The 56,913-nt window shown below is 42.9% G+C and carries 61 protein-coding genes and 1 pseudogene (2 of these 62 running past the window's edge); 21 read left to right on the top strand and 41 right to left on the bottom strand.

Annotated elements, in window-relative coordinates:
* Both CYL31_RS08885 and arsJ read left to right on the top strand, forming a co-directional pair.
* Positions 1–746, top strand: partial view of an ArsJ-associated glyceraldehyde-3-phosphate dehydrogenase gene (locus CYL31_RS08885; RefSeq protein WP_212918557.1) — the 3' portion only. The gene continues 268 nt to the left of window position 1, outside the view; only the last 746 of its 1,014 coding nucleotides appear in the window; its start codon lies beyond the left edge, outside the window; it ends in the stop codon at positions 744–746.
* A gap of 31 nt (positions 747–777) precedes the next feature.
* Complete coding sequence (gene arsJ / locus CYL31_RS08880) at positions 778–2,004, top strand: organoarsenical effux MFS transporter ArsJ (protein ID WP_212918556.1); 1,227 nt, start codon at positions 778–780, stop codon at positions 2,002–2,004.
* Here the strand turns inward: arsJ and CYL31_RS08875 are convergent.
* The 4 genes from CYL31_RS08875 to CYL31_RS08860 form a co-directional block, all read right to left on the bottom strand.
* Positions 2,001–2,294: a type II toxin-antitoxin system RelE/ParE family toxin gene (locus tag CYL31_RS08875; RefSeq protein ID WP_212918555.1), complete on the bottom strand. Its 294-nt coding sequence runs from the start codon at positions 2,292–2,294 to the stop codon at positions 2,001–2,003. The two genes, arsJ and CYL31_RS08875, sit on opposite strands and share 4 nt — an antisense overlap.
* Before the next feature lies 1 nt (position 2,295).
* A complete protein-coding gene (locus CYL31_RS08870) occupies positions 2,296–2,517 on the bottom strand; it encodes an addiction module protein (RefSeq protein WP_212918554.1) in 222 nt (73 codons plus the stop codon).
* A gap of 145 nt (positions 2,518–2,662) precedes the next feature.
* Positions 2,663–3,124, bottom strand: coding sequence for an NfeD family protein (locus tag CYL31_RS08865; RefSeq protein WP_212918553.1), 462 nt, complete (start codon positions 3,122–3,124; stop codon positions 2,663–2,665).
* 2 nt (positions 3,125–3,126) lie between these two features.
* Positions 3,127–4,065 (bottom strand): SPFH domain-containing protein, encoded by a 939-nt coding sequence (locus CYL31_RS08860; protein WP_169460147.1) that lies wholly within the window; start codon positions 4,063–4,065, stop codon positions 3,127–3,129.
* Positions 4,066–4,248: 183 nt separating this feature from the next.
* On the opposite strand from CYL31_RS08860, the gene CYL31_RS08855 reads away from it, so the two are divergent.
* Positions 4,249–5,070: an AraC family transcriptional regulator gene (locus tag CYL31_RS08855; protein WP_212918552.1), complete on the top strand. Its 822-nt coding sequence runs from the start codon at positions 4,249–4,251 to the stop codon at positions 5,068–5,070.
* A 9-nt stretch (positions 5,071–5,079) separates the two neighbouring features.
* Here the strand turns inward: CYL31_RS08855 and CYL31_RS08850 are convergent, their stop codons facing one another.
* The 3 genes from CYL31_RS08850 to CYL31_RS08840 all read right to left on the bottom strand — a co-directional run bounded on the left by CYL31_RS08850 (position 5,080) and on the right by CYL31_RS08840 (position 8,824).
* Positions 5,080–6,150 (bottom strand): threonine aldolase family protein, encoded by a 1,071-nt coding sequence (locus tag CYL31_RS08850; RefSeq protein ID WP_212918551.1) that lies wholly within the window; start codon positions 6,148–6,150, stop codon positions 5,080–5,082.
* A 268-nt stretch (positions 6,151–6,418) separates the two neighbouring features.
* Entirely contained in the window at positions 6,419–7,945 is a 1,527-nt protein-coding gene (glpK, locus tag CYL31_RS08845) for a glycerol kinase GlpK (protein ID WP_212918550.1), read from the bottom strand.
* Between the two features lie 36 nt (positions 7,946–7,981).
* Complete coding sequence (locus CYL31_RS08840) at positions 7,982–8,824, bottom strand: MIP/aquaporin family protein (RefSeq protein ID WP_212918549.1); 843 nt, start codon at positions 8,822–8,824, stop codon at positions 7,982–7,984.
* Between the two features lie 417 nt (positions 8,825–9,241).
* Here CYL31_RS08840 and CYL31_RS08835 point away from each other — a divergent pair, with 417 nt between their 5' ends.
* Positions 9,242–10,075 (top strand): amidohydrolase family protein, encoded by an 834-nt coding sequence (locus tag CYL31_RS08835; RefSeq protein WP_212918548.1) that lies wholly within the window; start codon positions 9,242–9,244, stop codon positions 10,073–10,075.
* A gap of 54 nt (positions 10,076–10,129) precedes the next feature.
* Here the strand turns inward: CYL31_RS08835 and CYL31_RS08830 are convergent, their stop codons facing one another.
* Positions 10,130–11,281 (bottom strand): GNAT family N-acetyltransferase/peptidase C39 family protein, encoded by a 1,152-nt coding sequence (locus CYL31_RS08830; protein WP_212918547.1) that lies wholly within the window; start codon positions 11,279–11,281, stop codon positions 10,130–10,132.
* 416 nt (positions 11,282–11,697) lie between these two features.
* Between CYL31_RS08830 and CYL31_RS08825 the strand changes: the two genes are divergently transcribed.
* On the top strand, positions 11,698–13,176 hold the full coding sequence (locus CYL31_RS08825; protein WP_212918546.1) for a RimK family ATP-grasp domain-containing protein: 1,479 nt from the start codon (positions 11,698–11,700) through the stop codon (positions 13,174–13,176).
* 595 nt (positions 13,177–13,771) lie between these two features.
* On the opposite strand, the gene CYL31_RS08820 is transcribed toward CYL31_RS08825, so the two are convergent.
* The 3 genes from CYL31_RS08820 to CYL31_RS08810 form a co-directional block, all read right to left on the bottom strand.
* A complete protein-coding gene (locus tag CYL31_RS08820; protein ID WP_212918545.1) occupies positions 13,772–14,047 on the bottom strand; it encodes a hypothetical protein in 276 nt (91 codons plus the stop codon).
* A 189-nt stretch (positions 14,048–14,236) separates the two neighbouring features.
* On the bottom strand, positions 14,237–14,779 hold the full coding sequence (locus CYL31_RS08815; protein ID WP_212918544.1) for a hypothetical protein: 543 nt from the start codon (positions 14,777–14,779) through the stop codon (positions 14,237–14,239).
* Between the two features lie 615 nt (positions 14,780–15,394).
* Positions 15,395–15,826, bottom strand: coding sequence for a hypothetical protein (locus CYL31_RS08810; RefSeq protein WP_212918543.1), 432 nt, complete (start codon positions 15,824–15,826; stop codon positions 15,395–15,397).
* Between the two features lie 204 nt (positions 15,827–16,030).
* On the opposite strand from CYL31_RS08810, the gene CYL31_RS08805 reads away from it, so the two are divergent.
* Both CYL31_RS08805 and CYL31_RS08800 read left to right on the top strand, forming a co-directional pair.
* Positions 16,031–16,261, top strand: coding sequence for a TA system antitoxin ParD family protein (locus tag CYL31_RS08805; RefSeq protein WP_212918542.1), 231 nt, complete (start codon positions 16,031–16,033; stop codon positions 16,259–16,261).
* Complete coding sequence (locus CYL31_RS08800) at positions 16,236–16,565, top strand: type II toxin-antitoxin system RelE/ParE family toxin (RefSeq protein WP_212918541.1); 330 nt, start codon at positions 16,236–16,238, stop codon at positions 16,563–16,565. The genes CYL31_RS08805 and CYL31_RS08800 overlap by 26 nt, the downstream gene beginning before the upstream one ends.
* Before the next feature lie 26 nt (positions 16,566–16,591).
* Here the strand turns inward: CYL31_RS08800 and CYL31_RS08795 are convergent, their stop codons facing one another.
* From CYL31_RS08795 to CYL31_RS08760, 8 genes are all read right to left on the bottom strand, one after another.
* The gene (locus CYL31_RS08795) at positions 16,592–16,933 is read right to left on the bottom strand and encodes a carboxymuconolactone decarboxylase family protein (protein WP_212918540.1); all 342 of its coding nucleotides are present in this window, start codon (positions 16,931–16,933) and stop codon (positions 16,592–16,594) included.
* 139 nt (positions 16,934–17,072) lie between these two features.
* Positions 17,073–17,300, bottom strand: a complete 228-nt coding sequence (locus tag CYL31_RS08790) for a hypothetical protein (protein ID WP_212918539.1) — start codon at positions 17,298–17,300, stop codon at positions 17,073–17,075.
* 21 nt (positions 17,301–17,321) lie between these two features.
* The gene (locus CYL31_RS08785; RefSeq protein ID WP_212918538.1) at positions 17,322–17,720 is read right to left on the bottom strand and encodes a VOC family protein; all 399 of its coding nucleotides are present in this window, start codon (positions 17,718–17,720) and stop codon (positions 17,322–17,324) included.
* Positions 17,721–17,890: 170 nt separating this feature from the next.
* Complete coding sequence (locus CYL31_RS08780; protein ID WP_212918537.1) at positions 17,891–18,121, bottom strand: thioredoxin family protein; 231 nt, start codon at positions 18,119–18,121, stop codon at positions 17,891–17,893.
* Positions 18,122–18,148: 27 nt separating this feature from the next.
* Positions 18,149–19,135 carry a permease gene (locus CYL31_RS08775; protein WP_212918536.1) on the bottom strand — a complete coding sequence of 329 codons (987 nt, stop codon included), beginning with the start codon at positions 19,133–19,135 and terminating at the stop codon, positions 18,149–18,151.
* Positions 19,136–19,310: 175 nt separating this feature from the next.
* Positions 19,311–19,742, bottom strand: a complete 432-nt coding sequence (locus tag CYL31_RS08770; protein ID WP_212918535.1) for a group I truncated hemoglobin — start codon at positions 19,740–19,742, stop codon at positions 19,311–19,313.
* A complete protein-coding gene (locus CYL31_RS08765) occupies positions 19,736–20,578 on the bottom strand; it encodes a DUF3034 family protein (protein ID WP_249411742.1) in 843 nt (280 codons plus the stop codon). The genes CYL31_RS08770 and CYL31_RS08765 overlap by 7 nt, the downstream gene beginning before the upstream one ends.
* A gap of 58 nt (positions 20,579–20,636) precedes the next feature.
* Positions 20,637–21,269 (bottom strand): methylamine utilization protein, encoded by a 633-nt coding sequence (locus tag CYL31_RS08760; RefSeq protein WP_212918533.1) that lies wholly within the window; start codon positions 21,267–21,269, stop codon positions 20,637–20,639.
* 125 nt (positions 21,270–21,394) lie between these two features.
* Between CYL31_RS08760 and CYL31_RS08755 the strand changes: the two genes are divergently transcribed.
* On the top strand, positions 21,395–22,117 hold the full coding sequence (locus CYL31_RS08755) for an AraC family transcriptional regulator (RefSeq protein WP_212918532.1): 723 nt from the start codon (positions 21,395–21,397) through the stop codon (positions 22,115–22,117).
* Here the strand turns inward: CYL31_RS08755 and CYL31_RS08750 are convergent.
* The 6 genes from CYL31_RS08750 to CYL31_RS08725 form a co-directional block, all read right to left on the bottom strand.
* On the bottom strand, positions 22,101–23,165 hold the full coding sequence (locus tag CYL31_RS08750; protein ID WP_212918531.1) for an ABC transporter substrate-binding protein: 1,065 nt from the start codon (positions 23,163–23,165) through the stop codon (positions 22,101–22,103). The genes CYL31_RS08755 and CYL31_RS08750 overlap by 17 nt on opposite strands.
* Positions 23,162–24,637, bottom strand: coding sequence for a sensor histidine kinase (locus tag CYL31_RS08745; protein ID WP_212918530.1), 1,476 nt, complete (start codon positions 24,635–24,637; stop codon positions 23,162–23,164). The genes CYL31_RS08750 and CYL31_RS08745 overlap by 4 nt, the downstream gene beginning before the upstream one ends.
* Positions 24,603–25,283, bottom strand: a complete 681-nt coding sequence (locus CYL31_RS08740; protein ID WP_212918529.1) for a response regulator transcription factor — start codon at positions 25,281–25,283, stop codon at positions 24,603–24,605. The genes CYL31_RS08745 and CYL31_RS08740 overlap by 35 nt, the downstream gene beginning before the upstream one ends.
* 99 nt (positions 25,284–25,382) lie before the next feature.
* Complete coding sequence (locus tag CYL31_RS08735) at positions 25,383–26,903, bottom strand: tripartite tricarboxylate transporter permease (protein ID WP_212918528.1); 1,521 nt, start codon at positions 26,901–26,903, stop codon at positions 25,383–25,385.
* A 1-nt stretch (position 26,904) separates the two neighbouring features.
* Positions 26,905–27,345 (bottom strand): tripartite tricarboxylate transporter TctB family protein, encoded by a 441-nt coding sequence (locus CYL31_RS08730; RefSeq protein ID WP_212918527.1) that lies wholly within the window; start codon positions 27,343–27,345, stop codon positions 26,905–26,907.
* Positions 27,346–27,443: 98 nt separating this feature from the next.
* Positions 27,444–28,436, bottom strand: coding sequence for a Bug family tripartite tricarboxylate transporter substrate binding protein (locus tag CYL31_RS08725; protein ID WP_212918526.1), 993 nt, complete (start codon positions 28,434–28,436; stop codon positions 27,444–27,446).
* Between the two features lie 279 nt (positions 28,437–28,715).
* Between CYL31_RS08725 and yddG the strand changes: the two genes are divergently transcribed.
* Entirely contained in the window at positions 28,716–29,648 is a 933-nt protein-coding gene (yddG, locus tag CYL31_RS08720; RefSeq protein WP_212918525.1) for an aromatic amino acid exporter YddG, read from the top strand.
* 29 nt (positions 29,649–29,677) lie between these two features.
* Here yddG and CYL31_RS08715 read toward each other — a convergent pair whose 3' ends face one another.
* On the bottom strand, positions 29,678–30,910 hold the full coding sequence (locus CYL31_RS08715) for a pyridoxal-phosphate-dependent aminotransferase family protein (protein ID WP_212918524.1): 1,233 nt from the start codon (positions 30,908–30,910) through the stop codon (positions 29,678–29,680).
* Between the two features lie 319 nt (positions 30,911–31,229).
* Between CYL31_RS08715 and CYL31_RS08710 the strand changes: the two genes are divergently transcribed.
* Positions 31,230–31,667 (top strand): DUF3010 family protein, encoded by a 438-nt coding sequence (locus tag CYL31_RS08710; RefSeq protein ID WP_212918523.1) that lies wholly within the window; start codon positions 31,230–31,232, stop codon positions 31,665–31,667.
* Between the two features lie 69 nt (positions 31,668–31,736).
* Here CYL31_RS08710 and CYL31_RS20705 read toward each other — a convergent pair whose 3' ends face one another.
* Positions 31,737–31,907 carry a DUF6429 family protein gene (locus CYL31_RS20705; protein WP_283248220.1) on the bottom strand — a complete coding sequence of 57 codons (171 nt, stop codon included), beginning with the start codon at positions 31,905–31,907 and terminating at the stop codon, positions 31,737–31,739.
* Between the two features lie 245 nt (positions 31,908–32,152).
* Here CYL31_RS20705 and CYL31_RS08705 point away from each other — a divergent pair, with 245 nt between their 5' ends.
* Positions 32,153–33,844: a pectate lyase family protein gene (locus CYL31_RS08705; protein WP_212918522.1), complete on the top strand. Its 1,692-nt coding sequence runs from the start codon at positions 32,153–32,155 to the stop codon at positions 33,842–33,844.
* 235 nt (positions 33,845–34,079) lie between these two features.
* Here the strand turns inward: CYL31_RS08705 and CYL31_RS08700 are convergent, their stop codons facing one another.
* From CYL31_RS08700 to CYL31_RS08670, 8 genes are all read right to left on the bottom strand, one after another.
* The gene (locus CYL31_RS08700; RefSeq protein ID WP_212918521.1) at positions 34,080–34,295 is read right to left on the bottom strand and encodes an addiction module protein; all 216 of its coding nucleotides are present in this window, start codon (positions 34,293–34,295) and stop codon (positions 34,080–34,082) included.
* A gap of 114 nt (positions 34,296–34,409) precedes the next feature.
* Positions 34,410–34,622, bottom strand: coding sequence for a DUF6429 family protein (locus tag CYL31_RS20700; RefSeq protein ID WP_502845436.1), 213 nt, complete (start codon positions 34,620–34,622; stop codon positions 34,410–34,412).
* 303 nt (positions 34,623–34,925) lie between these two features.
* Positions 34,926–35,459 (bottom strand): toxin-antitoxin system YwqK family antitoxin, encoded by a 534-nt coding sequence (locus CYL31_RS08695; protein WP_212918520.1) that lies wholly within the window; start codon positions 35,457–35,459, stop codon positions 34,926–34,928.
* Between the two features lie 139 nt (positions 35,460–35,598).
* Entirely contained in the window at positions 35,599–35,838 is a 240-nt protein-coding gene (locus tag CYL31_RS08690; RefSeq protein ID WP_212918519.1) for a hypothetical protein, read from the bottom strand.
* Positions 35,839–36,185: 347 nt separating this feature from the next.
* Positions 36,186–36,971, bottom strand: a complete 786-nt coding sequence (locus tag CYL31_RS08685) for an HNH endonuclease signature motif containing protein (RefSeq protein ID WP_212918518.1) — start codon at positions 36,969–36,971, stop codon at positions 36,186–36,188.
* 86 nt (positions 36,972–37,057) lie between these two features.
* A complete protein-coding gene (locus CYL31_RS08680) occupies positions 37,058–37,390 on the bottom strand; it encodes a hypothetical protein (protein ID WP_212918517.1) in 333 nt (110 codons plus the stop codon).
* A gap of 101 nt (positions 37,391–37,491) precedes the next feature.
* Positions 37,492–37,890: a hypothetical protein gene (locus CYL31_RS08675; protein ID WP_212918516.1), complete on the bottom strand. Its 399-nt coding sequence runs from the start codon at positions 37,888–37,890 to the stop codon at positions 37,492–37,494.
* A gap of 805 nt (positions 37,891–38,695) precedes the next feature.
* Entirely contained in the window at positions 38,696–39,589 is an 894-nt protein-coding gene (locus CYL31_RS08670; RefSeq protein ID WP_212918515.1) for a DMT family transporter, read from the bottom strand.
* 137 nt (positions 39,590–39,726) lie between these two features.
* On the opposite strand from CYL31_RS08670, the gene CYL31_RS08665 reads away from it, so the two are divergent.
* From CYL31_RS08665 to CYL31_RS08650, 4 genes and pseudogenes are all read left to right on the top strand, one after another.
* Positions 39,727–40,548 (top strand): HAD-IIB family hydrolase, encoded by an 822-nt coding sequence (locus tag CYL31_RS08665; RefSeq protein ID WP_212918514.1) that lies wholly within the window; start codon positions 39,727–39,729, stop codon positions 40,546–40,548.
* Positions 40,549–40,599: 51 nt separating this feature from the next.
* Positions 40,600–41,829, top strand: coding sequence for a glycosyltransferase family protein (locus tag CYL31_RS08660; protein WP_212918513.1), 1,230 nt, complete (start codon positions 40,600–40,602; stop codon positions 41,827–41,829).
* A 115-nt stretch (positions 41,830–41,944) separates the two neighbouring features.
* Positions 41,945–42,967, top strand: a pseudogene (locus CYL31_RS20905) (alpha-amylase family glycosyl hydrolase); the annotation flags it as partial.
* Positions 42,968–43,852: 885 nt separating this feature from the next.
* Positions 43,853–44,719, top strand: coding sequence for an ABC transporter substrate-binding protein (locus CYL31_RS08650; RefSeq protein WP_212918511.1), 867 nt, complete (start codon positions 43,853–43,855; stop codon positions 44,717–44,719).
* 91 nt (positions 44,720–44,810) lie between these two features.
* Here the strand turns inward: CYL31_RS08650 and CYL31_RS08645 are convergent, their stop codons facing one another.
* Together CYL31_RS08645 and CYL31_RS08640 are read right to left on the bottom strand one after the other, a co-directional pair.
* Positions 44,811–45,140, bottom strand: coding sequence for a DMT family transporter (locus CYL31_RS08645; RefSeq protein WP_212918510.1), 330 nt, complete (start codon positions 45,138–45,140; stop codon positions 44,811–44,813).
* Positions 45,141–45,182: 42 nt separating this feature from the next.
* Positions 45,183–47,051, bottom strand: a complete 1,869-nt coding sequence (locus CYL31_RS08640) for an ABC transporter ATP-binding protein (protein ID WP_212918509.1) — start codon at positions 47,049–47,051, stop codon at positions 45,183–45,185.
* Between the two features lie 308 nt (positions 47,052–47,359).
* Here CYL31_RS08640 and CYL31_RS08635 point away from each other — a divergent pair, with 308 nt between their 5' ends.
* The 4 genes from CYL31_RS08635 to CYL31_RS08620 all read left to right on the top strand — a co-directional run bounded on the left by CYL31_RS08635 (position 47,360) and on the right by CYL31_RS08620 (position 50,227).
* On the top strand, positions 47,360–48,553 hold the full coding sequence (locus CYL31_RS08635; RefSeq protein ID WP_212918508.1) for a Bcr/CflA family multidrug efflux MFS transporter: 1,194 nt from the start codon (positions 47,360–47,362) through the stop codon (positions 48,551–48,553).
* A gap of 70 nt (positions 48,554–48,623) precedes the next feature.
* On the top strand, positions 48,624–48,974 hold the full coding sequence (locus CYL31_RS08630; protein ID WP_212918507.1) for a HopJ type III effector protein: 351 nt from the start codon (positions 48,624–48,626) through the stop codon (positions 48,972–48,974).
* Between the two features lie 143 nt (positions 48,975–49,117).
* A complete protein-coding gene (locus CYL31_RS08625; RefSeq protein WP_212918506.1) occupies positions 49,118–49,939 on the top strand; it encodes an HAD-IIB family hydrolase in 822 nt (273 codons plus the stop codon).
* Between the two features lie 126 nt (positions 49,940–50,065).
* Positions 50,066–50,227, top strand: a complete 162-nt coding sequence (locus CYL31_RS08620; protein WP_157789920.1) for a hypothetical protein — start codon at positions 50,066–50,068, stop codon at positions 50,225–50,227.
* Between the two features lie 43 nt (positions 50,228–50,270).
* Here CYL31_RS08620 and CYL31_RS08615 read toward each other — a convergent pair whose 3' ends face one another.
* Positions 50,271–51,779, bottom strand: a complete 1,509-nt coding sequence (locus tag CYL31_RS08615; protein WP_212918505.1) for a TyrR/PhhR family helix-turn-helix DNA-binding protein — start codon at positions 51,777–51,779, stop codon at positions 50,271–50,273.
* A 33-nt stretch (positions 51,780–51,812) separates the two neighbouring features.
* Positions 51,813–53,027, bottom strand: coding sequence for an ROK family transcriptional regulator (locus tag CYL31_RS08610; protein WP_212918504.1), 1,215 nt, complete (start codon positions 53,025–53,027; stop codon positions 51,813–51,815).
* A 200-nt stretch (positions 53,028–53,227) separates the two neighbouring features.
* On the opposite strand from CYL31_RS08610, the gene CYL31_RS08605 reads away from it, so the two are divergent.
* Both CYL31_RS08605 and CYL31_RS08600 read left to right on the top strand, forming a co-directional pair.
* Positions 53,228–54,418: an AGE family epimerase/isomerase gene (locus CYL31_RS08605; protein ID WP_212918503.1), complete on the top strand. Its 1,191-nt coding sequence runs from the start codon at positions 53,228–53,230 to the stop codon at positions 54,416–54,418.
* A 108-nt stretch (positions 54,419–54,526) separates the two neighbouring features.
* Complete coding sequence (locus CYL31_RS08600; protein ID WP_212918502.1) at positions 54,527–55,480, top strand: LysR family transcriptional regulator; 954 nt, start codon at positions 54,527–54,529, stop codon at positions 55,478–55,480.
* 95 nt (positions 55,481–55,575) lie between these two features.
* Here the strand turns inward: CYL31_RS08600 and can are convergent, their stop codons facing one another.
* Positions 55,576–56,208 (bottom strand): carbonate dehydratase, encoded by a 633-nt coding sequence (gene can / locus CYL31_RS08595; RefSeq protein ID WP_212918501.1) that lies wholly within the window; start codon positions 56,206–56,208, stop codon positions 55,576–55,578.
* Positions 56,201–56,913, bottom strand: the 3' portion of a protein-coding gene (locus CYL31_RS08590) for a putative RNA methyltransferase (RefSeq protein WP_212918500.1). It continues 145 nt past the right edge of the window; only the last 713 of its 858 coding nucleotides appear in the window; its start codon lies off the right edge, out of view; the stop codon is at positions 56,201–56,203. The genes can and CYL31_RS08590 overlap by 8 nt, the downstream gene beginning before the upstream one ends.

The raw sequence follows: 56,913 nt of genomic DNA, 5'->3' as shown, positions 1-56,913 counted from the left end.
ACGTGGTGATTGAAGCGACTGGCGTAATGAAAACCAAAGCTGCTCTGCAAGCTTATTTAGACCAAGGTGTAAAGCGCGTCGTGGTAACCGCACCAGTGAAAGAAGATGGCGTGCTGAATATCGTCATGGGCGTTAACGATGGCGATTATGATCCAAGCTTGCACCCTATCATCACCGCAGCGTCTTGTACCACCAACTCACTCGCCCCAGTCGTCAAAGTCTTACAAGATGCCATAGGCATCAAACATGGCTCTATGACCACGATTCATAGCATCACCAACACACAAACTATCATCGATGCGCCACACAAAGATCTACGCCGTGCTCGTTCTTGTGGCAGCAGTTTGATTCCAACCACCACAGGCTCCGCAACAGCCATCACACATATCTTCCCAGCACTAAAAGGCAAACTAAACGGCCACGCTGTGCGCGTGCCTTTGACCAACGCCTCTTTAACTGATTGCGTGTTTGAAATGAAACGCCCAACGTCAGAAGAAGAAATCAATCAACTACTCAAAACCGCCAGCGAAGGCGAATTAAAAAACATTCTTGGCTACGAAGTTCGCCCATTAGTATCGATTGATTACCGTACCGATCCACGCTCTTGCATCATCGATGCACTCAGCACCATGGTGATTAATGGGACACAAGTAAAACTCTACGTTTGGTACGACAACGAATGGGGTTACGCAAATCGTACAGCCGAATTGGTGCGCAAAGTCGGCAAGCTAGACAAAGCGATCTAATACAAACAACAGAGCAAAGCGAAAACACCCCATGCTGTCACAATTACCAAAAAGCGTTCGTCAGTACCTTATCGTCACGGGTAATTACTGGAGTTTCACTCTGACTGACGGCGCGTTGCGCATGCTGGTCGTGTTGTATTTCTACCAGCTTGGATATGGCGCATTAGACATTGCTTTGCTCTTCTTGTTTTACGAATTTTTCGGGGTCGTTACCAACCTCTTTGGTGGCTGGCTTGGTGCAAAATGGGGACTCAACCGCACCATGAACATTGGCCTCGCCATGCAAGTCATCGCTTTATCTATGCTCTTATTGCCCACCAGCTTTTTAACTATTCCTTGGGTGATGGCGGCACAAGCTTTATCCGGCATTGCCAAAGATCTCAACAAAATGAGCGCCAAAAGTGCCATCAAAACACTCGTTCCCAAAAACGCCAGCGGCACTTTATACAAATGGGTCGCTCTACTAACCGGCTCGAAAAATGCCCTCAAAGGCGTGGGATTTTTCCTTGGCGGTTTTCTACTCAGCGCTATTGGTTTTCATAATGCCATCTTAGCCATGGCGATTGCCCTTGCTATCGTTTGGCTTGCCAGTTTGTATCTACTTCGAGAGGATTTAGGCAAGTCGAAGAACAAACCGAAATTTTCACAAATGTTTTCCAAGAGCACTGAAATCAACATTCTATCGGCGGCTCGCCTCTTTCTGTTCGGCGCTCGGGATGTATGGTTTGTCATTGCTGTGCCAGTGTATTTATCCAGCCAATTTGATTGGGATCATTGGCGTGTAGGCAGCTTCCTCGCCTTGTGGGTCATCGGCTATGGTGTTGTCCAAAGCCTTGCACCACACCTCACAGGAAAAACAAAGCAACAAGCACCAACCGGCACACAAGCCAAATTCTGGGCCATATTACTAACAGCTATTCCAGCGGCCATCGCGATTGGCTTAGAAAGCGCCGATCAGGCGTTATGGATTCTATTGAGCGGACTCATAATATTCGGCGTGGTGTTTGCTATCAATTCATCCTTGCATAGCTATTTAATTGTTCACTATGCTAGCGAAGATGGCGTGTCATTAGATGTGGGCTTTTACTACATGGCCAATGCCATGGGACGGCTCATTGGCACGATTTTGTCAGGCTGGATTTACCAAGACTTTGGATTAATTGCCTGCCTTTGGGTATCTTGTGGGTTTCTTATTCTTACCAGTATTATTTCGTTCTGGTTGCCGCAAAAAATCATCAGTGCAGAAAGCACCAATTAATCTCTTTTCAACCAATAGCCCGGATTTTTACTGTTATGCATGATGGCAACCACATAAAGGTTATCTGAATGCACTTGATAAATGACAGAGAAAGGAAAACGAGATAATAAAAATCTATGATGATTTGCACCGAACTTGGGCCAAGTTCGAGGAAGCGCCAGAATTGTTTTGAATGCAGATTCAAGCTCTTTAATAAAATCATCACCAAGCCCTTTGGCTTGAAGTTGATACCAATCATAGGAGGATTTAATTTCCTGACTGACATCAGGGTGAAAGGTTAAATTCAACATATTATTTTACAACGTTAGCCTTAATCTCCTCCCAACGTACTGCCTTTACATCGCCAGATAACAAAGCATTGCTGCGGTCTTCTGCTAATGCCAACCAAGCTGACTCAACATCATTACTTGGCTCACCTTCAAGAGAAGACAAAAGACAATGAGCTGCCAAAGCTTTTTCACTAGGCGTTAATAGCTCCATATTATCCAGTACGGTTTTTAATGCGTCAGACATATGCATCACTCCTATCCACGTTACAAGCAAGTCTATCACTGAATGCTGGTTTTTGCCTCCCACCCAAAGCCATAAAAAAACACCAAGCATGTTCGGCGCTACAACCGACACACTTGGCGTTTCTTTTATCAGGATCTAAAGCCGTTTACTTAGCGCTAATCGCTTTAATATGCAATTTGCCTACTTCGGCTTCAGTCACTTCTACTTTCGTTCCAGCTTCAATGGGCTCTTCACTTACCAAAGACCATTCCACACCAGAATAGTGGTATTTAGGAGACTGAGTTGGCGATACAGCTTCTTTTAAATAGAACTGATGATCGGTAAATTCGCTTTTAGTTTTTTTGGTGCTCACCTTAGATTGCATGCGTTTAAGCGGCTTCCACAATATTAACGTGGCCAATATGGTCATCACGCCAGTGCTTAAAGAAGCGCTCAACAAACTATTCGGCAATACCCCAACATAAACTAAAGCACCGGTCGCCATCGCAGCCAAGCCAACGAAGAACAGCACAAAGGTAGAAAAACCTAGTACCGCCACTTCGATGACCAATAGAATCAAACCAACAATAAACAAGCTTTGGGCCAGATTATTGGCAATGATATCCATACCTAGCTCCCTTTCGTCATTTTCTGAATAATCGTCATAGCTTGAGCAACCACAGCAGACGCTTCAGTTGCGCCATCTGGCAACAAGACCACAGACGATTCTTTGGCAATCGCACGCTTAGCTTCGATTGCCTTGCTTGCAAGATCGAGCTGAATGGCTTTTTGACCTTCTTCGGTCGCCGCAGCTTCACCTACTTGGCGAAGGGCTTCGGCTTGAGCGGATGCCACAGCAACGATAGCTTTCGCCTCACCTTCTGCGCGCAATACTTGCTCTTCTTTATCCGCTTCTGCCGCCAAAACCACAGACGCTTTTTGACCTTCGGCACGGTTAATCGCAGCTTGACGATCCCCTTCCGATTCCAAAATCTGCGCACGCTTGACACGTTCCGCTTTCATTTGGGCTTCCATTGCTTCCATCACAGATTGTGGTGGAACAATGTCTTTTATTTCGTAACGCAACACCTGAATACCCCAAGGACCTGCTGCATCATTGATCGACGCCACAATATTGGTGTTGAGCACATCACGCTCTTCAAATGTTTTATCCAATTCCATTTTACCTAACTCAGAACGCATAGTAGTTTGCGCCAACTGAGTCACGGCGAAGACATAATTTTCTACGCCATAAGTTGCTTTATAAGGATCTAATACACGGAAATACAATACGCCATCGACACGCAAAGAAATATTATCCTTGGTAATAGCGCTTTGCTCAGGCACATCAACGGCCTGCTCTTTTAACGTACGATCGGCAGAAATACGATCAATAAAAGGAAAGATGAAATTCAATCCAGCCTCTTTTGTTGATTGATACTTACCAAAACGCTCAATAACGTATGCCTGATTTTGTGGCACAAACTTGATCGAGGTTTTTAGCAGCACAACCACCAGCACAAGCACCAGAGTCTGAACGCTCAATATATAGCTAAGTAACTCTTCCATAACAATGAATCCTTAAGTTTTCAAAACACACCCGACTTATTTTCTTTCCATGATGTTATTAATCACCACGCACAAAAATACAAGCGGAACGACAAATTTATCGCTACCATAGTAAGCACTGTTGGGAAGCAAAAGTCACCAACAATACGAGATTATCCAAAGAAGCCATGAGACCTTTGCACGATGTCGAGCACTGAATCCTTTCGCTACCAACATATTGAAGAGCTGCCAGGCCTAGTCATCAGTGCAGCGACACTCACAAAGTTTCACTTTCAGCCGCATTATCACTTGGATTACCACATAGGACTTGTTACCCAAGGCACTCAGCATCAAAAAGTTCAGCATCAAACGCTAGATTTAGTTCCTGGAGAAATTTGCCTAATGCCACCGGGCGAAGTTCACGACGGCTACGGTCGAGATAGTACTATGAGACATTTAAAAACTTTTCGAGTTCCCATAGAATTAATGCAAGCTGCGCTGCTAGACAGCCAGGACAGAGAAACCAATCTTCAGCTTGCCCCATCGATAATCAATCAGCCCACACACAACAGTTCGTTTTTACAACTTGCTCAAGCTTTTGATCCAAGCCAATACGCCAGCCAACTCCACAAAGATACGTTATGGGCGAACGCGCTTTCAAACTTACTGTTTGCGGCAGAGAAAAAACCATTGATCCAAGAAAACGCAGGTCTAACGAATCAACAAATACAAAGTGTTCGAGATTACTGCGAAGCCAACTTATCCAGCAAAATCTCTTTGAATAACCTAGCAGAAATATGCGGATTAACTCGCTTTCAATTTATTCGACGTTTCCAAAAGCAAACCGGACTCGCGCCACATGCATGGCTAATGCGCTTAAGACTAGAACGAGCTTGCGCACAATTAGCCAAAACCAATGCCATGATCACCGACATCGCTGCAGATGTCGGTTTTTATGACCAAAGCCATTTCAATCGAGCGTTTAAGCAAGCCTTTGGCGTTGCGCCGTCAAGCTACCGCTCTTAATCAAACTCTTTATTGCACGGTTGCAAAACGTCTCGCACTTTCAACAAAGGCTTCAACACCCTCTTTTGGTGTTCTAAAAGACGTCACCAATCGAATCACACCTTCTTCCCAACGACCGCCGTAAAAACCAAAACCTTCAGTTTGCAGGTGGTCAATCATTGGCAAGGGCAAGGTACAAAACAACATATTCGCCTGAGCTGGTGTATTAATTTTTACACCCGGAACGGTTTTCAAACCATCTTGTAACAGCGCCATCATAGCGTTGGCATGAGTCGCATTGGTACGCCACAAATCATCCGTTAAGTAAGCAATCATCTGTGAAGACAACAAACGCATTTTTGAATGCAAATGCCCACCGCGTTTACGACGATAACCCAGCTCTTTAGACACTCTATCACTTGAAATCCCTTTCTCTTCAAGAGACTGTTTAAATACTACAATGGCTTCAGATGCCATAACGCCATTTTTTGTCGCGCCAAAAGACAAAATATCCACGCCCGCTTTCCACGTCATTTCCGCTGGCGTACAACCTAAAGCAAGCAAAGCATTGGCAAAACGCGCACCATCCATATGAACAGGCAAGTTAACCGATTTCGCCACACTCGTAATGGCGTGTATTTCATCTAACGAATACACACTGCCGACTTCGGTGACTTGTGACAAACTGATCACCGAAGGCTGGCATGAATGCACATCTCCGATTTTTTGATTGACTAATTTTTGTAGCTGAACAGGATCCATCTTGGCATCAGCGCCACCAATACCAACAAAACGCGCACCACTGGTATAAAACTCAGGCGCAGTACACTCATCATTCAACAAATGACTTTCAGAGTGGCACAACACACTGCCCCAAGGTGGCGTAAAAGCACTCACACTTAACGAATTCGCAGCCGTCCCAGTAGAAACCAAAAACACATCCACATCACACTCGAAAAGCTCCGACAACATACGCGTAACTTGCGCCGTGCCATCATCATTACCGTACGGCATGGCATCACCTTGCGCGGCTTCCAGCATGGCTTTAAAAACGGAATCTGACGCGCCGGCAATATTGTCACTAGTAAACGCAACCTTCATTAAATCACTCCTTATTTAGCTCGTTGATATGGCAATTAATCTGATCAAAATATCATGCCAGCTTCATTGATGAATGACTTGGATTTTTGTGCACTTCAAAAAAATTATTTTTTTATGAGCAATCACAAGAACAAGAAGCACCCAGCTAAAAAAAGCGAGTATGCAAAAACATACTCGCTTTTAATTTTTTAATTCTCTACCGCATTAAAATACATGGCCTATTTTCATAGACAGAATCAATAAACTCTGCCTTTAGAAAAACACCAGCTTACTCTTCACCATCTTCCTCAGCCCATTTTAATGAGCGAGACACGGCCTTTTGCCAACCTTTATAACGCCTAGCACGTTCGGCATCCTGCATAGTAGGTTCAAACGTTTTATCAATTTTTGCATGCTCTTTAATATCGTCGATAGAATCCCAAAAACCAACCGCTAACCCTGCCAATATCGCGGCACCAAGTGCCGTCGTTTCGGTCAATTTAGGCCGCTCTACATGAGTACCTACAATGTCTGCTTGGAATTGCATCAAGAAATCGTTAGCAACAGCGCCGCCATCCACTTTTAGAGTGAGCAAATCCATACCAGAATCCTGCTTCATAGCATCGACCAAATCACGACTTTGAAATGCCACCGACTCCAGCGCAGCGCGAATAATATGATTACGGTTCGTACCACGCGTTAGCCCCACCATAACACCTCGCGCATGCGGGTCCCAATATGGCGCCCCCATACCAACGAAGGCAGGCACCAAATACACACCATTGCTGTCTGCTACCTTCGCAGCGAAGTAATCGGTATCTTGTGCATCGCGAATAATACCCAGCTCATCACGCAACCATTGGATCGTCGCTCCCCCCATAAAAACAGAGCCTTCCAATGCGTAATTCACTTCACCCTTTGCACCAACAGCCAAAGTCGTGATTAGACCATGATGAGATTGAACTGGTTTTGTGCCAGTATTCATCAACAAGAAACAGCCTGTACCGTAGGTATTTTTCGCCATACCTTCTTTTACACAGAGCTGCCCAAACAAAGCCGATTGTTGATCCCCTGCAATTCCTGCGATTGGCACACGCGTGCCATCTTTACCGCCAATGTTTGTATCACCATAGATTTCGCTGGAGCCTTTCACTTCTGGCAACATGGACTCAGGAATGCCAAGTTCTTCCAGCATTCGCTTATCCCATTCTAGGGTTTTGATATTGAACAACATAGTACGAGACGCATTAGTATAATCGGTGACGTGCACACGCCCACGCGTCATATTCCAGATCAACCAAGAATCCACTGTGCCAAACAACAACTCACCGTTGTCCGCTTTTTCACGAGCACCTTCCACATTGTCGAGAATCCATTTTACCTTAGTACCCGAAAAATACGCATCAATGACCAAACCCGTATTTTCGCGTACATAATCCTCCAAACCACGAGCTTTCAGCTCATCACAAATAGCCGCAGTACGACGACACTGCCAAACAATTGCATTATAAATAGGACGCCCTGTTTTTTTGTCCCAAACAATAGCGGTTTCACGCTGGTTGGTAATACCAATTGCCGCTAACTGGTCCGGTTGAATCCCTGTCTTAGCAAGTACTTCGGCTAATACCGAACTTTGGCTAGACCAAATTTCCATTGGATCATGTTCCACCCAACCAGACTGAGGAAAGTATTGACTAAACTCACGCTGAGACGTCGCCACGATGTTGGCGTTATGATCAAAAATAATCGCTCGAGAAGAGGTGGTTCCCTGATCTAACGACACAATATACGGTTTATTTTTGGCTTGCTCTGACATGATAGTTCTCCTTGTTTTTATAGGCTTTATAATCAATTACTGATGGGACACCACGGCTTTTTGTTTAGCGACGGCTCGATCTTGAATATTTTCTGGCAAGGATGGACTGACAAATCGGGTATAAATAAACGCACCTAATTGCGCGCCCAAAATCGGCCCAACAATTGGTACCCAAGCATAAATTGCATCTCGACCGCCTGTCATCACGACATTTCCCCAGCCTAACGCATCGATCATCAAGCGAGGTGCTAAGTCACGCGCTGGGTTCATCGCAAACCCTGTCAACGGGCCAACAGAAGCACCAATGATAGCAACCACTAGACCAACAAAAAGTCCAGTTAGCACGCCTTTTGAACCACCGTTTTTATCATCGCCAAGGGCAAGTACACAATACATAAGCAAAGCCGTAATTGACATTTCCACCAACATGGCATGCCAATATGTAATGTTAGCATTAGCAAACGTAGTAAAGATTCCCGCTGTTTGTAAGCCGGAGACAGTGCCACGAACTACCTGATGAGTAGATTCCCATTCTGCGATCACAGGTCCATAGAGAAAATAAGTAAGGCCTGCACCAAGGGCAGAGCCAATAAACTGCGCGATGATAAAGAAAGGAACTTTGCGCCATTCGAACCCCATAAAGGTCGCCAGCGCAAGTGTAACAGCTGGGTTGATGTGCGCACCTGACACGCCACCAACAGCATATATAGCAATCGCAACAGCAAGACCCCAAATAATACTGATCTCCCATTGCCCGAACTGTGCGCCTGCCGTAACTAGCGCCGCTACAGATGCTGTACCAATAAACATAAATATGCCAGTACCAATCACCTCGGCAACAAACTCGCCAGTTAAGGTAGGCTTAGCTAGTTCTTTCATCTGCTTTTATCTCCATATGTATTATTTTGACTTTCAGCATCAAAACTTTCCGTCAACCGAACTATTTTTCCTTCGTGAGAACATTCGGCATCAAACAAAAACATTTTCGCTTTAGAACAATTACTTTCGTTATCTCACTAAAATACGGCTCGATCAAGGCGCACAAATAAGTTCCTTAAACCTTGCTCATAGACTAAAACTATAAAAGAGAAGTAAAAATAAAGAAAAAACAAACCAAAGAAGTCAATGTTCATCGGCCGATTAAACACTACAGTGCTATGAGCTAAACCTATGAATACAAAAGAATAAAAGTTTGAAAAAAAACTATCCGGTATTTCCAATACCTAAAGACCAAAATCAAATAGCTTGCCAGCCCTTCTTTCATTACTGTACAGACACAATATGAAAGGAGTTCCCATGTCGGTATTCACTGAACGTAAAATAGATTGCCACAATCACATTTTTGACCCACAGAGCTTTCCCTATCAAGCAAATACACCTTATGCACCAGAAGGCCACGAGATTGCGACGGCAGATTACTTTCTACAAGTTTTAGAAACCTACGGTGTGTCCCACGCTCTATTAGTTGGCCCAAACTCCGCGTATGGCGAAAACGACAATCGCGCTTTGTTAGATGCAATTGCTCGCTCCAACGGTCGCTTCAAAGGCATGGCTGTAGTCAAACAAGACGCATCATCAGAAGAACTTGCACAACTAAAAGCCCAAGGCGTGATCGGAGTTACCTTCAATGTCGCTTATTATGGATTTGAGAACTTTGCACAATCCGCACCATTAATGGATCGCCTAGCGGATCTCGATATGATTGTTCAGGTGCAAATCGAAGACGAGCAAATGCTCGATCTCGCGCCCTTATTGATGAACAGCAAGGCAAAAATATTAATCGACCATTGTGGCCGACCTAATATTGAAAAAGGCGTAACAAACAAAGGCTTTCAAGCCGTACTTGCGCTAGCAAAAACGCAACGTGCTTACATCAAGGTTTCTGGCTTTGCCAAATTCACGCAAGGCGTATTCCCTTATGCCGACACAAAACCTTATGTCGATGCCATTGTTGAAAGTTTCGGAGAGGATCGCATCATTTGGGGATCGGATTGGCCGTTCTTAAAAGCGCAACACAGAATGGATTATGGCACCTTGCTCAGCCTTGCAGAGAAGCAGTTTCCTGATGCAATTATACGAGCAAAGTTTTTCTGGGAAAACGCCGCAAAACTCTGCGGCTTTCCGGTATAAGAAATCAAACAAATAAAAAACTAAGCTGTTTTCCGCGCTACAAACTTTGCCGTACTACAGATTTTTTAATACGACAGTGGCCTGTAAACGACTTTGCCCAAAGCGTGACATTTTTTCAAACTCATCACGGGCAATCGGCACGTATTGGCAATCCAATGGACTTGGTGGATCGTCAGGTAATTTTTTATCGTCGTCTAAATCTGGATCATGTACCAGAATACAATGTTCGTCGTAGCCAGACATCACCACCCAATGGGGAGATTTCTTACCATCCATGCGGAAGGTGCTGATCAAGATAATCGCCAAGGCGCCATCGTCAAACGCTTCAATCAATTGTGCCAACGGCATCGCAGTGTAATGCAAGGGCACGCCGACATCTTCACATTGTTGGGCAAAGCTTTCATGTACGCGCGTGATGACGTTTTTCTTCAGCTCATTACGCACGCTGTCGACAAACAACGGACCTTCTTCGCTCAACCAAACATCCGCAGACAAGCCGCGCTTTTTAGCGGCCAAGGCCAATCCCATAGGATGACAACCACCATGACCAGACGTCATGAAAATCGTCGTCGCTTCACGCCAAATCTCTAACTCATCGTTAGGCGTCGCTTGATAATCTGGATGCATCGAAGACAACACCATTTGCAACGAAGCAGGCCCGCAGGTAAATGGCGTACCTTGCGCTAACCAAGGAATCGCTCGCGTGGTTTGCTCGTCACCGGCATGACGCAAACGTTTCTGCATACGAATCGCATCGGTTTGATCTTCGTAATAAGCATCGTAATGACCAAATTCCTTGTAACCCATTTTTTGATACAAGGCGATGGCATTGTGATTCACATCACTGACTTCCAAACGCAGCAACATCTTGCCTTTTTTAAGGGCTTTTTTCTCACAGGCTTGGATCAACAATTTTCCGATACCAAGGCCGCGTGCTTCAGGTGATACCGCAAGCGAATACAAACGAGCCAAGTGAGTACCTTGGCGAAGATGCAACAAGGCATAACCCAGCAGTTCACCGTCTTCCGTCATTGCAACAAATAGCGCTGAACCAGAACTGGTAATCGCATGACGAAAACTACGACGACTCAAACGGTCGCCAGTAAAGGCTTTGCCCTCCAAAATGAGCAATGCTTTTAAATCGTCTATACTAGCTAAACGTATATCAATATTTGGGGAAGAACAGGTGACCGAGCTTGTGATCATTACATCGCCTCTAAAGGGCAAAAGGTCGCTAGGATCGTCGAACTACTGACAGTTTAACGATGAAAATTTTCGCGCATTCTAGGGCGAAACCTGTTTAAAAGATAGTCTATTTTTTCATCAAAAAAACATTTTATTTTTTTATGCAAAAAACTTATTCACGATGTCACGAGCGAAGTTAAGGCGAGGCAAAAATAGACGAGAAAGCGGAGTTTATGTTTTATAAATGAGCATTTTCGAGTCTATTTTTAACAAAGTATTAGCAAGCGCAGTAGTCGCGAAAAGTTTTTTTTAGACTATTGTTAAATTTGTAAAACAAGCGCACTATCCGCACAAATTGAGGGTGTTTTTTAACCCCCTTTTTGAAACCACTTTTAAACAAACATAATGATCTTTAAGCAAAAGGAAAAGCATAACCAATGTCACAGACTTACATAGTTGTTGATCAGGCCAAAGATTGGTCAGCGTTTTTACCTAGTGATCGAGTGATCACTTTTACTCAATACCTAAACTTGGCAGCGACAAAAAGCCAAGGACGCACACGCATCATCAACCTATGTAAAAGCAGCAAATATCTGTCTGACGGATATTACTGCTCCCTGTTGGCAGAAAGCCGTGGTCATCACGTTATGCCTTCTGTGCGCGTGCTTAATGACCTAAGCAAGAAAGACCTATATGAGTTAGAGATCTCTCAGTGGTTACCATTACTGGCAAAAAAACTCGCCAAACCAGAAGCACCGATGGAAATGAAATTCCACTGCGTATTCGGCAAAACGATTCATCCAGAAATGAAGGAATTCGCACGCAAATTATTCGAGAGTTTTCCTAGCCCTGTATTGGAAGTAACTTTGAAATTCCGCAAAGAATGGCAAGTCACCGCCCTCTTTTCTACATCACAAAGTAAACTGAACGACGCAGAAGAAACATTATTCGCCGAATCTTTGGAAGCTTTTAGCAACAAGGTATGGAGCAAAGGCCGCATTCAACGTGCCGCGAAATTCGACATGGCGATTTTGGTTAACCCAGAAGAAGCCATGCCGCCAAGTGATGACCAAGCGATTAAAAAATTCATCCAAGCCGGTAAACAACTTGGCATTCACGTTGATACGATTGGCCCAAAAGACATTATGCGTCTGCCAGAATACGATGGTTTGTTCATTCGTGAAACCACCAACATCGACCACCACACCTACCGCTTCGCCAAAAAAGCCGAAGGCTTGGGCTTGGTCGTTATGGACGACCCACAATCCATCATGCGCTGTACCAATAAAGTGTACTTAGCAGATTTGTTCAACACCCACAAAGTACCATGCCCAAAAACACGCATCGTACACAAGGGTGAAGACAACGTAGAAGACGCATTGGAAGCCGTTATCAGCTACCCAATGGTGGTAAAAATTCCGGACGGAGCATTTTCTAAAGGCGTAATCAAAGCAGAAAACCGCGAAGCTTTGACTGAGAGTTTGAACACCTTGTTTAAAAAATCGTCTTTGTTATTGGTACAAGAATACCTTTACACCGAATTCGACTGGCGTATCGGCGTACTGAACAACAAACCGATCTTTGCTTGTCGCTACTACATGGTGAAAAACCACTGGCAGATTTACCAACATACAGGTAGCAAAAGCCAAAGCGGCGGATTTGATACGTTACCAACCTTCGAAGTGCCACGACGCGTGCTACAAGCCGCCATTGCTGCCACCAAACCGATTGGCGAAGGCTTATACGGCGTCGACGTAAAAGAAATCAACGGCCGTGGTTACGTTATCGAAGTTAACGACAACCCAAGCATCGACCGCGGTGTAGAAGACAAATACCTAGGCGATGAACTTTACATGCACATCATGTCGGAGTTCTTGCGTCGCATGCAGGTGAAACGTGGTGATATTCACGCTTGATAAGCAAACACACTAGAAATGCGAAAGGCGACTGATGAGTCGCCTTTTTTGTTTAGTTCCTTCCCCTTTTTTCAAGGGGACAAAAGTTTTTTTCCCTCCCCTTATGTCTTCCAAGGGGAGGGCTAGGGAGGGGTTATTCTCTTCTTTTGTTTCCTCTCAATCGCTTTGTATTCCTGACCTTTATTCCGCCCTGCTGGGCGTGTAACTTTTTGCTAGCGCCCAAAAACTTTCATTTTAAAGAAAAGCAAAAAATCGCTTTCTCGGGCTTTCAGCCCAAACGTCTCATTTACTCTGTTTGAACTTGGTTTAGCAAGACGAAATAAAACGTAAGGCATAGATTGTTTTTGATGTGACTACAAAGGCTATTTTTAACTGACTCTGAAACTCCATAAGGATTGCGTCGAACTGACCTCTTCGTAGCTATTCTAGTAAAACCAAAACGTAGGGCATTATTAGAGCAGCGACTCTCGGTTTTAAAGAAATTGCCGCTGAAAGCGAAGCTTTCATTCTCGCGTAAGTCGCGCCTTTAGGCCGACAAGGGATTTAAGTTCAATTACAGCGCTTTAAATCCATGACTCTTGAAGAAATATGCCTGTCACTTTAAAAGCACAAACATTGCAAAGACAGCCACTGAAATAGCTAGCATACAAAGCACTCTTAATAGAAAACGCTTGATTAAGCTTTGTACATCTTTCAGAAAAAATTTGTCCACCAAAAAGAATCCTAAAGCACTCAAAATACCGGATGGCATGCCGAAATACACAGCAATAACCGGCCAGCCGGTATACCAGTAAGCAATCGTCATTCCCAGAATAATGGCAACGACTAACCAAGCTAGGTGTTGAGCACTGATGGACATCGTGATTTTCAAATAATGTTACCTTTCCTAGGGGGTTATTTATCACCATTGGAGATGAGAACAAGATAACACTTATCTAAAACCGTTTGACGACTCTTTTTAGTTGCCCGTAGAAAACCCTAATATTGAAAAAAGTGTTATCAAATAAAAAATTGTTGAAATTCTCCCTCAGGGAAGTAAAGTAATTCCACTTTATTAGCACTATAGTGCTATGGAAAACATAAGCATATAGCTGTTTTCTGTGCCTTCTTTATAAGTTATGTCATCAAATTGAGAAGGAAGTGTGCCTCCCTCACTGATGCCAGAAGCTAACTCTCTTGTTGGATGCGTAACCCAACCAAGTCCAACACTGATATCTCTATCTTCTGCTTGAAATGTAATTTGTGGACCAAGCGCAAAAGATTCAAATGATGTAGCATTTTCTCCTAAAATTTTGGCTCCTACGAAAAGGCCAAACTTTACGTTATGTATATCTATATTATTCCCAGCAGCATTTTGTGTCGTTCTTACAGGGTCTCCTAACCCCCAAAAATTCCATGATAAAGTTAACCAAGCACTCGGCCTTGTCTGGTATTCTTTTTCTACAACAACAATTCTCTCATCACCAGCTATTTTAGCTTGGTCTATATAATCACTTCGATACTGCTCTACTCCGATACCTAAGTTGAAGTTCCAGTTATCTACCCCATCAGCATAAGAACAAACTGAAAACACTAACAATGCAGCAGTTACTATATATCTCATAATATTTTCCCTAAATATAAGTAAACTATTTTTTGAACAGAATGTTTTAATAATGTGCGCTTATCCAACAGACCCAGTGTGCGCGTTCCTCCATGTCTTAATTCTTTGAAATACAGCTAATATTTGATCTATATTGATAGTTCTATTTTTTAATAGAACAAAAATGAGCATGCTTGTTTTGTTAAAAAACTACACGAGTCAGTGATGAAAAATAAGAAAGGCTACCCAGCATATAGGCTTAATATTTACTTATTACTGACAATTTATTGACAGTATAGCAAAATGAACTTAAAAACCACAAAAACTTGTTTGTTTTTTAATCTTTAGTTAACCTATATGAGTGACTAGCAATTTTTGTAGATAAAAAATCGACCACTTTGATACAACGCTACCGGGAGATTAGAGGAACGGTTAGATTTGGTTCGAGCAGATGAAGTATCGACCTTAAAGCGGCATTTCGCTAAAGTCGATGATCAGAAATAATACCGAAAGAGAAACGCTGCTTAGTGGATATGTTGGACTGGTGGTAATCGATGAATAGGTTGAACTACTCCTGTGGAGCGGCCTTCTGTATCATTCAGTTAAAGCAAACAATTAGAAAAAAACACTCTACATTTACAACAGTGAGAATGAAAGAGCGCCACCAGCCAGAGCTAACAAGTGATAACCCCATACAAAGCGAGCAAGTGGCTCATGCCGTGATAACTTGCCTTCTACGTATTTTTCTACCTTGCTTACGCCGATCAGCATGAGAACGATAAAACCCAGGAAAAATACAAAAGGAATAATTTCACCTTCGACGTTTAGATGAGAAAGTATGCCGATAGGGGCAAAAAATCCGAATGGAATCCATACAAAAAGCGAGAATGGGCATTTTGCCCCTACCTGTTGAATAAAGTACAGCTGAGCTATTTTACGTTTTACTCTATAGCTCCGCGTTGATCTTTCCTCATGCTGTACTTGAGCCAAGTTTGCATTACGCTGCCTTCTCTTCTGGCGATGCTTTCTATTTTTTCGAGTAGATGTGTTCGAGTCTTTCCCTGACATTATCCAGATCTCTTTTCTAATTTATTTTGCAGACAAACAACAATGATAAACAGCATTTTTAAGGTATTGCACAATATGCATATTCTCCAATGAACTATTATTAGAAAGATATTAGGAAATCAATTCATGAGCAATCATTGCATTACGCGACAATTTGTCGCATATTTATAAAATTAAATTCCCCATACAATGTAGGTGTAGAATATGGCTACCAGCGTAAGATTAGACGATACCTTTGTCGCTAACGCCAAAGTTTATGCAGAGGCTGAGCACCGCTCATTGCCAAAGCAAATAGAATATTGGGCAAAGATAGGTCAAATCATGATAGACAACCCAGATTTATCCTATGAATTTGTCCGTGAGTCTCTATTAGCAACAGAAGAAGTAAACCAAGGATTGGTGAAACCTTATGTCAGAAGAACAAAACGAACTTAAAGTTTACGAATCAAAGCGGTTTGAGAAGGCATTAAGTAAGCTCTCTGAAGTGCATCTGAAACTAGTAGAGGATGAAATAGATAAAATCGTCGCTCATCCAGAGGTTGGAGAGCAAAAGAAAGGTGATCTTGCCCATCTGAGAGTTCACAAATTTAAACTGGAAAAACAACAAGTTTTACTTGGTTATTCATGGATTGAACAACGACTTGATATCTACTTGTTACAATTTGGATCACACGAAAATTTCTATCAAAAAGTAAAAACCCAACGTAAAGCAGATTTGAAGAAAATGAAACCATCATAAGGCTTTCATTCTCTTCCTATATAACCTCACCCAGCTAAAAATTTATCCACTGCAGCCAATGCCTGTGTACCGTAGATAACTGCTGGACCGCCACCCATCATAAGTGCAACGTTGATGGTTTCGATCAATTCTTCTCTAGTAGCGCCAGCGCGAAGTGCCGCTTTGGCATGAGAAGCAATACAACCGTCACAACGTGAAGCAATACCAATACTTAGTGCCATCATTTCTTTTACTTTAACGGCCAGCGCGCCCTCTTCCATGGCGGCTTTGTGCATAGCCATAAATCCATCCAATATCTCAGGAGAGGATTTACGGTACTCACGGGCAAAAGCATTTTGGTCTTTGTTGATTTCTTTATAGCTTTTCATGGTTCACCTTAATTAGATTTAATATTAGACAAACCTAATTTAAAGCGAAGAGCAAAAAGAAGATAGCGCCTTTTAACCAAAGTATGACTCTGGACAAGATATAGGCTCGTGAAATAGCAACGCCCCTCAAGGCATCGCGCTACTTCTTATTTAACTTATTGGCAGCAAAATAAAACAGCAAGGCCATGAAACAAGAAGATGCTAAAAAAGCAGGCACTGTCACCTCAAACATTGCAATTGCACTTTCTACTCGCTGCTCTTCATGAAGATAAGGAGTTGCTTGTGTGACAAAGGAATAATTGTAAATTAAAAAATTCACCACAAAATTCAATGTAGCCAAGGAAAAATAAATAACGTATTTTTTCATTTCAAAGCTTCTCTAACTCTATCAAGCCGTCCACTCGCGGTTTTGCAATACCACTCGATAACCGTCCACGTCTTCAAAGGTTTTGCCAACGTCGTCCCAGTAATCGTTATAGGATGGCACATGAACAAATCCCGCGGCTTGCACCTGCTCGCAGCATTCTTCCCATACTTGCGTGTTGATAAAATAGAAGATGAGTAAGTTATCTTGCGTCGGCGCTTTACCGACGATTGTGCCTTTATGATGGGTAAATTCTAAGTGATAGTTATGCTGTTCATGACCGACGATAGAACCATCGAAGCCATTATGACCTTCGAAGCTACCGAGCAGTTTGAAACCTAGACCATTAACATACATGTCGGTGATTTTAGCTAGGTTGTCAGTTGGTCTTGCAACACGCAATTTTGCTGTCTTTGGAATCATAAAATGCTCCAGATTCTTGGTTGGTTCAAAGTTTAGTGCCAAGAAATTCAGGAGAAATCCAATTCACCATACAACATACCTTCCTTGACTAGCCAATAAGCCTACTACAAGACTTTTATGAGAATCCATAATCGTCACGCTATATTCGGTATGTGGATCACATTCGCTAATCAAAACCAGCTTTGTATTTTTGTCTTATCGGGAATCGAGCCGTAATGCACAACAACATCGTCTATCACCACAGCTGGTGTGCTCATTACGCCATAACTCATAATGACTTCGGCGCTGGTTTCTTTCTCTACATTTACTGGAACTTCGTTTTCCGCGGCAATAGCTTTGATAAGTTCAGCCGTTTTCACACATTTACTACATCCACTACCTAACACTTTGACTTGCTTCATTTGATTGTTCCTTTTTTGATTAGCGTTTCAGTTAACAAGATTCAAAATCCAACCCACTAAAGTGAAGGAGAAAAGCAACATCGCCAAAATGATGGCAAGCAATTTCCACGTCATCACTTGTTTAAGTAGGATAAATTCTGGAAAGCTGGCCGCGACAGTGCTCATGCAAAACGCCATGGTGGTACCGATTGGCAAACCTTTGGTAATCAAACTTTCCATGATGGGGATCACGCCCGTGGCATTTGAATACAGCGGAATACCAAGCAACACAGCCAAAGGCACAGACCACCATTGACCATCACCAAGATTACCTTCTAGCCAAGACACAGGTACATAACCATGCAAGGCTGCACCAAGACCAACACCAATAAAAACCCATTTCCACACGCGTGAGAAAATATCCCACAACTCATTCTTAGCAAAGTCGTGTCGCTCACGAAAAGACAGCGTTGGTTTTGCACTCACTTCATTGGCACTTATCGTTGCTGGCGTTGCCGATTGATAGGCCTTTAAAGCAAAAGGCTGCAGCATTTTTTCAGCTCGAATGAGATCAAGAAACACCCCGCCCAAGATACCAACCGCCACGCCAACCAAAACGTACATCAAGGTAATTTGCCAGCCAACCAAACTAAGCAGTAGCAAGACAGCGACTTCATTAATCAGCGGCGAGGTCAATAAAAATGACATGGTAATGCCGACAGGAATACCAGCTGAGGTAAAACCGAGAAACACAGGAATGCTTGAACAGGAGCAAAATGGCGTAATTGCGCCGAAGACAGATCCGGTTAAATAGCCAACAAAACGATTTTTCTTGGCAAGATAATCTCGGACTCGTTCAATATTAAGAGATGCACGTAACAGCGCAATAAAGTAGATCATGATGACCAAGAGGAAAAATATCTTGGTCGTGTCTTCAATAAAGAAATGAACCGCATCACCGAGCTTCGAATTCGGAGATAAGCCAAATAATATGAAGGTGAGCCAATCTGCTAAATCAGTGAAAATAGCCAGCATCGTATTTCTCTTATTTGACGTTACCTTATAGTGAATTCACAAAGGTTATCTTTCACCCTACTCCGATGCTCACGACAAGACTATGAATGCTTTGCTATTGGCTGACCGAGATCAAATAAAAAAGCGACCCGCAGGTCGCTTTCGATTGAACAAAGCCATTAATTCCAATCAAAAATCATTTATAAAGCATCTCTCCACGCATCGGCACGAGCACTTTAAGCACCTGGTTTTGCTGCGGGTAGGTTAAGCCGGCTTTTTTCATGGCGTTTACCAACAAATCGACAGTTAAATTAAAGTCAGTTTCATTGATATTTTGACCTTGGTGTACTCTTAGCATTGTGTCACCAGTATAAGTACATGGGCCGCCAGTATTCACACAAAGATGCTCAATGAACTTTTCACGGAAGCGAGTGATATTGGTTTTTTCAAAATAACGATAGATAGTTTCATTGAAGCTTATTTCGTTGATAAAGTTATCGGTAATGGCTTCTATTGTCGGTTGACCGCCGATTTCGTCATATAGGCTTTGTGGTGCTTTACCAGGTGTCGCACAGGCAACCAAAAATATACTCAATACAAGAAACGATGCTTTTAATAGGTTTACCATAAGTACCCCGTCATGGATAAATAAATGCCTGTTTGATCTTTCTTGGTGGCAACTGTACCTAAATCGACATAAGCGGCGGTGATGTTGAGGTTTTTATTCGGCAAATAACTGATGAAAATATCTTTCCAATCATCTTCTTCTACACTAGATAGATTGCTTGGTTTCTGACGATATTCCATACCCACAATCCAGTTTGGCGATAGCAGCAAGCCAACACTGCCTTCCATCATCACTTGGTAACTAGTATTGTCTGGTCCACCATAACCCAACAACCCCAATTCATTAGCCTTGGTAGCGCGAGCAGTTAGGTTCCAAACAAGGTTGTAACCCGCAACCGCACCTAAATGCACTTTAGTTGCTGCAACATAGAAGTCTGTACCGCTGTCGTCTTTTGCCCCAAGATACGAAGCAACAAAATCACTGTCTAATTGCTTATATTGCAAACCGACACTAACTTGGGGATAGGTGGAGTAAACAGCATCGCCATATAAGCGAACTTTTACACCGACGACATCCTGCTTAATATCTTCTGAGTCAAGACTCAGCCCTGTAATCAAAGACGCAGGCAAAGCAAATGTCTGTTGGGTATAACTCAGCTCAACTCTGTCGTAAAAGCTGGTCGCTACGCCAATCGACGTAAGGCGATAATCTGTTACATTTACATCGGTGATAAAAAACGATGCAGAGGTTTCGTCACGGCTATCATATCCCGCTAACGTAGCCCATGGCACAAGACCGCCACCACCACTGCCTTCAACTTGCGACAATCCGGCGGTGGTTAATATTTTTCCATCGGCCGCCATTGTTGGAACCGTACACAAAACTAAGCAACTCATGGCTACTACTTTTATAACGCTCTTACTCATTAAATTTCTGCTACTCATTAAATATGGATCATTTTGACCATTTCTTTTTGCCAAATCCTGTGTTCATACTACTGTGATCCATCGCTTCAATTGGAGGCAAAAGCCCTAAAGAAAGAGTCTGCTCGACATCGCTTTTAATATTAACTGTCTTCATAGAACCCAAGCCATCGATTAATCTCTCACTCCACAAAGACACGGTATCACCCTTTTTTACTGGCAGACGTACTTTGCCGTCTTTGCCTGTTTTCAGCGCAAAAGTGTTATCCGCTACAAGAATATAGCCAATCATGTCGTCATGTATGTTACAACCGAGCACCACAAGACCAGCCTTATCAAACAAGATAGGGGCAATTTCAGTGCCTTTATAGAGCTTAATTTCAAAAGTTTTTGGCTGAGAAAAACTGTAAACGTGATGGCGGATATCATCACTATTAGGAAAGCTAACGTACTGACCTTTTTGCACGACCAACACTCGCGGTACAAAAGATTCGTCAATCTGATCCATTACAGCAACCGCACTAGGCGTACTTACTTCATGGTTAGAGACAATAACAACCGCATCCGGCACCGGAAGATTATCTTGGTCTAGAACAGTCAACGTCATCTCTGCCCATGCACTTGGCATAGAGAGAAAAAACACTAGAGCAAATAAATGACGCATATTCTTTCCTTTTGATTTGTCCGCTTAAGTTTTAATATCATTACAGCAAAACAAAGATAGATCATTATACTTTCTGTAACACACAGTAAAAATTAGAGCATAAGCGGTCATAAGGAACGAGTATCATGCGAGATTTTATAGAAGTCATTTCCTATAAAGATACAGCGAGTGCTCATTCGCATAATCACACTCAAATAGTCTTGCCACTTTCTGGCTGCCTAATACTAGATGTAGAAAACCGCCAGCAAGCGGTTCAATTTGGACAGGCCTGTCTGATCTCTACAAATCAAGCTCATACGCATTTAGCAAGGGAAGACAACCACTGCTTGATACTCAATTCTCTTCCCGTTTGGGATCACAAGATTGAAAGCACCAATAACTTTGTCGAGCTAAACACTCAAACCAAAGCCTATTTGCCATTTCTATCCAGCTTGATAAGTGAATCTCATCACTCCCTTAAAACTCAACAAGCATTAAATTTGCTGGAACATTTATTGCCCATTCCGCAAGCAAAAATACTGCAGGCTGACGCCCGATTAACCAAAGCCAAACACCGACTAGATCATAACTTTCAGGAGCCTTGGAGCTTAGCAGAACTTGCCGCTGACGTGCATTTAAGCCCAAGCCAATTAACTATTTTATTCAAGCGACACCTAAAGATGACACCGAAGCAATACCTTCAGCAACGCCGCTTAAGGGAAGCAAAAATGTGGTTAAGATCGACCAATAAAAGCCTAGAGTATATTGCCGAAAAAACAGGAATAAGTAATGCTAGCGCCCTTGTTCGCCTATTTACTAAATACTATCAAATTACGCCTGGCTGCTACCGCGCTAATCTTCATCACTAATTTCCAGTGCCATTTCCCAGTTACGAATGAAACGCTTTTGTTTAGCGTAATCGCGCCCTACCAGTAACTGCTGATCTAATTCGATAATACCAGTTGGCCCTGGCGCGTTCACCACATAAGGATCATTAGGATTATTTAAATCAGGGCGAATGGGAAACAGCAAGCCTTGTGTTTGCATCATTTTTTGTGCTTTATCTGATAGCAAAAAATCCAAGAAAATACCGGCATCTTCTGCATTTGGCGCACCTTTTGGAATCAGTGCAGCGCGCATTAACATCAGCGTATAATCTTTCGGTAGGATCATTTTTAATCTATCGTCTTCTTGGGCCCTTTGTGATGCATAAGAACCCAATAAGTTATAACCCAATACCAATTTTCCCGACGCAACATCGTCAATAATATCGTGCGTACAACAATAGGTTTGCACATCGTGACTACCAAAAGCTTCCAATAATCGCCCCCAAGTGACATCCGCTTGTCGCGCATCTTGGCTCGCCAATAAATAGCCAACACCACTTTGTCGAATATCGTAAGTGCCAATTCGTTTGGTCATCGTTTTTTCATTTTGACGAATGGTTTGCAGCAAAGTCTGACGATCTTCAGGTAATTCTCCAGGAAATTCTTTTTTATTCACCAACATAACAATTGGCTCAAGTGAAAAAGCAAACAGCTGGTTCCGCCATTTAAAGTTATCTGGCAAACGATCGGTAAAACTCGACTGATAGGTTTGCGCGTAACCATCGTTTACTAACTTAAGATGCAAATCCATGGCACTGCTAATCACTAAGCTCGCTTGTGGTTTTTTTTGCTCTCTTATCGTCTGGTAATACAGTTCCAACGTATTTACATCTCGATACGCTACACGAACATCTGGGTGAAGAATCACAAACTCTTTTAAAATCGGTGCAAAGGACGCCAAGTCCATCGCTGAATTGATTAGCAAAACTCGCTGTGCATTAGTATGACCAAACCAAACAGGTTCTGCTGACCATGATCTAGTTCCAACAAGACCAGCTATAAGCATCAAGCAGAAAAGCATCCGTTTCATAAAGTGCCCTCATCAAATCGAAATTTGGCAAAATCCACTTGAAACGTGGTGCCTTTTGGCTCGGTATCCAATATCTGAATTCGTGCTGAATGGTGGTCGACAATATCTTTTACCATCGCCAAACCAACACCACTGCCCGCAATATCATAACGTCCTCGATAAAAGCGCTCGAACACCCGCTCTTTTTCTATGTCGGGAATACCATTACCATAATCAATCACCTTAATGCGATAAAAGCGCTCAAACTCACTAACTTGAACGATAACTTCCGTCGCTTGATCTACATCAGCACGGCTGTAACGTACCGCATTTTCAATAAGGTTTTGCATCATTTGTTGAATCGAAAAAGAATCACCTAAAATCATGGTTTCTTTTAATTCACAATCAAGTGAAAGATGAACTCCTTGATGCAACGCCGTCACCGCCTGCTCTCGACAAGACGCCGTAATGGGTGCTAACAAGTCAATTGGTTCTAATCGGTGCGTCTGCAAACGGTGAGAAACCACCGCTTGGTTAAGCAATAAGGTGACCGTCTGGCTCAAGGTGTCGCATTGATTAACGATGTTCTCTAAAGCCTGATGTTGGCGCTCTGGTGAGTTTCCTAAAGAAGAAATATCACGAGCATTTTCTGCCAGTGCTCGTAAACTTGCCAACGGCGTACGTAATTGATGAGCCGCATCCGCAGTATAGTTTTCTAGCTGCTCAAGGTTAGTTTGTAATCGCGCCATGAAATGGTTGATGGCGACTTTTAAATGATGAGTCTCTTTTGGCGTATTGATATCAATTGGCGTGAGGTCACCCATGGCTCGCTCTTCTAACGCTCGCTCAATTCGATGCAAGGGCCTTAAGACAAGATGACTGCCGATAATAATTAAAGTAATAGCAACCAAGACGATAAACACGACAACTTCAACGGCTTTTTGTGTCACTGCAGACGCCATTTGCTCTCGTGACAATCGCGTTTGACCTAAAATAATACGCACGGTTTGCGCGGTTTCTGGATCCGTTATATGGCGCTGCACCCAAGCAAAGCGAACCATCTCGCCTGAATATTCTTGATTATAGAATTGAATTTGATCTGAAACAGGAGGTTGCGGTGGCTGACTATCAAGATCTTGATAACCAGTAATAAACCCTTGCTCCAAACTCTCTACTTTATAAAAAACCCGATCTTCTTCCGCTTGCGCTAAGGTAGCGAACGCCGACCAAGGAATATCGATGCTCACCTCGTTACGCATCAAACCGACGTTTTCATCCATTTGCAGCAAGGCACTGCGCAATAAACGGTCATAGGATAAATCAGCTAACTTTTGGCTGTAGTCAAAGATTAAATTAATCGCCAAGCCTGCAATAACACCGATAACAAGCACACCGGCGAGTATAAAACGAAAGCGTAATGACGGAGCATTAGCTAAGGCTTTTTTTTCCTCCTCTTCACTAAGGTTTCGATGGTTTGGCGATTTCTGCCACATAACCGATTCCTCTTAGAGTACTAATTGCCAAATCCCCCGTGGCCATTTTTTTTCTCAAACGCCCAACATAAAGCTCTATCGCATTAGGTCCTGGCGTTTCATTAAAATTAAATAAGTGATCGGTGATTTCATCTTTACTTAGGACGCGACCTAAATGGCCCAAGAATATTTCCAGCAACCGAAATTCTCGGTTAGTGATAGCAGTGAGCTCGCCATCAATAAATACCTGACGACTGTCTCGGTTAACAACTATATTGCCGTGTTCAGTGACATTTGCCGCGTAACCTTGCTTGCGTCGCAATAAGGCCCTACATCGAGCTTCTAGCTCACCAAAATCAAACGGCTTAGTTAGGTAATCGTCTGCACCTTCGTCGAGAAGTCTTATGCGGTCTTCGATTTGATCTCGAGCAGTTAAAATTAATACTGGCGTATCATCATCACGCTGGCGCAGCTTCTGTAGCAATTGCAATCCCGATAATCCAGGTAAATTAAGATCAAGCAAAATCAAATCGACTGATTGATACTTCAGCAACTCATCTGCTCGCTTGCCGTCTCCGATTAAATCAACGCCATGCCCTAGGCTTGTTAATCGCTCACAGATCGCTTGCCCTAATACCTGAGTATCTTCTACCACCAGAATTCGCATAACTTTTAGCCATCATATTTTTTATTATAAAAACAACAAAATCCGAGCAACATACATTGCTCGAATTTTGTTATTACAGTGCCAATAGTATTGCAGGGCTTAAACGTCTTTAACAGCTTCTTTTGACTTAGACATTTTAGCGCGAACAATTGGACCTACTATCATAGGTAAAACCAAACCTAGTATCGCAACAGTCCATAGACCAATACTCAAACCGCTGTTGAAAAGTACTGTCCAATCACCATCAGATAACACTAATGCATGACGAAGACTTTTCTCCATTTCTGGCCCGAGCAACATACCCAAAATGATTGGCACTAGTGGAATATCAATCTTACGGAAGATATAACCCAATACACCGAAGCCAATCATAAAGTACAAATCTAATGCGCTGTGGCTTACAGAATAAATACCGACAGATGCGATCAAGGTAACAATCGGCATTAGGTATTTAGGTGGAATGCTCAACAGTTTAACAAAGATACCTACCATTGGAATGTTTAGCAGTAGCAACACAAGGTTACCAACAAACATTGCTGCGATAACACCCCAAACTAGATCCGCATTTTGTTGAAACAACATTGGGCCAGGAGAGATGTTTAAAGAAATCAACATCGCTAAAAGCACGGCAGTCGTACCACTTCCTGGAACACCAAGTGTCAACATTGGTACAAGTGCACCAGATGCAGCACCATTATTACCGGCTTCAGGGGCAGCAACACCACGAGGGTCACCTTTACCAAATTCACCTTTATCCGATACGCGTTTTTCCAAAGTGTAACTAATAAAGCTACCCAAAGAAGCGCCCGCACCTGGTAATACACCAGCAACAAAACCAAGTACCGCACCACGGAAAGAAGCCGGAAGCACTTTGATTATGTCTTTTGCAGATAATTTAAGTTTATTGATGGCAACCTGTTTTAGACCATCACCAGCATGGCGCTCTAAGAAGAACAACAACTCACTGATAGCAAACAAACCAACAATCGCGATAATAAAATCAACCCCTTCGAATAACTCAAGAGTGTTAAACGTAAAGCGCTGTACTCCAGTTGAAATATCGATACCAACCGTCGCGATCATTAGACCAATAGCCGCCGCCATCAAAGTTTTAAACTGGTTTTTACCTGTGATACCACCCAAGGTCGCAAAAGCCAGCGCAAACAAGGCAAAGTATTCAGATGGACCAAATCTTAGGGCAAATTTCGCTAAGATTGGCGCAAGAATGACTAGACCGATTGTCGCAATAAAGCTACCGATAAAAGAAGCAATTGCAGAGATAGCCAAGGCTTCTGCTGCTTTGCCCTTTAGCGCCATTGGATAACCATCTAAACAGGTCATCATGGCTGGCTCGTCACCTGGGATATTCAACAGGATAGACGAAATACGACCGCCGTACATGGCACCCGCATAAACAGACGTTAACAAGATAAGAGAAGAAGTTGGCGACAAACCTAAGCTAAACGCCAATGGAATCAAGATAGCAACACCGTTTGCAGGGCCAAGACCCGGCAATGCACCAATTAAGGTACCTAAAATAGCACCAATAACCGCAAACATAATACTTTCCGGCGTTAATGCTACCGCAAAGCCTTGCATTAATAAGCTCATAGTATCCATATTAAAACTCCAATAGACCTAGAGGCAGTGCTAATTCAAGCACATTATTGAAAAGGAAAAAGATAGCTACAGAGCTTGTCACACCAGTGATAATACTCTTAGCAATGCTTGCTCCCATACGCCAACTTAAAAAGCTCACAACCAATGCCGCAGCAGGCATAAAACCAATCGGTTCAATTGCCCATGCAAAAGCAAGCATAGAAAGAACAACAACACTAAGCTCAATCAACATGGCCGCTGGCGCCCATTTCTCGTCTTGGTCAGGACGAACAATCATATAAATTGAACTAATACCTAAAATAATGGCTAGCATAATAGGAAAAGTTTCAGGACCGACACTTTCCTGTCCGCCAAAAGGAATGGGGAATTGCGTTGCTTCCCAGCCGTAACCTACGGCAAGAATAAGCATTAGCATGCCAAACACACGATCGTTAATACGCATGTCTCTGCTCCATGTTAATAAATCAAAGGGTGAAAAATAGTCGAAAACAGGAGGGGCACTGTATTAAAACAAATGTCCCCTCCAAAAGCGGTCTGAGGTTATTTAATTAGACCGATGTCTTGCGATAAGATTTTGATATCTAAAGTTTGGTTTTTTACGAATTGAGTGAATTCAGCACCAGATTTGTGGAATGGCATCAAACCATTTTTAGTCATGACGTCTTTCCATTCTTGAGTCGTGTACAACTCATCCATGGTTTTTACCCACCAATCGTAAGATTCTTTGCTTGCATTACCTGGTACGTAAAATCCGCGCCAGTTTGGAGCTACAGAATCAATGCCCTGTTCCATCGCTGTAGGAATAGAGTCATATGGTGCTGGCAAACGCTCTTCAGAAAGAACCGCTAGAACGCGTAAGTCACCAGAATCCATGAAGCCTTTTACTTCAGAAATGTCACCAGTGAACGCATCTACGTGACCGCCAACAACTTGAACCAAGGCTTCAGAACCACCGCTAAATGCTAGGTAACGAACCTTTGGCAAATTCTCAACGTGCGCTTTTTGTGCAGTCATCAGGACTTTCAAATGATCCCAACCACCAGATGCACTACCACCAGCAAATTTAACCGAGCTAGGATCTTTCTTTAGAGCATCAAGAACTTGTGTCAAAGAAGTGTATTTGGAATCTTTACCAACAGCGATAATGCCGTAGTCAGCACCTAATGTACCAACCCATTTAACTTGGTCAGCATTCATGCCTGGGAATTGGCCTTGAGCAAGGCGTGTTGTTGTTGCTGTACTAGCGGCAACAATCAGGTTTTCATCTGTATCACGTTTACTAATCGTGTGAGCGAAAGCTACACCACCACCAGCACCCGTCATGTTAACTGTCTGTACGTTACCTTTGAAGTAACCTTCATCAACTAATACTTTACCAACGCTACGGCAAGTAAAGTCCCATCCACCACCTGGGTTCGCTGGGGCAATACATTCACCACTGCGAGCTGGTTCGAAGGCGTAAGCCTGTCCAGCCATAGTTAGTGCGACTGCACTGGAAATTAGAACAGACTTCAAAGAAATGGTATTAAGCATGGTTATCTCCTGCTTGTTATTTTTTTTGTTGTTAGCTAATCAAGCTCTTAAAATAAGTATTTCAATTAACTTGAGTGGCTAAACCTTACCTCTCAAACCTGTCACTACCCTGTCATAGATCAACTTTTCTTACTTAATCATGTTAAAAAATGTATTTCTAACGTATCAAGATGCAAATTTATGACAAAGCAAGTCGCTGACTTTTGACAATGCTTTTAGCATGCGAACAAGTTAATCTGGCACTTAATCAGACTAGATCAGGATTCAGGAAACAACAAGATGACAACGCATTCACCACAAGCCACCCTAATTGGTAGCATCGCCATTTTACTTTGGAGTAGCCTTGCGCTTTTTACTACACAAGCCAATTTAGTACCGCCATTACTATTACTTACCCTCACTTTTGGCGTTGCAAGTTTATTGTTTTTTATCGTTTATTTAATCAAAGGCGAACTAAAGTCGTCGTGGTCAAAAACACCGACTAGCGCCATTGCCATGGGTGGGCTTGGATTTTATTTCTATCACTTCTGCTACTTTTATGCGTTTCAGCATGCACCACCAGTGGAAGCGGGACTTATCGCTTATCTCTGGCCTTTGTTGATTGTCTTAATGGCCGGCATGACCAAGGGAAACTCTCTGTCATGGACACATTTGGTGGGCGCTGTTATTGCTTTTATCGGCACAGGTATCATGCTGCAATCGAGGGAATCGGCAAGCTTGATAGAAACAAATACGAATTATAATTGGACAGGTTACGCCGCGGCATTTGCCTGCGCGTTTATTTGGTCAAGCTATTCGGTAGCGAATCGACGCTTCCAAACCGTTCCTTCTAGCGCGGTACTTTGGTATTGCCTAGTCACCGCACTATTAGCGGGCGCTTCGCATATGATGATTGAAGCCCAAAGTTGGCAGCCTTCCATAAACTTCCCTGCAAGCACTTGGATTGCTATTTTAGGGTTAGGCTTCGGGCCAGTTGGCATCGCTTTTTTCTGCTGGGATTTTGGGGTAAAAAAAGGCAATTTGTCGCTGCTTGGCGTACTGTCTTATACCGCACCTGCCCTATCAACTGCTTGGCTTGGGCTTTTTACCGACGCGCAACTTACCACTGGGCAAATCATCGCTTGCCTGCTAATTACCGCTGGTGCGCTGTTTGCTAGTTTAATGCCGAACAAAAAAATACCCTTGACGGTTGAAACCAAGGGTATTGGGTAGATACTGGTTAGATCACAAAAATTAAAAGATTAAGCAACTTGATAAAGTGTACGAGGAATTTTCTGTAAGTAGGCTTCCATTTCCGCCATGCCGTTTGGTTGATCTACTTTTACGCCCAAATCGCGCATGGTGCTACCAAGCGCATGCAAGGTGCGGAACAAGTTGTGTTCACGGCACTGTTCGCCCATTTGGCCAATACGTACGATAGGCTGACCAAATGATCCAGCAATCTCAACTCGGTACATTTCTGAAATATGGCGGCAAATTTGTCCAGCCGTTAAGCCTTCAGGAATATTAATCCCTACTACAGAATTCAAGCGCGATGCAGGCGGAATGAACAATTCTAAGCCCATTCCCTCAACGCCGGCTTGCAACGCTTTAGAACAACGCAAATGACGCGCAAAACGATTCTCTAACGTTTCATCACATACCAGTTTCAAAGCTTCATGCAGTGCCATAATGCCAGATACTGGCGCGGTATAATGATAACCATCGTTATGCCAAAAATTTTCCGCAAGCTGAGCATCGAAACACCATTGTGCCGTTGGTTTAGTACGACTTTTCACTGCCGCCCATGCTTCATTAGAAAACACCAAAAGCGACACACCTGGAATGGACGACAAACCTTTTTGCCCACCCGTGATAACTACATCTACTTGCCACGCATCCATCTTCAGCGGCATAGTACTCAAGGTACAAACTGCATCCACAACCACCAAACAACCATAAGATTTAGCAATCTTGGTAATTTCTTCTAATGAATGGTTAAACACCGTATTCGATGTTTCGCCTTGCACCAGTGTTAATACTTTAGGACGTGTTTCTTCGATGGCTTTACGAACACGCTCTGGATCTGCCGCTTCATGAACACCAACGTGCAATTCATGAACATCGGCGCCAATACGTGTCGCCATTTCCGCCATACGATGACTAAAGAAGCCATTATTAATACATAAAATACGTTCGCCCGGTTGCAACAAATTGGCGACTGCCATTTCCATCGCGGCTGACGCTGGCCCTGCTACGCCAAGCACCCATTTAGACTCTGTTTGAAACACATAACGCGCCATTGTTTTCACTTGTCCAATAACCTGCGCCATCACACTACCAAGGTGGTTAATCACCACAGAATTGGCCTTGGCAACACGCTCAGGAATAGGAACAGGGCCCGCGCCCATCATTAACAAAGGTTCGTGAGGAAGAATTTCGTCTAAAGATTTCACCTGGGGACGAGGAATGCCCATTGGCGATGAAGCAGTCATTTTATGCAGCCCTATGTTAGTTAAAATTAAAAAAAGCAGTCAGTATTGGAAAAAACATTCCTAGAGTAAAAAGCATATATTTACGCTTTTTTAGTAGAAAATATCGTGATTTGCATTTTTACAAAATATTATCTGGCAATAGTACAATATCCATTTGAATAATAAGAGGCAGCAAAATGAAAAGAGTGTAATAAACTGGCTGCTTTGATTTTCGCCTTAGATCTGACTGGTTTCCATTTCAACAAGCAGTATTTTTTACTCTGCGAAATACCTATTAACTGTGCGATAATGCGCGAAACTCCCTATTCAGGACCTCGTTATGATTACTTGTGGTATCGAAATTAAAGGCAGCGAAGTGATTCTTTGCCTTCTGTCTAAACAAGACGGATTGTTTCAAATCGCCGATTGTCGCCAAACTCGACACACACTGAACAACCCAAACGACAGCGAAAGCGTGCGCAAATTTCAGTTCATGCTGAAAAAACTGTTTGAAGATTACAAAGTGAAAAGAGCCGTAATCCGTGAACGCCCAACAAAAGGCAAATTCGCCGGCGGCGCGGTAGGCTTTAAAATTGAAGCGGCTATCCAATTGATTAATACGGTTGAAGTCGATTTGTTCAGTGGCGCAAAAGTAAAAGACATCATTCAGCACAACCCAATGCCGATTCCATTCAAAGCAACAGGCTTACGCGCATTCCAAGAAGGCGCCTTCACCGTGGCGTATGCCGCGCTTTCTGAATACATTCCTGAAGCGTAAGTAGTAAGATTTAGCAATAAAAAAACGGACGCCATTGAAAGGTGTCCGTTTTTTTGTCTGAATTATTTTTCACTTTCCATCGACCTTAGTGAAAAGCGCTTTAAACAACGCCTCTGATTTCGCCAGCCCTTCCTCGGTTAATGTCACCGATTTAGATTTGCCAACTGGATTATGAATATAACCCTTCTCATGCAATCGATTGGTTATACTCCAATCAATTTGCTTCCAAGCATGCCCCAAAGGTTCCTAAAAGGAGAGAAGAAATCATCCGTTTACGCTGTTAAGAGCGCTGAGATGTTTAGTGAAACTTGGATAACATGGAAATAACTCTTAGTGTCTGAATGGTATAAGCTTTTCCGATTGGGAACCCTTAACCACTTTCACCCACTCATTGTTTGTCTAGTAACATAGCTAGCCTTATCTGTATGCACAGATATCTAGAATTACAGGTACAGCCAAGCCGAGAACAGAGAAAGGTAAAGTCGATGAATCTTGAATTTCGCATACATCTTGGCCCCAATCAGCCAAGTGGTCTCCCTACCCCCTCAGAGTCCCAAGCTGACCCTCAAACAAATACTAAAGGGACAAACAATGCTGCGCTTCAGTTGCTTATGCCGATACTGGAGCAATTGTTACAGGGGAAAAATAACCAGTCCCAACCTCAGGGCAATAGCGGTGGTGCAGCTGATGGTCAGCCGTCGTCAAAATTGGGCAATTTAATGGATCGAAATTCCGGTGCTGGTGGCGCAGGCGCTTCGGGACTCGGTGGTGCCAATGGTATGAGCAACATGGAATCCCTTGTTGATCTACTCAATCAGATGATGCAGTCCTTATTTGAAAGGGCTAACAAGCAGGGAAACAGTCCCTCTTCTGGTGCATCTAGTACGGGGGCTTCTACGCCACAAATGAATAATCAACCATCACCACATGACGTTGCACCAGCGGTATTGCAAGATGCTGGGGGGGCTGCGTTAAAAGGTGCCGTGTCACCAGCAAAAGATGGTGGTGGGCAAATCAATAATCAGTATCCTGAAATGACCAAAGCGGTTACTGGAATGATGGATAACAACAAAGAAACCTTTGGAACACCGAGCGCCCCAACTAAATCCGTCGATACGAAATCTGTAGAAAGCGGTACAGCGAATATTGCTGCCAATACAGGCGGCCTTAGTACTGAGGCTAGTGATAAAACTTCCAAAGTAACGTCGAGTCAAAGACTGGGTTCTACTGAAGGTATGGAAGGCTTCGCCAAAGCGGCAGGTGTAAAAGGTGGTACTGGTGGTGAAACCGTCACCGTGAACTCTGTAGGTGAGCTGAAGCAGGCTTTGGCTGGGGACGAACCACGTATTATTAAGTTGGGGAGTGACATTTCAGCCACAGAGAAAACCAATTTAGAGTTTGGTGCTAACAAAACTCTAGTAGGAGATGGTGACAATAACAAGTTACACAACATTTATCTTCGAAGCGCTGAAGGCGCAGGTAACGACGTTTTCCAAAACCTACATTTTAGCCATGATGCAAAATACAATGCGAATGGTGATATCCCACTCTACATTGACAAGGGCGAAGGCTATTGGATCGATCACAATACTTTTAGCGGTACTAAAGATCAACAAGGGGCAGATGATCATAGCAAAGACAAACTTCTGTATGTGGGCGGAACCGCAGATAATGTCAGTTTGACCAATTCTAAGTTTGAAAATAACAAATATGGTTTAATTCTGGGCTACCCAGAAGACACTAAAGAGGCGTCGGATAAGTACTCGGGCTATCCTCGTATGACCATTGCACATAATGACTTTGAAGATCTAAGTACGCGCGCGCCAGGCTTAATGCGTTATGGGCAGTTTGATGTATACAATAATCATATTGATGATTTCAACCTAGGCTTTACTGCACACACAGGTGCTACGATAGTATCGGAAGGAAACTTCTTTGAAAATGGCCGCAATGGTGGTGGTCAGCCAAGTATGGTTGGAGTCTTAGCTGATGCAGGAGTAGCGAAAGGGTTTATTGATATCGGCAGTAATATTAGTGTTGAAGGTCAGAAATCCCCTGAAACTTCATGGCGTGGTGGCCCATATGACCGGAATGTGATGAGCGCAGCGGAAGCAAAAGAGTTTGCTTCGAACAATGCTGGGGCGCAAGGCTCAGGAGAGTTGAAGTTCGCTAGCTAATTAAGTTTATTAGACTGCGGGGATATCTTTGATAGTTATCCCTGTTCTAAGTGGTGCACCTGATCAAATAACCTCCCATCCTACCTATTGTCCTCAAAAGCCAGTATTGCTTACTCATTTCAGTTATATAACCTGAAGAATATGACACGCTCAATAGGATTTGTTTACCAAGACACCTGCAGAGTTTACCAAGACACCTGCAGAGTTTACCAAGACACCCACGTTAAATTATTCATCACTTACCAGTTAGCTTGGCTTCTGCAAACACATCCTCTGCAGCATATAATGGCAAGTCTGCAGCAACACGTCGCTCGACCTCCTGACTCCACGCTGCTTCAATGTCAGCGAGTGGCTCATTCAGTGACTCCAGCATAAACTCAGCTAACTTAGCCCTTTCCTCTGGACTCAGGTTTAATGCCTGCTCTTCGATTTGTTTAAGTGAATTATTCATAATCCTCTCCTTTGCTTCCCTCAAAGTCTACACTCCATATTGATCCGTTTGGAGTGTTAAAAATACAATAAATAGAACACGACTGAAGTGTCCATTTTTTGTCTACAAGCTATTTCACTTTCCATCGGCCTTAGTGAAAAGCGCTTTAAACAACGCCTCTGATTTCGCCAGCCCTTCCTCGGTTAATGTCACCGATTTCGACTTTCCAACTGGATTATGAATATAACCTTTTTCATGCAATCTATTGGTTATACTCCAATCAATTTGCTTCCAAGCATGCCCAAAATCATCATGCAAAGTAAGGTAAAAAAGAACGAGGGCTGCAATCTAAAAACCATCAGGTCTATCTCTACAAAAGATAGACAATGGATTCGAAATAACCGACTGACTCCAGAAACTCAGCTTCCGCTGCTGCAGTGAAAAGAATAGTTCATATAATGAAAGCAGTTTTAAGCATAACCTTCCATGAACCTTTGGCGGCAATTACTAACCGTCAGCACTATAATTTCATGTTTTAAGCTGTAGATAATAAGATAACGAACAAAAATGATTTAACGATCGCTCGTATTGGGCATTTCAGAAGAAAAGCACCGAATTCGCCATACTTTGGACTGGCAAATCTAATACCATCTAGTTGTTGTTAATCTCTTTGATTACTTTTCCGTTTTCATATTCCTGATAACGCCAAACACTGGCATCCCGCTTGTACCACGTTTCCTTACTCAAGCGCCCTGCTACAAACTCCTGATGCAACCGCATAACGCCTTCAGGATAAAACTCTTTCACCTCTACAGACTTGCCATTGTCATACAAATTATGACTTCTCAATGCGCCATCATCATACCAAGTTCTACTCTCACCCAGCTCTTGACCATCGATATAAAAATACTCTTTAGCGAGCTGACCATTATCATGGAAGTAGCGACTTATACCTTGCTTTCGCCCTTTATCATCATAGGTTTCTTCAATCATCACCTGATCATTGCCATAGTAGTATGTCCAAGGACCTACCTTGATGCCATCAACGCACTCTCCTTCGCCGTACAACGCATTTTTGCTGTGAAACAGACGGGCATAACCTGTGTACCTCTCCATCGCTTTAAGCGTGCCGGTATATACAATTTCAAGACGACCTTTAATGGTCCATTTCAGCTTAGATGACATCATGCTTCCTTTATCTAGATTAAAACCCAACAACCATTAAATAGGCTATTCACAATGAATAAAGCTCATCATTAAGCATGTAATTTATATTTTTGTAATTTAGGGTCAGATGAAAAGCAAGGCTATTTTCCAGTGCTTGTTATGTATTTTCATCTGGCTTATAAAAATGTGGTTCGTGTATTTGAGGATTTATCTCGTAGATTCCATCCATTTCTTTTGGTTTAAGCTCAGGATAACGCGCCCATAAAGGCTGTAGCATCTCTAAGAAAATCTCTCCCATCACTTTCCCTGCATTTGATCTATAAGATTCAAAATTTTCTTTTGTATCCTTATCCATAACGAAATGCACGCTTTGGTCAAGCTTTCCTGAAACTTGCATTAGTAGAACGCTTAGCTCTTCGGATTTGCTTTTTCCATGGTAGAACTTCCCTGCTATACAATTCGCTAAATACCAACGTCTGTTTGGACTCTGCGGCTTCAGATCGTCTTTGATCACCGATATGCTGGTTCTTTATTTGCCCTTTTGTAGCGCGATTTGATCCGCGAGGAAAACAACTCCCTCAGACCTTATAATCTGTTCCACTTTCAAGACAATGTATTTAAATGCTATTTTTCATCCGACTCTAAATTCGCATTTTTCATCGACCCTAAATTCGCCGCCAACACGCGCAGCTTTGTAGTGGAGGCAAAGCCGCAACGAAAAAGCTGTCGCCGTACTTGGTCTTGTTATATTTTGTATGGCTCATAGGATCCCAAGTCTACTTCTTTGTAGTTTCTTCGAATAAAGTCGATGAACGCCGAATATGCGCTTATAAAGTTGGATTTTTTTATATCCAGAGATTCATTTAGCTTTTTTACTTTTTCGTACGGCAGGCATCTTCTTTCCATGTGCAGGTACCCTCGATCATCAGCTTGGCCAAAATTGGCCTGCTGACGACCAGCTACATTAGTGAATCCAGATATAATATTCCAAAGTTCATAGTAGCCCTCAATGAATAACTGAAAATGAGCCTGAAGGTTCGTATCATTTAGTGGGTATAAGTGGGGGTTATCAACAAGACCTGCTTCAAACATATCTCCTACTGTACATAGTTTTAAATTTACTGAGACTGGCAAATGCTCGGTAAAATAGCGAAGCTGGGTGAACGGAACAAAACGCATGAATAGTTTGAGAAAACTTATGTCATCTACTCTCTCATTTGGTGACTCGAAATGAGATGCTATCGTGCTTTCATGCTCTGTTTTAATTTTGTGAAGACGTTCGACGGTGTAGAAACTTAGATTTTGATCAACTTCAGTGTGATGATTTGCGCAAAGTAGGATTAAGTTTTCATACGAATTACGATTTCTGACTATTTCTTCATTGCCTCGTGCACCGCCAGAATTTTTAGCTATGATATGTGCCATTTCGCCAATATGAACTTCATTGTCGAAAACATTGATTTTGCAAATGCTACATCTTCCAGCTGCGAGGCCATATAGTTTTTTGATTTCTGGATTAGAAATTCCCACAAACTTTCCCCTAAATATAACGCAGAGCGCACCGGTGGCCTTTTTGGAGCGAAGCGGAGAAAAGGCTATCCGCGTGACGCGTATTGTTAGCCACCATTGCTATCCGTCTGTTTCTTCTCATTGAGCAAGCCGCCGAAATAAAAACCTACCACTGTCAAAAAAGATGCCTTTAGAAACTCGGGCACTTCCTTCTCAGTGACTAGAAGGTATGCTGAAACACCAATTAAAATCACGGCAAGCCAGCCCGTAATATTAAAAATTGTTTTCACCCACCCCCATTTGTCAGCATGCTTGCCAACAGCCGCATCCATTTGCTGTATCAACTGACTTTCCTTTTCAGCATGATTTTCATATCTACTTGTGAAAACTACCCAGACGGATCGGCTGGCCCCATCATCTTGGTAATTTACTTTAGACACGAATCCATCCAAGAAACTATCCTGGCTTGTAACCTTGTGGCTGGCACTTCTGGGCTTCGACCGTTTTACAATCTCAACCGATTTTTTCCTGGAATCTTGGGTCACTCCTTTACCTCCAGGCCAGCACGCTTCATGTAGTCATCTAAGGTACCCAACTGATCAACAATTTGAGCAAATCGATATTGCTGGCGTGTAATGGTTAGTGTCTTTCGGTCAGGTAGTGGCAAGGTAGCCCTGTGACCATCGACAGAAACCATAAATATCTCTTTTACAAACGATGCTCCATAGAAAATCTCGTAGATCACACGATATGCAGTGGGATCAGGATGCCTGGTAGCCCAATCCTCCCCAGAGAATTTATCGGCGTCGTGATCAATGTCTGGTCTTTCGATGCGGATATTCAGGTCGTTTTTGTATGTGTATATGCCCCTTTCATCGCTGAAGATCCAGTCATCTTGTCGGGATTTATCGATGATGGACATCAGTTCGTCGTATGTCATAAGGACTCCAGAATTCTCATTGAAGACTAACTTGGCTAACATCTATGGACACCCCGATTTTTGCAAGCAAAATCAAGCTTTAACAAGAGTAGTTTTGCAGCCATCTATTCGGATTTTTAGTAAAGTTTTTTTAGCTTTTATCCCTGATGCTATTCCTGCGAAAAACAGCGCTGACTTGGTTCTAATCATTTTGGCGTTTTCAACGAAACGATGTTAATCCCAGAATTTCCAAGTCACTGTCTCTTGTTATCACTCTTTTTTACTAAGCAATACTTGGTGTGTCACTCTTTAAAATTTAGATCGTTTGAGCATGATATTTTTGATCTCGTGCCAATATAAGCCAAGCAATCCATACTAACTAATCCATTACAATAACCTGACAATACAATGAAAGCCTAGGTAAAACCATAAGACTTTTGTGGGATTGTGGAGATTCGAGACTTGGCAGCAGTATTTAATATGTTATGCGTTTACGAACAACGGCAGATCACGCTGCGCTCATACTGCCCTACGAGTAAAAGTGTTTATGTTCAGCAGCGAGGAGCAAAGTAAACACCAAAAGCGAGGTCAAACGGCAGTGTCGAGCGGTGGTGTTTGCTTTGCTCGCATCTCCAGCGGAAATCGGGGTCAAAGCTCCGAAGTAATAACACCTCCCTAGCCCTCACCTTGGAAGACATAAGGGGAGGGAATAAATACAGTGTCGGGCTAAAGCCGCGACCTACCCTATATATTGGACAAAACAACGACCAATTTTCAATCAATAAACCTGTCAATTATGGCGCAGCAAGATAAAAACGCACCAAAACTAGGCATTTTTAGGTGTTCGTTTTCTCGCGATTATGACAAGCAATACGCCACCCAAAACGCTTAGCGTTGCGATAACAAGGTGTAAGGTGATGGATTCCTTGGCAAAAACTGCGCCTCCTATTGTGGCAATGATAGGAACCAGTAGCTGTAACACGGCAGCTATGGAAGCACTAAGATAAGGCAAGACAGCGTACCAGATGGCGTAACCAAGTCCAGACATAATAGCGCCAGAAGTGACCGCTAGAATAATGCCTTCATGCTGTGCGTTCGGTGCTTGCTCACTATTAAAATAAACGACTACCAGTGCGACTAATAACATTGGAATGGTGCGAACGAAGTTAGACGTCGTGGCAAATAAAGGCTTGGCCGAGATTTTGCCTCGCCATGTGTACAAGCCCCACGCCACGCCTGCTAGCGTCATTAAGACAAAGCCCAATAAAGAAGGTGACGACAAGGTCGGAAGCACTAAATAGACAAAGCCAGCAAAGGCGATGGCCAAACCTAACCACTCTAACCACACCAGCTTTTGCCCTGCCCATACAGCGAATAAGATCAAGGTTAGTTGTACCGCCCCAAACAGGATCAAAGCGCCTATGCCGGTTTCCAAGGTGACGTAGGCATAAGAAAAGCCCAAGGCATACACAAAGAGCGCAAACGCTGATAACCAACTACCTTCTAGCCATACGGTTTTAACATCATTTCGTTGCTTTTTGAGACACTGAAAAACGCTAAGCAAGACCAAGGTAAATGCGCCGCTGAGCAAGCGCCATGTGGTGAATTGAGCTGGATCGATTAGCCCATCGCTCAGCGCCAGACGACACAATACAGAGTTTGCTGCGAACGCCAACAAAGCCAAAATCACAAAGACACATAAACGTAGCAAACTTGTCATCTATTTGTTCCATAGCCTAGTTTATCTTAGGACTGTCCTCATAAGGAAAACGCCACTTTTACGCACTGGCACCAGATTTGCAAGACTTATACTAACGTCCACCAGCGGTATTTTGATGGACCCAAAAAGGAATCGACATGACAACGCTTTTAATTTTTACCGATTTGGATGGCACATTACTCGATCATCACACATACAGTTTCAAACCAGCACTGGCGGCCTTACAGTCGCTGAAGACTTTTTCTATTCCTTGCGTGATCAACACCAGCAAGACTTTTGTTGAGCTTGTGGAACTTAGAAAAGCGCTCAACCATCAAGACGCTTTTATCGTAGAAAACGGTTCTGCCGTTTATATCCCTAAAAATTTAGCCCTCTCTATAAACGAAGACTTAGAGGACTGCGGCGATTATTGGCGTAAATCGTTTGGCCCGAAACGCGACGAGCTAATCGAACTGACCAATGACAAGCAAGATCAATATACCTTTAAACGCTTCAGCGAGATGACATGGCAAGAACTGGTTTCCATCACAGGTTTGAGTGAAGAAAACGCCAAGCAAGCCATGCAACGAGAATTTACCGAGCCTATGGTTTGGACCGACTCTAACCTTGCTCTTAATGTATTGCGTGACGACCTTGCGCCATTTGGTGTGCAAATTCAGAAAGGTGGCCGTTTTGCCCATCTGATGGGCGAGCACTGTGATAAAGCAAACGCCATGTTATGGCTCAAAGAATTGTATGAACAACAAAGTGACGAAGACGTTACTACTATGGCATTAGGCGATGGTGAAAACGACGTAGGCATGTTGAGCAAAGCCGACATTCCAGTGGTGATTCGCTCCCCGGTTCATGCGCCACCAGAAATTCCAAATAGAAGCGATGCTTGGCTTAGTGATGCTTATGGGCCAGAAGGCTGGGCTCAGGCGATTAATTTACAGCTCACTAAACAAGGTATTTTGTAAGCGACGAAAAGAACAATAAACACACCATATTACGACATTAGGAGAATTACTATGGGCGACTTTCATCAAAACGGTATCATCACCACGCTTCACAATCTGGCACACCGCCCGTTAGAAGAAATGGAAAAAGAACTGTGTGAGTTTGCTAAAACACGCCCAATGTCTCTTATCCTACCTTGTCTGTATTCCGAGCTGGAAACAGACGCCATGCCGAATATTCTTAAACATTTGCAGCAAGTTCCCTACTTGTCTGAAATTATCATCGGCTTAGACCGAGCAACAGAAGATCAATACCGTCATGCATTAGAGTTTTTCAGCGTATTACCACAAAACGTTAAAGTACTTTGGAACGACGGCCCTCGCTTAAGGGAAATCGATAGCGTATTAAAAGGCGAGCATCTTTCGCCATCTGATCCTGGTAAAGGCCGTAATGTATGGTTCTGTATGGGTTACAACCTAGCCGCAGGCAAAGCCGAATCCATTGCCATGCACGACTGTGATATCGTCACTTATGACCGTGAATTGTTGGCTCGTCTTATTTACCCTGTGGCGAACCCAAAATTTAACTACGAATTCTGTAAAGGCTTTTATGCTCGCGCAGCCAATGGAAAAATGAATGGCCGTGTTAGCCGTTTATTGGTCACGCCTTTATTGTGTTCGCTGAAAAAAGTCTTTGGCCATTTGGACTACGTAGAATACTTAGACAGCTACCGTTATCCGCTCGCTGGCGAGTTTTCATTCCGTCGCGATGTGATGACAGATTTGCGTATCCCTAGTGACTGGGGCTTAGAAATTGGCGTACTGAGTGAAATGTACCGTAACTATTCAACCAACCGTTTGTGTCAGGTGGATATCGCCGATATTTATGATCACAAACACCAAGACTTGTCTGCCGATAATGACGATGGCGGCTTGTCTAAAATGTCCATCGACATCACCAAAGCCATTTTCAGAAAGTTGGCGACAAACGGCACTATTTTCAACCAAGAAACCTTCCGTACGATTAAAGCTACCTACTATCGCGTTGCACTCGACTTTATCGAGACTTACCGCAACGATGCGGAAATCAACGGCCTAAAATTAGACGTTCATACGGAAGAGCAAGCGGTTGAACTGTTCGCCAGTAACATTATGAAAGCAGGCAACCAATATTTAGACAACCCAATGGAAACACCATTCATTCCAAGCTGGAACCGTGTTGTGAGCGCTTTCCCTGGCGTCATGAATCAACTGGCTCAAGCCGTTGAATTGGATATGGCCCAATACGGTCCTAAACAATAATAAAGACTATAAATAAAAGATCGATCAAAAAAAGAACTGGCCCTTAAAGTAATCTTTTTGCTAAGTTGAACGTTACTACGTTGCTTTTCAATCACTAAAAGACAGGTAGGTAAACATGGAAAATGCTCCTTTGTCGCATCTAGAACAGCGCCTAATCGCTCATTTGCAAGTCATTTACCCAAGCTTAGACAATAAGGATTTGGCTTCAAAGTGCTTAGCCACATTTCATCTGGATCCGTCAACGGAGTCTCCTCGCCCCCATAGAAACTTATGGGACCAATCTGACATTATGCTTATTACCTATGCGGATACCTTGCGCAAAAAAGAAGAAGCGCCTTTGGAGACTTTGCATAAGTTCGTTAAAAGCAAATTGTCAGATTGTATTTCCGCCGTTCACCTACTACCCTTTTTTCCGTATAGCTCAGACGATGGTTTTAGCGTGATGGATTACACAACCGTCAACCCATCTTGCGGACGCTGGGCCGATGTGGTTAATCTTTCTAAAGACTTCAAGGTAATGGGCGATCTTGTCATCAACCATTGCTCAAGCCGCAGCATGTGGTTTGAAAATTACAAAGCTGGCGTTGAGCCGGGTGCGAGTTTCTTTTATGAAGCCGATCCTAATGCTGATTTAAGTGCTGTGGTTCGCCCTAGAACTTCGCCATTGTTGCGAGAGATACAAACTAAAAATGGCGAAAAACATGTTTGGTGTACTTTTAGTCATGATCAGGTTGATTTGAATTTTGAGAACCCAGCGGTTCTGTTAGAGTTCCTGCGTATCATTCGTTTATATCTTGAAAAAGGTATTCGTTGGTTTCGCTTGGACGCAGTGGCATTTCTCTGGAAGGTCCCAGGCACCTCTTGCATCAATTTGCCGCAAACCCATGAAATCATCCGTTTATTAAGATTGATGATCGAACATTACGCACCAGAATCTGTAATTATCACCGAAACCAACATACCAAATCAGGAAAACCTCACCTACTTTGGTAACGCCAACGAAGCCCACTTGATCTACAACTTCTCACTGCCACCTTTACTTATTAATAGCTTGGTTACGGGAAATAGCAGCCACTTGAAACAATGGTTAATGAGCATGACGCCTGCTCAGCAAGGTACAACCTACCTGAATTTCCTAGCCTCTCATGATGGCATTGGCTTACGTCCAACGGAAGGTTTGCTGTCGGAATGGGAACTGGAAACGCTAATCAATACCATGAAGCGTTTTGGCGGTAAAATAAGCTCACGTACTACGCCGCAAGGTGAAGCCAAGCCTTATGAAATCAACATTAGTCTTTGGAATGCCTTATCAGGATCAGCACTGCACGGCCCAGACAAATGGCAATTTGCTCGTTTCCTCTGCGCCGCTGGCGTTATGATGGCTTTGGAAGGCGTTCCTGCTTTTTATATTCATAGCTTATTTGGCACAGAAAACGATTTAGAGCGTGTGGACAATACTGGTCAATTTCGCTCAATCAACCGCCATATATGGGATATGGAAGATTTAGATCATGTTTTGAATACACCAACTCATCATCAGAAGGTGTTCCAAAGCGTAACAAAATTGATTCAAATACGCCGAGCACAACCCGCCTTTCACCCAAATGCTACTCAGTATGTGCTACACATGGGTGAAAACCTATTCGCCTTCTGGCGTCAAAGCTTAGACAGAAGACAAAGCTTGTTTGCTGTTTACAATATGACAGACCAACCGCAAAGCTTTAACTTGTCTGAACTTAACCTAATTGCCACCGATGACTGGACAGATTTGGTGTCTGAACAAGTTTACGAAGACCATTTAGGCAAAGTCACCTTAATGCCCTATCAGTTTGTTTGGCTTGCTAACAAGAAAGGGAAGATCAAAGAGAGTTAATTGTCGTTTCATGTTTAGCAACACACCGTACTAGGTTATAGACACAAAACCTGTCAATAAAAATGAGACAATGATAACCATTATCAACAATTGATAATGGTTATTTTTATTTCAAGCTCTTTTTATTTCAAGACACAGGTAATTGTGAACATGATAAATTTAAGAAAAATCCTAGCCATCGGAACATTGATCACCTTCAGCCAACTGTCTACAGCAGAAACGCAATTGCCTAAAGCTGCGATTTTTGATCTTGGCAGTTTAGATACCATCACTGCATTAGGCTTAGAAAGCCAAGTGGTTGGCGTACCAAAGCAAGTTCTTCCAGACTATCTGAAACAATTTAATGACGCTCGTTACACTGATGTGGGGGGCTTAAAAACACCAGACCTAGAAACCATCAAAACGCTCAATCCTGATCTTATCGTAATTACTGGTCGCCAAGCAGGCCAAAAAGCCGCCCTAGAAGACATAGCTACGGTTAAACAGGTTAATGCTTCTGGTGAAAATTACTGGGAAAGCTTCAGTAAAAATACCACATCAGTCGCGGCCTTATTTAATGCCGAAAGTGCAGCGGATACAGCACTTGCAGAATTAAACGCAGACATCGAATCGACAAAGGCTGGTATTAAAGATCATCCACGCATTTTGTTTGTTACCCACAATAATGGCTCTTTCGGATTACGTGATGAACCTATAGCAACTCAGTTATTAGGCTTAGATCCATCAAAAGTTCCGTCTCATGTAACGCCACAAAAACGCGGAACTCGTACATTTACATCACTTAGCGTGAGCGATATCGCACAGATGAAACCAACGACTTTATTTATCGTTGATCGTAGTGCTGCTATTGGTAATACAGAAGAAGCTCTTGATATTAAAAAGCTAAAAGCCGACCTTGTAGATAAAGGTGGTCAATCCATCCAAGTCGCTTATTTGTCACCTAAACTTTGGTATTTGTCAGGCAATGGTTTACAAAGCCTCAGATTACAAGTGAAAGAAATAGCAGACGCTCTTTAATACAAAAACCACATAAAGCTTGCGGATGAAACAAAAAAACTCGCTGAAATCCATCAGCGAGTTTTTTATGCTTCCAGTATCCAACTATTTATTAATGGCTGACCGTTTTAGAAAATACATTAATCACCACCACTCCAGCGACAATCAACGACATTCCAACACACGCCGCCAAATCAAGCTTTTCACTGTTAAACAGATAGCCAAATACCGAAATCAAAACAATGCCTAAGCCAGCCCAAATTGCATAAGTCACGCCTGTTGGCATAGATCGCATCACGATGGACAAAAGGTAAAACGACATGGCGTAACCAACCACCAGAACAATACTTGGGCCCAATTTAGTGAAGGAGTCTGACGCTTTTAAAGCGGTCGTAGCAATGACTTCAGCTAAGATAGCGAGAAACAAAATAAAATACGTCATAAGCCCTTCTCTAAATTATCGATTCCAACAGGAACAGTATTTTTACTTCGCGCCTTCCAACTCAACATCTTCGATATCAATGTCTTCAGCTAAGAAACCACCGGTTTGATGCGCCCAAAGTGATGCATAAATACCAGCATGCTGGATCAACTCATCATGACTGCCCTGCTCTATGATGTTGCCTTTATCCAAAACAATCAAACGATCCATTGCCGCAATGGTCGACAAGCGATGAGCAATAGCGATCACAGTTTTACCTTGCATCAGTTTGTACAAGCTCTCTTGAATTGCAGCTTCTACTTCAGAGTCCAATGCAGATGTTGCTTCATCTAGAATCAACAAAGGCGCATCTTTTAACAAGACTCGCGCAATGGCAATACGTTGACGCTGACCGCCGGAAAGCTTGATACCACGCTCACCGACCATGGCATCGTAACCTGCATTACCAAACGGATCGGTTAAGTCTTGAATGAAGTCATGAGCTTCTGCTTGCTTAGCAGCAGCGATCATTTCTTCTTCCGTGGCATCAGGTCGACCATAAAGTAAGTTCTCGCGAACAGTTCTGTGCAGTAAAGACGTATCCTGAGTCACCATACCAATTTGACCACGTAACGAATCTTGCTGAACAGCGCTGATGTCTTGTCCGTCAATGCGAATTTGACCTGATTCAATGTCATGGAAACGCATCAATAGATTAACAATCGTTGACTTACCGGCACCAGAGCGACCGACCAGGCCGACTTTTTCACCCGCTTTTATAGACAAGACAAGGTTCTCAATGACCTTACTATCTTGCTTACCATAGTGAAAATTGACCGCATCGTATTCAATAAGCCCATGAGGTACTGAAAGTGCTGGCGCGTTTGGCTTGTCTTCTATCTCGATAGGTCGAGACAGTGTTTTCATACCATCGTTAACCATACCGATGTTTTCAAATAGCGCACTGATTTCCCACATAATCCATTGAGACATACCGTTTAGCCTAAGGGCTAAACTCACTGCAATAGCAATTGCACCGACACTAATGATGCTGCCCGTCCATAACCAAATAGACAGAGCTGCCACCGAAAATGCCAAAATATAGTTACAAGTTTGCACACCTACACTAAGCATAGTGACCAAACGCATTTGCTTGTAAACCGTCTGCAAGAAACCATCCATGCCGTCTTTTGCATAATCCGCTTCACGTTGATGATGAGAGAAAAGCTTAACGGTTGAAATATTGCTATAGCTGTCTACCACTCGTCCTGTCATGGTTGAGCGGGCATCGGCTTGATCAGCGGAGATTTTTTTCAGTTTAGGAACAAAGTACATTTGCAGCAAAACATAGCAAACCAACCAACCTAACATTGGGATCATCAAGCGATAGTCTGCTTTTGCGATCAACACGACCATAGAAATAAAGTAAACACCGATGTAAACCAAGACATCGAGCAATTTCATCACGGTTTCACGAACCGCAAGTGAGGTTTGCATCACCTTGGTGGAAATACGCCCAGCGAACTCATCCTGGAAAAACGACATGCTTTGACGCAAGATGTAATGATGCGACAACCAGCGAATACGCATTGGGTAATTACCCAATAGGGTTTGATGAATAATTGCCGAATGAAAAAAGGTCACTAAAGGCATCAGTACAAGAATCATTAAAGACATTAATAATAAATGCGTGCCCTCTTCAGCAAAAAAGGTGTCTGGGTCCTTATTAATCAACCAATCGACTAATTGCCCCATAAAGCTAAACAACGTCACCTCTAAAATAGCAATCGCGGCGGTCAAAAGAGACATTAGAAACAGCGGAAGCTCCACCCCTCTTGAGTAGTAACGACAAAACGCAAACAGCGTTTTTGGAGCCTGTATGGCTTCTATATCAGGGTAAGCAGGCACCCATTTTTCAAAAAAACGTAACATAAGATTCCTTATTAAACCTTTAAAACTTGACACCACTAGAAAAACAAAATGAAACAAAAATGGGTGCTGGACAGGGCAATAAAATGGACTTTATTTACCCACTAGAAATGAAAGCGAAATTGAACCACGTTCCATAAATGAAAACCAGAAAAGATAACCCTTACAAATTGTAGCCTACTGGGTTTTACTCAGTGTTTGCACAATTAAACTAAACGATCAAACGTAAACAGATTATAATTTATCAAACCTTTTGCGGATTTATGAGTGCAACTCGATAAAACCGATTAACCAATCTTTTAAGTTGCCATATGAAACTCACATTCCCTATTATTTTAGTACTCGGTCTTTTATCAGGACTGACACCTTTAGCGATTGACGCTTATCTACCAAGTATCCCAACTATTTCCAAGAGCCTAAACACTGATATTGGCCTCATTCAGATGACGTTAAGTATCTATTTGCTGGTGTTTGCCTTTCTACAGATTCTTTTTGGCCCTATTTCCGACGCTATTGGCCGACGTAAAGTTGTGGTCGGTGGTTTAACGGTTTTTGCTATTGGCAGCTTTATCTGTGCCTTGACACAAAGTTACGAAATGTTGCTAGTGGGACGAGCAGTTCAGGCCTTGGGCGGTGCCGCTGTAGCTGTGTGCATTCCTGCTTTGGTGAAAGACGGTATGTCGATTAATCAATTTGCCAAAGCCATGTCGATGATCATGTTAGTGATGGCATTGGCACCTTTGGCGGCACCGATTATCGGTGGTGCCATCCTCACCATTTTAAATTGGCACTATATTTTTGTCCTGCTAGGCATTCTAGCAATTCTCGCCATTGTGCTATTTTTGCGCACCATACCTGAAACGCTCCCCGTTGAAAAACGCACCCCCTTCTCATTTGGCAACGCGATTCGAAACTACATAATTTTGCTTAAAAATCGCTCGGTCATGGGTTATATCGCGGCTTCTGCCTTTTACTTTGCGGGCATGATGAGTTTTATTACTGGCTGCTCCTTTGTATACATTGAAATATATGGCGTTGATCCGGCAAACTTCGGCTTCTTAGTTGGCTTAAACGTTATTTCTATGATGCTGGCCTCAACCATTAATGGTCGTTATGTTGAAAAGCTTGGAACAGAAGTTTTATCTAAATATGCTATATATATTCCATTGGCTGCCTCAATATTAATGATTGCTCTTAGCTTTTTCGATCACCCACCACTATGGATTATCATCATTGCCAGTATGTCATTTATGGGACCAATGGGAATTCTAGGAAGTGGCTTTATGGCAGGCGCGTTAAAACATGCAGGTAGTCATAACGGTAGCGTCACAGCACTTGCCGGAACCTCTCGTTTCGCCTTTGGTGCCTTAGGTGGCGCCGTCATCAGTATTCTTCACAATGGCACTTTTGTCCCCATGCTTGGCACCATTGCCGCTTGTGGCATAATTGCTTTTATTTGTTTCAAAGTGACCGTTCGATACGCTGAACCAACCGCTGATCACTAACTTTATAATCCATCAAATTATTACATTAAACCGACATTTTTTATTAAACCGACTAATTGACGGAGTACCAATGCTAAGTACACAAACGCTAATCGAAAAAATCAAAAGCACGCCAGAACAGGTTCAATTCAAAGAAGTCATTGATGTCATTGAGCGCGAGTACGAATTCACGCCTGCTGCGTTTTCTAATGGCAAGCAGACCAATGGCATTAATGAAAACAATGGTTCTTGTAAGATTTTTTCTTTCGGATCTATTCACCAGCTAACTGAAATAGAAACACTGAATTTGTTTGGTGATTTTTACCGTGTCGATGTGTTAGACAATCCAGAAGCCAGCGACCATCAAAACATTCGCCAATTTATTGAAAATGGCTGGAGCGGTATTACATTCACAGCGACAGCGCTTGTTCAGAAAGGCTAGTCTCTTAAAAGGCCACAACACACACTTACTGTTCGCTGTGGCCTTTCCAAGCAATCCAAAAAATAGCTTAACGCATGCCTTAATGGTTGAACTCCCCTTTCATAAAATGCGATAGTGTTGAACATTGCATATATGAGGTGATTATGGAATTAGTGGCATTTGATCTAGATGGAACCCTACTTAATCGGCATCAACGCCTGTCTGATTACACACTCGATACCCTTGAGCGTTTAAAATCTGCAGGGGTTTTCTACACGGTTGCGACAGGCCGAACTCACTTTGCAGCCATGCCTTGTATTGAAGGACATGAATTCCCAAACTGGCAGATTTTTAAGAACGGTGTTGAATGGTGGGATCCACAACAAAATCTATATCGTCATCGCAACCTACTATCACAAAGCCATATTTCAGAGCTGCTTACATCTTTTGAAGAAAACCAAGTCACGCCTTTTATTTTTTGCCTAGAAGACGATGGTTCGCACAGAGTTTACCATTCGCCGCTGACTGGACATTTGAGCGACCACATCGCCAATGAGCTGGGCAACCATAAAAATATGAGTCTTCACCCCATAGCGGAGCTATCTCATAATGCAAGAATCACTAATATTAGTGCGATGGGCCGCCCCGAGTTTATTGAAAAAATTGTCCTAGATAGCCAAAAACACAGCCATTTAACCGCCTATTCCGGTGGTGGCATTTATAACCCTGATGCATTCTGGTTAGACATCCATCACAGCAATGTGTGTAAAGGTTCTGCATTGATGGAACTAAAAGCAGAAATTGGTGCCGAAAGGTTGGTAGTATTTGGAGATGGAGACAATGATCTATCTATGTTCTCTGCTTCAGATGAAGCCTTTGCAACCGATAACGCATTGCTTCATGTGAAAGATGCTGCTACCGATGTCATTGGTCATCATGATGAAGATGGCGTAGCAAGGTATCTAAGAAAAAGGTATAACTTGTAATCTTAAAGGTTGGGGTTGATTTACAAAAAATCTCCTCCATTAACTTAAAGACAACATATTTAGCCTTTACCCAACGATCATTTTGAACCATGATTGTTAAAAGAATAATTAGTTTGGAGAAATGCCATGTTTGAATTTTTGTTATTCGTCGCTGCCTGCGCAGCAATTGCTTTCTTGGTAGCCAATATCCAGAAAAACACCGCACAACCGAAAACAAAGCTACAACCAATCAAGATTGAGCGCGAAGAAGTACGTCGTCCTGTACCACGTCATAGACGCCCATACTAACTAACCCTTTCTCCATTCTATCTATTTGCCAGATTGAAACCTTTCAGTCTGGCAAATACGTATTTATCCCGTACTCTTTTAGTTTATTCGCTATTGCGCTATGACTCATGCCAACAGCTTTAGCTAGCCGCCTTGTACTTGGAAAGCTGGGGTAAAGTCGTTTTAGTAACTCAGCCTCCCATTGCTTTACTGTCACTTCCAACGAATCATCAATCAACACCATGTCAGCCATGTAATTATTCTCTGGTAACTGCACATCATCCGCTTGCCACTCTTTGTCTTGAATCGTCAATAAGGTTTGTAGACAAGTGTTTTGTAACTCTTTCAAATTACCAGGCCAAGAATACAAAGCCAGCTTAGTTAAAGCCCCCTTTGAAATAGAAGGTACAGGCATGCGATAACGCTCCGCTTGAACCGATACAATTTGCAACACAAGCCCTTCTATATCCTCTTTTCGCTCCCTAATCGATGGCATAGGTAACACCAAAGCAGCCAAGGAAAAATACAAATCTTTGTTTAAAATATCGCCTTTACCAAGTTGCATTTGGCTTAACGAAGACAAACTAACCAAACGAACATTACTATCAAGGCTAGTACTTTCACCTGGTTGGCGAGACAACCAATCTGCTAAGGCGACTTGAGCTTGCTCATCAAGGAATTCAATATCTTCAATCACAAACCAGCCAGACAGTTTTTCTAATGCGATGATGTCGTCTTTCACTATTTCTCTGGCATGGCGAATAATGAGCTGCGCCTCGAGCTCGCCCTGACGCTTTTGCCAATACTGAAACAGCGCATCAACCAAGTCTCTCTTGCCCGTGCCCACTTCCCCTTGAATCAGCAAAGGCATTGGTACTTGTGCAAAGGCTTTTGCTTGCAACAAGGTTCGTTTCATAACGGCGCTTTTAATTAGCGCTGGCTGGAAGTAGGTTTCTAAATGATTCTCTGCATCTGGCGCTTGCTTTAAACTTTCAGCTTGTCGATCCAAACGTGTTTTAGATTTCAAATAAATTACAGTGCCAGCAGGATTGGCAACACCCTCGTCGTCACTGACAAAAATCGGTTTCATTTCCAGCAATAAAGTTTTGTTACGAATGCGAATTCGTTTACTCATGCCATCACGTGGATTCGCCCATGCTTCTTTGGAAACATTAATTCCTTTGATAAACTGCTGAACAGGTTTGTGTAGCAGGTTCAACACAGGCACATTCAAATCTTGTGCAGCAAGCTCCGTTACCATGGTGATATTGCCCTTCAAATCAACAGAAATCACACCATCGGGTAAGGCTTCTAACAAGGTATAAAGCGCGTTGTGTTCTCTTTCAGATGGCGTGAACATCACGGTTTTAACGTCTTCTACGCTATCTAAGCGACGGATATCCGCTAACAACTGCTGCAGTTTTGAAAAAGGTATATCGGAAAAGCCACAATAAATACAACGACGCTTGGTATCGACTTCCACTAAGCGCATATCGATACCATGAGGAATAAATAAGTCGAGGGCTTCTCGCACCATACCTATTCTGTCTTCACATTGTATTTCTAACCTCATCACTTCTCTCTTTAGTTTTCTATTTTGCTCTCTTTAAGAGACTGAAACGGCGGATTTTGAACTTAGCAACAATAGATTTTGCTGCGGAGCAAAGCTCCCATAAAGCGGCAATACGGCAGCACCTAAAACACCGGCGGTATGACCTGTTTGTGCAATACGAATCGCTGGTAACGGCAACATACTGTGCGCTGTTAACGTACTTTCAAGACAGACAATTAACGCAGCCAATACAGGAGACGGTAAACGACCGCCAATCAAAACCGCCTCTGGATCGTATAAAGCAATCACCGATGCCAAAGCCGGAGTCACCTCAAACGCCACTTCATTTGCCCATTGCTCGATAAGTGTAGTGTGTTCAGAGCCAAACCATAGCTCATCAGACAAAGGCCATTGAGTTTGCTGATCAGCAAAAAAACGACGCAAGGACGACAAAGACAAGGCTTCAAGAATCCATTTGCCATGCTTGCCCGTTGCAGTGGGAATTAAACCAAAGCTACCGGCTTTTCCGTGAGCACCAAAGTAACATTCACCATTAGCTACAAAACTGCCACCACAAGCAGTGCTCACGAATAGATAAAAAAAGTCCCGTTGTGGCGTAATCGATGCCAGCAACAACTCACTGGTCGCCGCAGCGACAGCGTCGTTTTCGCAGAAACAGGGCACGCCGGTTAAATCCGTCAACCAAGTCTCAAACGCGTCCGATTGCCAATAGGCCAAAGCGGCTTTTAAATTGTTTAGATCCGCCCTTTGATCCGAGTCCGTCACCAAGGTTTCTAACCAAGAATCCATATAATCGGGCCTTGCCAGACCGATTCCTTGAATCTTGCTCCAATCTTCTCCTAGTGTTGTTTTCACTTCTTCAATCAAATCTTGAGCGATTTTCTTAGCTAAATTTGCAGTGGGGAACGACACCATTCGTTCTAACAGCAAAACACATTCGCCACTGAAATCTAACAAAGCAGCGCTGATATGATCACGATCGACATTGATGCCTAGACCATAAGCGCCTTTTTTATTGATGCTAAGCTTTATAGAAGGCTGGCCTCGACGACCTTTTACCTTGCCATCAACTTGCAATAAGTGCCTTTCAAGCAAAGACGAGGTGATCACAGAAATCGTTTGAGCACTCAATCCCGTCTGTTCGGCAATCTTTACTCGAGAGATCTCAGGGTGCTGTCGAACCAAATGAAGAATGATGCGCTCATTATAAATGCGGCTTTGTTCAGAAGTACTACCTGACGATTTCATATAACCCTATTCTTATATTGAGCCAATAAATTAGGAAGATTTCTCTACTTCACTCGTAACATTGTGCAAAGATCTCAAAGGATTGCCATCATTTAATAAATCTAATTGATTTAATCGCATAACTCATTAAGATGAGAAATCAGCTTTACAAAAATAACAAGGCTCAGATTATACAGCAGAGCCGAAGCAAAGGACGACACATGCCTTCTTTTCCAGAGTTTACATCTGCCGCTTTTTTAAAAGACCACATTCAATCAACGATGAATTTTTATCACCCAAACTGCATTGACCCTGCGGGTGGTTTTTTTCAATTCTTCAAAGACAGTGGCGACATTTACGACGCAAATACTCGCCACTTGGTCAGCAGCACTCGCTTCATATTCAACTATGCTAAAGCTTATCAAGCGGAAGGCAAAGCTGAGTATTTACAGGCTACACGTCACGGCTTAAGCTATTTGAGAAATCGTCATCGCCGAGAAAACGGCGGCTATGTCTGGTTACTCAACAAAGAACAAAATCTTGATGAAACCAATCATTGTTATGGCTTTGCCTTTGTTATGCTCGCTTATGCAACCGCTTATAAAGCTGGTGTAGAAGAAGCAAAACCATGGATTCAAGAAACCTTTGATGTCATGGAAAAGCATTTTTGGGATGCCGAGTTTGGGCTATACAAAGACGAAATATCCAGCGACTGGCAAGATGTTTCGCCTTATCGTGGACAAAACGCCAATATGCACAGCTGCGAAGCATTGCTCGCCGCTTACGACGCCACGCAAGAACCTCATTACCTTGAACGCGCTACATTATTAGCAAATAACATTTGCTTGCGCCAAGCCGCTCTCGCTGGCGGTGAAATTTGGGAACATTACACGATTGATTGGCAAGTTGATTGGGACTACAACAAAGCAGACCCAAAACATTTGTTTCGCCCTTGGGGATTCCAACCAGGCCACCAGACAGAATGGGCTAAACTACTACTTTTGATTAACCAGCGCTCGCCTCTAGACTGGCTAGTACCAACCGCTCAAAAACTGTTTAATTCAGCATGGGAAAAGTCCTGGGACGAAACCAACGGCGGCCTTTGTTACGGCTACGATCCAGAAGGCAAGATTTGCGACGGTGACAAGTATTTCTGGGTTCAAGCTGAATCCTTTGCGGCCGCTGCGATGTTAGCCCTCGCCACCAAAGAAGAGCATTATTGGGATAAATACCAACAACTTTGGCAATACAGCTGGTCTCATATGATCGACCATCAATACGGCGCTTGGTTTCGAATTCTGACTAGAGACAATAAGGCTTTCGATGACTGCAAGAGCCCAGCAGGCAAAACCGACTATCACACTATGGGCGCTTGTTATGAAGTTATCGACCAACTCACCAAGCAATCTTAATAACCTTATTGTGTAATCTCTCTACTGAGTGGGGGCTAACATTCTATTCATTGCTAAAATGGAGTATGATGCAGCCCCTACGATTAGTGGACACGGGCCTCTTCCCTTATGCAGTTAGACAAAATAGATCTTAACTTACTTCGTTATTTAGACTCCTTACTTCGGGAGCAAAATGTCACTCACGCCGCCAACCAGCTAGGTATCACACAACCAGCGATGAGTAACGGGTTAAGACGTTTAAGAGATCTATTTCATGACCCACTATTAGTCAGAACCAGTGATGGCATGATGCCTACTGCTCTGGCGATTCAATTGCAGCCGCGTGTACAAAGTATCTTACAATCTGTTGATGAAGTTCTGCACTTAGGACAAAGCTTTGAAGCGGAATCCAGCTCTCGTGTTTTTCGAATTATGGCCAGCGATTACGCCGAAGCCACACTCATTCCACCGCTAATGAAAAAGCTCCAAGCAGAAGCGCCAAACGTCATTCTCGATGTAATGAATCCAAGTGATGTGAGCTTTCATGACGTTGAAAAAGGTAAAGTCGATTTAGTCATCAATCGCTTCGATACCTTGCCACAGTCGTTTCACCAAAAATCTGTTTGGGTTGACCACTTCTCTTGTTTGGTACCAGCCAATTCTGAGATTGCCAAAAACTTCACGTTAGAAACCTATCTTGCCTCTCCTCATGTCTGGGTAAGTAAAACAGGTTTCGGGGTCGGCGTTGGCATTCAACCAGAAGAAGTTCAAAAATTAGGCTGGGTAGATGGCTCATTAGCTGATCTAGGCTTTAAACGCAATATTCGTCTGTTTACTCGTAACTACAATGTTGCTATGCGAGCAACAGAACAGCTTGGTTTAATTGCGACTTTACCGTCATTGGCAACTCGTCTAATGAAGGGTAACACTAGTGTTGTGGTTCTTCCTCCACCATTTGAAATTCCACCGGTCGAATTAAAAATGCTGTGGAGCCCATTGCTGCAACACGATCCGGGCCATATCTGGCTTCGCTCTACTATCGCAGGCTGCGCCAAGACCATTGCGGAAAACAACAATTTATAATTGTCTATCCATCGCCAAGTAATCAAAAAAACGAGCAGATGGCTCGTTTTTTTGCTTTTCAAGAAGACTTACAAAATAATGTAAAGCTCACTTTTTTACATATTGTTCATTTGCTCAAGCGATTCCTCAGCACTGGACACGGTTCTTTTCAGATCCGTAATATGACCATTATCAATGCTGTAACACCAGCCATGTACATGCAATTCTTGTCCATTTTTCCATGCATTTTGTACAATACTGCTTTGGCAAACGTTCGCAACTTGTTCGACTACATTCAATTCACACATACGATCAAAGCGACTATGTTCGCTTTCTATAGCGTCCAACTCTTCTCTGTGTAAGCGGTAAACGTCTTTAATATGACGCAACCAGTTATCTATCATGCCGTGCTCTTCGGTTCCCATTGCGGCTTTGATACCACCACAACCATAATGACCAACAACCATGATGTGCTTCACTTTCAACACATCAACCGCAAATTGAATAACCGACAAACAGTTCAAATCGGTATGCACCACAACGTTAGCAATGTTACGGTGAACAAAGACTTCACCGGGCAATAGATCGACAATTTGGTTAGCAGGAACGCGACTATCAGCACAGCCAATCCAGAGGTATTCTGGTTGTTGCTGCTTAGACAATGTAGAGAAAAACTCTGGATCTTCAGCCGTAACCTTCGCAGCCCACTCTCTGTTTTTATTAAAAAGGTCATCTAAATGGCTAGACATGATTCACTTCCTTAATTTTCTTTCGATACCAGCGAAGCTTAATGTCCGCAGTTAGGATTATAGAATCGAGCAGCTTAACAGCTTCTCGACCTTCGTATGACGCCTTATGAATATGAGGCGTCATACTTAATAAATCTTGAATTTGTATTTGTGAATCTAGGGTGAAAGTGAAAGTTTCCGCTTGCTCCAAGACCAAATCAAAATCTGCGAGCCCCTCAGAAAAGGTCTGCTTATATTCATGAATCGATGGGTAAAGTATTTTGCGCAATTCAATCAAATGATCTGAGCCAGATTCGACCAATAGCAACAATCCATCGTCACTTAGTACCCGTGAAAACTCAGTAAACACAGGAAAACCGAATAAGCATAAAACGGCATCAAAACGATCCTTTGGCATTGGTAAACTTGCGTTACTACCAACTAACCAACTCACCGTTTTATCACGCTTGCTTGCTGCTAAAATTGCCCATTTTGAAATATCGAGCCCTGTGCGCTCTATAGCAATATCTCGATCGCTTAAAGTCTTACCTATTTCGCTAAGATAATAACCTTCGCCACAGCCTGCATCGAAAATTCGGACGCCCTTGACTAAATGGTCTTTTGGCCAAGAAGATAAAATAGCGTTAACAATAGGAAAGTAATGCTGTTGATTTAAAAAGGCTTGCCGCGCTGCAACCATTTCTTTGCTATCACCAGGATCTTTAG

Origin of the sequence: Marinomonas sp. A3A (assembly GCF_018336955.1) — a bacterium.
GTDB classification, from domain to species: Bacteria; Pseudomonadota; Gammaproteobacteria; order Pseudomonadales; family Marinomonadaceae; genus Marinomonas; species Marinomonas lutimaris.
Note: the sequence above shows the minus strand (reverse complement) of the source record. Positions and strands in the feature narration are given on the sequence as shown.

Excerpts from the sequence above, each read along its gene's own strand:
- CYL31_RS08675 (WP_212918516.1), bottom strand. The coding sequence starts at position 37,890 with ATGACATACGACGAACTGATGTCCATCATCGATAAATCCCGACAAGAT.
- CYL31_RS08790 (WP_212918539.1), bottom strand. The coding sequence starts at position 17,300 with ATGAAAAAATACGTTATTTATTTTTCCTTGGCTACATTGAATTTTGTG.
- CYL31_RS08770 (WP_212918535.1), bottom strand. The coding sequence starts at position 19,742 with ATGGTAAACCTATTAAAAGCATCGTTTCTTGTATTGAGTATATTTTTG.
- CYL31_RS08740 (WP_212918529.1), bottom strand. The coding sequence starts at position 25,283 with ATGCGAATTCTGGTGGTAGAAGATACTCAGGTATTAGGGCAAGCGATC.
- CYL31_RS08610 (WP_212918504.1), bottom strand. The coding sequence starts at position 53,027 with ATGAAATCGTCAGGTAGTACTTCTGAACAAAGCCGCATTTATAATGAG.
- CYL31_RS08715 (WP_212918524.1), bottom strand. The coding sequence starts at position 30,910 with ATGACTGCTTCATCGCCAATGGGCATTCCTCGTCCCCAGGTGAAATCT.
- CYL31_RS08750 (WP_212918531.1), bottom strand. The coding sequence starts at position 23,165 with ATGAAACGGATGCTTTTCTGCTTGATGCTTATAGCTGGTCTTGTTGGA.
- CYL31_RS08660 (WP_212918513.1), top strand. The coding sequence starts at position 40,600 with ATGGGCGACTTTCATCAAAACGGTATCATCACCACGCTTCACAATCTG.
- CYL31_RS08755 (WP_212918532.1), top strand. The coding sequence starts at position 21,395 with ATGCGAGATTTTATAGAAGTCATTTCCTATAAAGATACAGCGAGTGCT.
- CYL31_RS08605 (WP_212918503.1), top strand. The coding sequence starts at position 53,228 with ATGCCTTCTTTTCCAGAGTTTACATCTGCCGCTTTTTTAAAAGACCAC.
- CYL31_RS08865 (WP_212918553.1), bottom strand. The coding sequence starts at position 3,124 with ATGGATATCATTGCCAATAATCTGGCCCAAAGCTTGTTTATTGTTGGT.
- CYL31_RS08710 (WP_212918523.1), top strand. The coding sequence starts at position 31,230 with ATGATTACTTGTGGTATCGAAATTAAAGGCAGCGAAGTGATTCTTTGC.
- CYL31_RS08635 (WP_212918508.1), top strand. The coding sequence starts at position 47,360 with ATGAAACTCACATTCCCTATTATTTTAGTACTCGGTCTTTTATCAGGA.
- CYL31_RS08805 (WP_212918542.1), top strand. The coding sequence starts at position 16,031 with ATGGCTACCAGCGTAAGATTAGACGATACCTTTGTCGCTAACGCCAAA.
- CYL31_RS08835 (WP_212918548.1), top strand. The coding sequence starts at position 9,242 with ATGTCGGTATTCACTGAACGTAAAATAGATTGCCACAATCACATTTTT.
- CYL31_RS08735 (WP_212918528.1), bottom strand. The coding sequence starts at position 26,903 with ATGGATACTATGAGCTTATTAATGCAAGGCTTTGCGGTAGCATTAACG.
- CYL31_RS08875 (WP_212918555.1), bottom strand. The coding sequence starts at position 2,294 with ATGTTGAATTTAACCTTTCACCCTGATGTCAGTCAGGAAATTAAATCC.
- CYL31_RS08855 (WP_212918552.1), top strand. The coding sequence starts at position 4,249 with ATGTCGAGCACTGAATCCTTTCGCTACCAACATATTGAAGAGCTGCCA.
- CYL31_RS08870 (WP_212918554.1), bottom strand. The coding sequence starts at position 2,517 with ATGTCTGACGCATTAAAAACCGTACTGGATAATATGGAGCTATTAACG.
- CYL31_RS08860 (WP_169460147.1), bottom strand. The coding sequence starts at position 4,065 with ATGGAAGAGTTACTTAGCTATATATTGAGCGTTCAGACTCTGGTGCTT.
- CYL31_RS08730 (WP_212918527.1), bottom strand. The coding sequence starts at position 27,345 with ATGCGTATTAACGATCGTGTGTTTGGCATGCTAATGCTTATTCTTGCC.
- CYL31_RS08850 (WP_212918551.1), bottom strand. The coding sequence starts at position 6,150 with ATGAAGGTTGCGTTTACTAGTGACAATATTGCCGGCGCGTCAGATTCC.
- CYL31_RS08665 (WP_212918514.1), top strand. The coding sequence starts at position 39,727 with ATGACAACGCTTTTAATTTTTACCGATTTGGATGGCACATTACTCGAT.
- CYL31_RS08780 (WP_212918537.1), bottom strand. The coding sequence starts at position 18,121 with ATGAAGCAAGTCAAAGTGTTAGGTAGTGGATGTAGTAAATGTGTGAAA.
- CYL31_RS08620 (WP_157789920.1), top strand. The coding sequence starts at position 50,066 with ATGTTTGAATTTTTGTTATTCGTCGCTGCCTGCGCAGCAATTGCTTTC.
- CYL31_RS08630 (WP_212918507.1), top strand. The coding sequence starts at position 48,624 with ATGCTAAGTACACAAACGCTAATCGAAAAAATCAAAAGCACGCCAGAA.
- CYL31_RS08615 (WP_212918505.1), bottom strand. The coding sequence starts at position 51,779 with ATGAGGTTAGAAATACAATGTGAAGACAGAATAGGTATGGTGCGAGAA.
- CYL31_RS08830 (WP_212918547.1), bottom strand. The coding sequence starts at position 11,281 with ATGATCACAAGCTCGGTCACCTGTTCTTCCCCAAATATTGATATACGT.
- CYL31_RS08765 (WP_249411742.1), bottom strand. The coding sequence starts at position 20,578 with ATGAGTTGCTTAGTTTTGTGTACGGTTCCAACAATGGCGGCCGATGGA.
- CYL31_RS08800 (WP_212918541.1), top strand. The coding sequence starts at position 16,236 with ATGTCAGAAGAACAAAACGAACTTAAAGTTTACGAATCAAAGCGGTTT.
- CYL31_RS08670 (WP_212918515.1), bottom strand. The coding sequence starts at position 39,589 with ATGACAAGTTTGCTACGTTTATGTGTCTTTGTGATTTTGGCTTTGTTG.
- yddG (WP_212918525.1), top strand. The coding sequence starts at position 28,716 with ATGACAACGCATTCACCACAAGCCACCCTAATTGGTAGCATCGCCATT.
- glpK (WP_212918550.1), bottom strand. The coding sequence starts at position 7,945 with ATGTCAGAGCAAGCCAAAAATAAACCGTATATTGTGTCGTTAGATCAG.
- CYL31_RS08760 (WP_212918533.1), bottom strand. The coding sequence starts at position 21,269 with ATGCGTCATTTATTTGCTCTAGTGTTTTTTCTCTCTATGCCAAGTGCA.
- CYL31_RS08645 (WP_212918510.1), bottom strand. The coding sequence starts at position 45,140 with ATGACGTATTTTATTTTGTTTCTCGCTATCTTAGCTGAAGTCATTGCT.
- CYL31_RS08785 (WP_212918538.1), bottom strand. The coding sequence starts at position 17,720 with ATGATTCCAAAGACAGCAAAATTGCGTGTTGCAAGACCAACTGACAAC.
- CYL31_RS08690 (WP_212918519.1), bottom strand. The coding sequence starts at position 35,838 with ATGCAAGTTTCAGGAAAGCTTGACCAAAGCGTGCATTTCGTTATGGAT.
- CYL31_RS08775 (WP_212918536.1), bottom strand. The coding sequence starts at position 19,135 with ATGCTGGCTATTTTCACTGATTTAGCAGATTGGCTCACCTTCATATTA.
- CYL31_RS08825 (WP_212918546.1), top strand. The coding sequence starts at position 11,698 with ATGTCACAGACTTACATAGTTGTTGATCAGGCCAAAGATTGGTCAGCG.
- CYL31_RS08795 (WP_212918540.1), bottom strand. The coding sequence starts at position 16,933 with ATGAAAAGCTATAAAGAAATCAACAAAGACCAAAATGCTTTTGCCCGT.
- CYL31_RS08625 (WP_212918506.1), top strand. The coding sequence starts at position 49,118 with ATGGAATTAGTGGCATTTGATCTAGATGGAACCCTACTTAATCGGCAT.
- CYL31_RS08640 (WP_212918509.1), bottom strand. The coding sequence starts at position 47,051 with ATGTTACGTTTTTTTGAAAAATGGGTGCCTGCTTACCCTGATATAGAA.
- CYL31_RS08725 (WP_212918526.1), bottom strand. The coding sequence starts at position 28,436 with ATGCTTAATACCATTTCTTTGAAGTCTGTTCTAATTTCCAGTGCAGTC.
- CYL31_RS08840 (WP_212918549.1), bottom strand. The coding sequence starts at position 8,824 with ATGAAAGAACTAGCTAAGCCTACCTTAACTGGCGAGTTTGTTGCCGAG.
- arsJ (WP_212918556.1), top strand. The coding sequence starts at position 778 with ATGCTGTCACAATTACCAAAAAGCGTTCGTCAGTACCTTATCGTCACG.
- CYL31_RS08600 (WP_212918502.1), top strand. The coding sequence starts at position 54,527 with ATGCAGTTAGACAAAATAGATCTTAACTTACTTCGTTATTTAGACTCC.
- can (WP_212918501.1), bottom strand. The coding sequence starts at position 56,208 with ATGTCTAGCCATTTAGATGACCTTTTTAATAAAAACAGAGAGTGGGCT.
- CYL31_RS08650 (WP_212918511.1), top strand. The coding sequence starts at position 43,853 with ATGATAAATTTAAGAAAAATCCTAGCCATCGGAACATTGATCACCTTC.
- CYL31_RS08745 (WP_212918530.1), bottom strand. The coding sequence starts at position 24,637 with ATGTGGCAGAAATCGCCAAACCATCGAAACCTTAGTGAAGAGGAGGAA.
- CYL31_RS08695 (WP_212918520.1), bottom strand. The coding sequence starts at position 35,459 with ATGTCATCTAAGCTGAAATGGACCATTAAAGGTCGTCTTGAAATTGTA.
- CYL31_RS08705 (WP_212918522.1), top strand. The coding sequence starts at position 32,153 with ATGAATCTTGAATTTCGCATACATCTTGGCCCCAATCAGCCAAGTGGT.
- CYL31_RS08815 (WP_212918544.1), bottom strand. The coding sequence starts at position 14,779 with ATGAGATATATAGTAACTGCTGCATTGTTAGTGTTTTCAGTTTGTTCT.
- CYL31_RS08700 (WP_212918521.1), bottom strand. The coding sequence starts at position 34,295 with ATGAATAATTCACTTAAACAAATCGAAGAGCAGGCATTAAACCTGAGT.
- CYL31_RS08810 (WP_212918543.1), bottom strand. The coding sequence starts at position 15,826 with ATGTCAGGGAAAGACTCGAACACATCTACTCGAAAAAATAGAAAGCAT.